The organism is Neisseria sp. HMSC064E01, assembly GCF_001808875.1.
Taxonomy (GTDB): Bacteria; Pseudomonadota; Gammaproteobacteria; order Burkholderiales; family Neisseriaceae; genus Neisseria; species Neisseria sicca_A.
Genome location: NZ_KV794931.1, coordinates 1 through 45,115, shown reverse-complemented (window position 1 = coordinate 45,115; position 45,115 = coordinate 1). Strand labels below are relative to the sequence as shown.

At 51.4% G+C, this 45,115-nt stretch carries 42 protein-coding genes and 2 pseudogenes; 12 read left to right on the top strand and 32 right to left on the bottom strand.

Translation table 11 applies throughout. From position 1 onward, the window contains the following. Positions 1-202: 202 nt before the first annotated feature. Both cysD and HMPREF2572_RS05830 read left to right on the top strand, forming a co-directional pair. Positions 203-1,117: a sulfate adenylyltransferase subunit CysD gene (cysD, locus tag HMPREF2572_RS05835; protein ID WP_003757409.1), complete on the top strand. Its 915-nt coding sequence runs from the start codon at positions 203-205 to the stop codon at positions 1,115-1,117. 345 nt (positions 1,118-1,462) lie between these two features. Continuing rightward, entirely contained in the window at positions 1,463-2,032 is a 570-nt protein-coding gene (locus tag HMPREF2572_RS05830; RefSeq protein ID WP_070496739.1) for an RBBP9/YdeN family alpha/beta hydrolase, read from the top strand. A 288-nt stretch (positions 2,033-2,320) separates the two neighbouring features. On the opposite strand, the gene HMPREF2572_RS05825 is transcribed toward HMPREF2572_RS05830, so the two are convergent. Then, the gene (locus tag HMPREF2572_RS05825; protein WP_070496736.1) at positions 2,321-2,800 is read right to left on the bottom strand and encodes a type II toxin-antitoxin system antitoxin DNA ADP-ribosyl glycohydrolase DarG; all 480 of its coding nucleotides are present in this window, start codon (positions 2,798-2,800) and stop codon (positions 2,321-2,323) included. Between the two features lie 417 nt (positions 2,801-3,217). Here HMPREF2572_RS05825 and HMPREF2572_RS05820 point away from each other — a divergent pair, with 417 nt between their 5' ends. Beyond that, the gene (locus tag HMPREF2572_RS05820; protein ID WP_003757400.1) at positions 3,218-3,427 is read left to right on the top strand and encodes a heavy-metal-associated domain-containing protein; all 210 of its coding nucleotides are present in this window, start codon (positions 3,218-3,220) and stop codon (positions 3,425-3,427) included. Positions 3,428-3,814: 387 nt separating this feature from the next. Continuing rightward, positions 3,815-4,858 carry a sulfate ABC transporter substrate-binding protein gene (locus HMPREF2572_RS05815; protein WP_070496735.1) on the top strand — a complete coding sequence of 348 codons (1,044 nt, stop codon included), beginning with the start codon at positions 3,815-3,817 and terminating at the stop codon, positions 4,856-4,858. A 140-nt stretch (positions 4,859-4,998) separates the two neighbouring features. Here the strand turns inward: HMPREF2572_RS05815 and HMPREF2572_RS05810 are convergent, their stop codons facing one another. From HMPREF2572_RS05810 to dnaX, 3 genes are all read right to left on the bottom strand, one after another. Next, the gene (locus HMPREF2572_RS05810; RefSeq protein ID WP_070496733.1) at positions 4,999-5,565 is read right to left on the bottom strand and encodes a hypothetical protein; all 567 of its coding nucleotides are present in this window, start codon (positions 5,563-5,565) and stop codon (positions 4,999-5,001) included. Positions 5,566-5,754: 189 nt separating this feature from the next. Then, the gene (locus HMPREF2572_RS05805) at positions 5,755-6,090 is read right to left on the bottom strand and encodes a YbaB/EbfC family nucleoid-associated protein (protein WP_003678854.1); all 336 of its coding nucleotides are present in this window, start codon (positions 6,088-6,090) and stop codon (positions 5,755-5,757) included. Between the two features lie 143 nt (positions 6,091-6,233). Further along, a complete protein-coding gene (dnaX, locus tag HMPREF2572_RS05800; protein WP_070496732.1) occupies positions 6,234-8,429 on the bottom strand; it encodes a DNA polymerase III subunit gamma/tau in 2,196 nt (731 codons plus the stop codon). 198 nt (positions 8,430-8,627) lie between these two features. Between dnaX and HMPREF2572_RS05795 the strand changes: the two genes are divergently transcribed. Next, on the top strand, positions 8,628-9,341 hold the full coding sequence (locus tag HMPREF2572_RS05795) for an aldose epimerase family protein (RefSeq protein WP_070496731.1): 714 nt from the start codon (positions 8,628-8,630) through the stop codon (positions 9,339-9,341). A 123-nt stretch (positions 9,342-9,464) separates the two neighbouring features. On the opposite strand, the gene mltB is transcribed toward HMPREF2572_RS05795, so the two are convergent. From mltB to HMPREF2572_RS14810, 7 genes are all read right to left on the bottom strand, one after another. Further along, positions 9,465-10,547, bottom strand: a complete 1,083-nt coding sequence (gene mltB / locus HMPREF2572_RS05790) for a lytic murein transglycosylase B (protein ID WP_070496730.1) — start codon at positions 10,545-10,547, stop codon at positions 9,465-9,467. 111 nt (positions 10,548-10,658) lie between these two features. Beyond that, a complete protein-coding gene (rplI, locus tag HMPREF2572_RS05785) occupies positions 10,659-11,111 on the bottom strand; it encodes a 50S ribosomal protein L9 (protein ID WP_070496727.1) in 453 nt (150 codons plus the stop codon). A gap of 16 nt (positions 11,112-11,127) precedes the next feature. Further along, positions 11,128-11,358, bottom strand: coding sequence for a 30S ribosomal protein S18 (gene rpsR, locus HMPREF2572_RS05780; RefSeq protein ID WP_070496726.1), 231 nt, complete (start codon positions 11,356-11,358; stop codon positions 11,128-11,130). Positions 11,359-11,364: 6 nt separating this feature from the next. Beyond that, positions 11,365-11,667: a primosomal replication protein N gene (gene priB, locus HMPREF2572_RS05775; protein ID WP_186805898.1), complete on the bottom strand. Its 303-nt coding sequence runs from the start codon at positions 11,665-11,667 to the stop codon at positions 11,365-11,367. After that, the gene (gene rpsF / locus HMPREF2572_RS05770) at positions 11,664-12,035 is read right to left on the bottom strand and encodes a 30S ribosomal protein S6 (RefSeq protein ID WP_003757376.1); all 372 of its coding nucleotides are present in this window, start codon (positions 12,033-12,035) and stop codon (positions 11,664-11,666) included. The genes priB and rpsF overlap by 4 nt, the downstream gene beginning before the upstream one ends. A gap of 154 nt (positions 12,036-12,189) precedes the next feature. Continuing rightward, a complete protein-coding gene (locus tag HMPREF2572_RS05765; protein ID WP_070496724.1) occupies positions 12,190-12,783 on the bottom strand; it encodes a 4'-phosphopantetheinyl transferase family protein in 594 nt (197 codons plus the stop codon). A 154-nt stretch (positions 12,784-12,937) separates the two neighbouring features. Then, on the bottom strand, positions 12,938-13,456 hold the full coding sequence (locus tag HMPREF2572_RS14810; RefSeq protein WP_070496722.1) for a hypothetical protein: 519 nt from the start codon (positions 13,454-13,456) through the stop codon (positions 12,938-12,940). Between the two features lie 263 nt (positions 13,457-13,719). On the opposite strand from HMPREF2572_RS14810, the gene surE reads away from it, so the two are divergent. The 3 genes from surE to HMPREF2572_RS05745 all read left to right on the top strand — a co-directional run bounded on the left by surE (position 13,720) and on the right by HMPREF2572_RS05745 (position 16,187). Continuing rightward, the gene (gene surE / locus HMPREF2572_RS05755) at positions 13,720-14,472 is read left to right on the top strand and encodes a 5'/3'-nucleotidase SurE (protein ID WP_070496721.1); all 753 of its coding nucleotides are present in this window, start codon (positions 13,720-13,722) and stop codon (positions 14,470-14,472) included. A gap of 235 nt (positions 14,473-14,707) precedes the next feature. Then, positions 14,708-15,631 carry a peptidoglycan DD-metalloendopeptidase family protein gene (locus HMPREF2572_RS05750; protein ID WP_070496719.1) on the top strand — a complete coding sequence of 308 codons (924 nt, stop codon included), beginning with the start codon at positions 14,708-14,710 and terminating at the stop codon, positions 15,629-15,631. A gap of 217 nt (positions 15,632-15,848) precedes the next feature. Further along, positions 15,849-16,187, top strand: a complete 339-nt coding sequence (locus HMPREF2572_RS05745) for a cupin domain-containing protein (protein ID WP_070496717.1) — start codon at positions 15,849-15,851, stop codon at positions 16,185-16,187. Between the two features lie 213 nt (positions 16,188-16,400). Here the strand turns inward: HMPREF2572_RS05745 and pnp are convergent, their stop codons facing one another. Beyond that, positions 16,401-18,521, bottom strand: coding sequence for a polyribonucleotide nucleotidyltransferase (pnp, locus tag HMPREF2572_RS05740; RefSeq protein WP_070496716.1), 2,121 nt, complete (start codon positions 18,519-18,521; stop codon positions 16,401-16,403). A 253-nt stretch (positions 18,522-18,774) separates the two neighbouring features. Further along, positions 18,775-19,596 carry a posphoenolpyruvate synthetase regulatory kinase/phosphorylase PpsR gene (locus HMPREF2572_RS05735; protein ID WP_003742140.1) on the bottom strand — a complete coding sequence of 274 codons (822 nt, stop codon included), beginning with the start codon at positions 19,594-19,596 and terminating at the stop codon, positions 18,775-18,777. 418 nt (positions 19,597-20,014) lie between these two features. Between HMPREF2572_RS05735 and ppsA the strand changes: the two genes are divergently transcribed. Further along, positions 20,015-22,399: a phosphoenolpyruvate synthase gene (ppsA, locus tag HMPREF2572_RS05730; protein WP_070496714.1), complete on the top strand. Its 2,385-nt coding sequence runs from the start codon at positions 20,015-20,017 to the stop codon at positions 22,397-22,399. A 412-nt stretch (positions 22,400-22,811) separates the two neighbouring features. On the opposite strand, the gene HMPREF2572_RS05725 is transcribed toward ppsA, so the two are convergent. From HMPREF2572_RS05725 to pepN, 7 genes and pseudogenes are all read right to left on the bottom strand, one after another. Further along, the gene (locus HMPREF2572_RS05725) at positions 22,812-24,077 is read right to left on the bottom strand and encodes a Glu/Leu/Phe/Val family dehydrogenase (protein ID WP_070496712.1); all 1,266 of its coding nucleotides are present in this window, start codon (positions 24,075-24,077) and stop codon (positions 22,812-22,814) included. Positions 24,078-24,480: 403 nt separating this feature from the next. After that, positions 24,481-25,461, bottom strand: coding sequence for a PhoH family protein (locus HMPREF2572_RS05720; protein ID WP_070496710.1), 981 nt, complete (start codon positions 25,459-25,461; stop codon positions 24,481-24,483). A gap of 68 nt (positions 25,462-25,529) precedes the next feature. Continuing rightward, positions 25,530-27,203: an AMP-binding protein gene (locus tag HMPREF2572_RS05715; protein WP_070496709.1), complete on the bottom strand. Its 1,674-nt coding sequence runs from the start codon at positions 27,201-27,203 to the stop codon at positions 25,530-25,532. A gap of 93 nt (positions 27,204-27,296) precedes the next feature. After that, entirely contained in the window at positions 27,297-28,400 is a 1,104-nt protein-coding gene (gene mnmA / locus HMPREF2572_RS05710) for a tRNA 2-thiouridine(34) synthase MnmA (RefSeq protein ID WP_070496707.1), read from the bottom strand. A 114-nt stretch (positions 28,401-28,514) separates the two neighbouring features. Then, positions 28,515-28,622: pseudogene (locus tag HMPREF2572_RS14805) on the bottom strand (IS5/IS1182 family transposase); the annotation flags it as partial. A gap of 78 nt (positions 28,623-28,700) precedes the next feature. After that, entirely contained in the window at positions 28,701-29,129 is a 429-nt protein-coding gene (locus HMPREF2572_RS05705) for a hypothetical protein (protein WP_003764307.1), read from the bottom strand. A gap of 149 nt (positions 29,130-29,278) precedes the next feature. After that, positions 29,279-31,882 carry an aminopeptidase N gene (gene pepN, locus HMPREF2572_RS05700; RefSeq protein WP_070496705.1) on the bottom strand — a complete coding sequence of 868 codons (2,604 nt, stop codon included), beginning with the start codon at positions 31,880-31,882 and terminating at the stop codon, positions 29,279-29,281. Positions 31,883-32,299: 417 nt separating this feature from the next. On the opposite strand from pepN, the gene HMPREF2572_RS05695 reads away from it, so the two are divergent. Then, the gene (locus tag HMPREF2572_RS05695; protein WP_070496703.1) at positions 32,300-32,824 is read left to right on the top strand and encodes a hypothetical protein; all 525 of its coding nucleotides are present in this window, start codon (positions 32,300-32,302) and stop codon (positions 32,822-32,824) included. Positions 32,825-32,943: 119 nt separating this feature from the next. Here the strand turns inward: HMPREF2572_RS05695 and HMPREF2572_RS05690 are convergent, their stop codons facing one another. From HMPREF2572_RS05690 to HMPREF2572_RS05650, 9 genes are all read right to left on the bottom strand, one after another. Further along, positions 32,944-35,109, bottom strand: a complete 2,166-nt coding sequence (locus HMPREF2572_RS05690; protein ID WP_070496702.1) for a TonB-dependent siderophore receptor — start codon at positions 35,107-35,109, stop codon at positions 32,944-32,946. Between the two features lie 354 nt (positions 35,110-35,463). Continuing rightward, entirely contained in the window at positions 35,464-36,102 is a 639-nt protein-coding gene (locus HMPREF2572_RS05685) for a 7-carboxy-7-deazaguanine synthase QueE (RefSeq protein ID WP_070496700.1), read from the bottom strand. Beyond that, a complete protein-coding gene (locus tag HMPREF2572_RS05680) occupies positions 36,099-36,470 on the bottom strand; it encodes a DUF1304 domain-containing protein (protein ID WP_003757307.1) in 372 nt (123 codons plus the stop codon). Before HMPREF2572_RS05680 ends, HMPREF2572_RS05685 begins: the two co-directional genes overlap by 4 nt. A gap of 56 nt (positions 36,471-36,526) precedes the next feature. Beyond that, positions 36,527-36,850 carry a hypothetical protein gene (locus HMPREF2572_RS14560; RefSeq protein ID WP_168161776.1) on the bottom strand — a complete coding sequence of 108 codons (324 nt, stop codon included), beginning with the start codon at positions 36,848-36,850 and terminating at the stop codon, positions 36,527-36,529. 196 nt (positions 36,851-37,046) lie between these two features. Next, positions 37,047-37,469 (bottom strand): 6-carboxytetrahydropterin synthase QueD, encoded by a 423-nt coding sequence (queD, locus tag HMPREF2572_RS05670; protein ID WP_070496695.1) that lies wholly within the window; start codon positions 37,467-37,469, stop codon positions 37,047-37,049. Positions 37,470-37,479: 10 nt separating this feature from the next. Further along, positions 37,480-37,995, bottom strand: a complete 516-nt coding sequence (locus tag HMPREF2572_RS05665; RefSeq protein WP_070496693.1) for a DUF1543 domain-containing protein — start codon at positions 37,993-37,995, stop codon at positions 37,480-37,482. Positions 37,996-38,046: 51 nt separating this feature from the next. Continuing rightward, the gene (locus HMPREF2572_RS05660) at positions 38,047-39,384 is read right to left on the bottom strand and encodes a DUF3482 domain-containing protein (protein ID WP_148132296.1); all 1,338 of its coding nucleotides are present in this window, start codon (positions 39,382-39,384) and stop codon (positions 38,047-38,049) included. Positions 39,385-39,455: 71 nt separating this feature from the next. After that, positions 39,456-40,796, bottom strand: a complete 1,341-nt coding sequence (locus HMPREF2572_RS05655) for a DUF2868 domain-containing protein (RefSeq protein WP_070496690.1) — start codon at positions 40,794-40,796, stop codon at positions 39,456-39,458. 129 nt (positions 40,797-40,925) lie between these two features. Then, positions 40,926-41,909, bottom strand: a complete 984-nt coding sequence (locus tag HMPREF2572_RS05650; protein WP_070496687.1) for a hypothetical protein — start codon at positions 41,907-41,909, stop codon at positions 40,926-40,928. Between the two features lie 166 nt (positions 41,910-42,075). On the opposite strand from HMPREF2572_RS05650, the gene HMPREF2572_RS05645 reads away from it, so the two are divergent. Then, positions 42,076-43,044, top strand: a complete 969-nt coding sequence (locus HMPREF2572_RS05645; protein WP_070496685.1) for a hypothetical protein — start codon at positions 42,076-42,078, stop codon at positions 43,042-43,044. 90 nt (positions 43,045-43,134) lie between these two features. Here the strand turns inward: HMPREF2572_RS05645 and ruvX are convergent, their stop codons facing one another. The 3 genes from ruvX to HMPREF2572_RS05630 are packed head-to-tail and all read right to left on the bottom strand — an operon-like array spanning position 43,135 to position 44,707. Beyond that, positions 43,135-43,602, bottom strand: a complete 468-nt coding sequence (ruvX, locus tag HMPREF2572_RS05640; protein ID WP_003777257.1) for a Holliday junction resolvase RuvX — start codon at positions 43,600-43,602, stop codon at positions 43,135-43,137. Then, entirely contained in the window at positions 43,595-44,143 is a 549-nt protein-coding gene (locus HMPREF2572_RS05635; RefSeq protein ID WP_019271440.1) for a YqgE/AlgH family protein, read from the bottom strand. Before HMPREF2572_RS05635 ends, ruvX begins: the two co-directional genes overlap by 8 nt. Positions 44,144-44,155: 12 nt before the next feature. Further along, a complete protein-coding gene (locus HMPREF2572_RS05630; protein ID WP_003763874.1) occupies positions 44,156-44,707 on the bottom strand; it encodes a CreA family protein in 552 nt (183 codons plus the stop codon). 171 nt (positions 44,708-44,878) lie between these two features. On the opposite strand from HMPREF2572_RS05630, the pseudogene HMPREF2572_RS14800 reads away from it, so the two are divergent. Beyond that, a pseudogene (locus tag HMPREF2572_RS14800) lies at positions 44,879-44,989 on the top strand (IS5/IS1182 family transposase); the annotation flags it as partial. Between the last annotated feature and the right edge of the window lie 126 nt (positions 44,990-45,115).

The following is a 45,115-nucleotide window of genomic DNA, read 5'->3' as shown; positions in this document are numbered from 1 at the left end:
CCGTACTGGTTTAAAGTTAATCCACTATATGTGCCGTTTCCGTTGCCGCGCGGCAAAAAGGTCGTCTGAAAACGCCAATCCCTTTTCAGACGACCCCGCCAATATAACGAAATCATCTTTGCTTCAAACAAACCATTCTTTCCGTTTTTCAGATGACCTCTTTAGAGTACCGCCTTATCCGAGTTTTGCTAAAGAGAACAATATGTCTATTCAAAACCACCACCTAGACTGGCTCGAAGCCGAGTCCATCTACATCATCCGCGAAGTCGTTGCCGAAGCGAAAAATCCCGCGCTGCTGTTTTCCGGTGGCAAGGATTCCGTCGTTTTGCTGGCGCTGGCGGTCAAAGCGTTCAAACTCGAAGGCCGTCCGCTCAAGCTGCCGTTCAAGCTGCTGCACGTCGATACGGGACACAATTACCCCGAAGTGATTCAGTTCCGCGATGAAACCGTCGCGCGCACGGGCGTGCAACTGGTGGTCGGCAGCGTCGAAGATTCCATCAAAAAAGGCACGGTCGTCCTGCGCCGCGAAACCGATTCGCGCAACGCCGCGCAGGCGGTTACACTGGTGGAAACCATTGAAGAACAGGGCTTTGACGCGCTGATGGGCGGCGCGCGGCGCGATGAGGAAAAAGCGCGGGCGAAGGAGCGGATATTTTCGTTCCGCGACGAATTCGGACAATGGGACCCGAAAAGCCAGCGTCCCGAACTGTGGTCGCTCTACAATACGCGGCTATTCAGCGGCGAAAACATGCGCGTGTTCCCCATTTCAAACTGGACGGAACTCGACATCTGGCAATACATCGCCCGCGAAAACCTCGCGCTGCCGCCGATTTATTACAGCCACAAACGCGAGGTCGTCGAACGCGGCGGGCTGCTCGTCCCCGTTACCCCGCTGACGCCGAAACGCGAAGGCGAAGTTTCCCAAATCCGCGACGTGCGCTTCCGTACCGTCGGCGACATTTCCTGCACCTGCCCCGTAGCCAGCACCGCCGCCACGCCTGAAGACATCATCGCCGAAACCGCAGCAGCCACCATTTCCGAACGCAGCGCCACGCGTATGGACGACCGCGTGTCGGAAGCGGCGATGGAAGAGCGCAAAAAGGCGGGGTATTTTTAAACCAATCATCCGAAGGACATGTAGCAACATTTATATCTGAATGTTTCCATATAGAAGGTCGTCTGAAACCGATTTCAGACGACCTTTTATTGATACAAATCTAAAAAAACTATTTGCATCACACATGAACTTTAACCAAACAACGCCCCGCACCCTCGCCCAAAGCGAGCGTTTGATTCCGACGCCGAAGCCGCGCCATCCCCCTTTTTGCCTTCGGTTTTACCGCCCGTCCCGATTCCCGTTTACCCGCTGTACGCAGGATAACGATAAAACTGAAACAAACAATGAGTGTTATAATAAGTAAACCGACACACCCGACAGGTCGTCTGAAAAGGAGTAATCGACATGCCCCGACGCGTCTTTATCGTACACGGTTTTGAAGGCAATCCGCACGGCAACTGGTTTGACTGGCTCTCGGCACAAGTCCGCGCCGCAGGCTTACAAGCCGACTCGCTGGCAATGCCCAATCCCGAACGTCCGACGGTTTCTTCGTGGCAGTTTGCCCTTGACCAATTCATCGGCAAACCCGACGAAAACACCTTTCTAGTTGGACACAGCCTAGGCTGCATCACCCTTCTGCACTTCCTCAGCCGCCAACAGCCTGAAAAAATCGGCGGCTTGGTACTGGCGGCAGGATTCGCCGAACCCCTGCCCCTGCTGCCCGCCCTCGACGGCTACATCAAAGGCGCCGCGCCCGAATTCGACATCCTGCGCAAAATCCAAATGCCCAAACACTGCATCGTCTCCGACGACGACACCCACGTCCCACCCGAACTGACCCTGAACATGGCGGACAAACTCAAAAGCCCCGTCACCCACATCGCCCAAGGCGGGCACCTGATGGCATCCGACGGCTTCACAGAACTGCCGCAGGCTTGGGAAGCCTTAAAACCGATGCTGGAAGCCAAAATCTGACCCGAACGCATCAAACACCCATCCGTACAAACCTGCATACCCGTTCCCAAACACAATCCGGTCCGAAACATCCAGACGGACACCTGAGCCAGCCGACAAGCCTATTCAAACGAAGCCTTTGAGTTTCAATAAAATCCGGCAAACCCACCCTGAAACCATCCTCGAACGAAACCCCAAAAACACACCGCTTCCCATAAAAAAGGTCGTCTGAAAATGCTTCATGCTTGTTTTCAGACGACCCTTGATTTGAAGTTTCGGTGTTTTGTCGGATTATGCTTGCCGTTCACTCTAGCTGCGCTTGCCACTTTCAGGTGCTTCAATGGGTTCATAGACAAAAATTTTAACGTTTTCAATATGATTCAACGCCTTTTCAATGCGCGTGCGTACTTCATTCCAATCCAATCCGCCCAACCCTGCCCCCAGCGGAGGAATGGCAATGGAACGAATATTGTTTTCTTGAATGACTTTTACCAAATCAATCAATCCACTTCCGATATCTTCAATACGGCTTTTCCCCCGCCAATGGCGCTTGGTAGGAAAATTGATAATCCATCTTGGCAATACCAGTTGCCCTGTTTCAAAAACAAACATTTTGCCCGGCTTTAAAACTTCTTGTTTACACGCTTGCTGATACGCCTTGAAATTCTCCGGATATTTATTTTTAAATTGCAACGCAATGCCACGCCCCATAACACCAACACAATTTACGGCATTTACCAAAGCTTCGGCATCGCTCTCGAAAATATTGCCCGTTGTAAATTCAATCATGATCAATCTCCGTAATACAAAGCAAGCGCAGCTTGCGTTAGGGGGTGCGCGGCGGTCCAACAAAACAATTTGCGTTCTTTATATGGATTTTCAGACGACCTAAGTTTGAGATTTTAGCATTTTTTGGATTACACCTGCGGCTCGCCCAAACCGCGCTTATTTACCCAGCCGTTTCAACCGTTTGGCAGCATCTTAATTGCCTGACACTACGACACGACAGCAGTAGCGGGCGCCTTTTTTCAGATGACCTGCTTGACTTTGCCTCTCAAGGGTTTACAGTACGGTCTCGGATATTTTCTACAATCTAGATGAAATCCTGCAAGCATTTATGTTTCGACATTTGGGCGCATCGTTGGCGTTGAAGTGTTGCAGCGGTTTGTCGGATTTCACGATATTTGCCCACAGAAAGGAAACCCTATGGAAACCCTCACGCTTCATATCGACGGGATGACTTGCGGCGGTTGCGTCAAAAGTGTTACCCGCATTTTGACCGGCATCGACGGCGTAGCCAAAGCCGAAGTCAGTTTGGAAAACAAAAATGCCGTTATTGAATTCGATCCGGCGAAAACCAATGCGGCGGCGTTGATTGACGCGGTGGAAGACGGCGGATACGACGCGGCTTTGTGATTGCTTGCGAAAAGGTCGTCTGAAAACGGATTCTGGTTCATATAGAACCGAATCAGCCGTTTTCAGACGACCTTTTTTTACGTTTTCGCCGGATATAGCGGATTAAATTTAAATCAGGGCAAGGCGAGGCAACGCCGTACTGGTTTAAAGTTAATCCACTATAAGCAAAACAAGATTCCGTCTCGGCGGAGGTCGTCTGAAAATGAAACCTGCTTTTCAGACGACCTTATAACCAAAACTGATATCTGCCGAAGCAAACATTATTTCCGCTTTTTATTCTTTCAAGATAAAGTGCTTTTCAATCGCTGCCTGTTCATGTTTTGTGTTTTGCGTCCTTATCGGCAATGAATCGGGCGAATTGTTTTCCGAATTTTTCAGGAGTATCGAATGAATATCCGCATAGTGTCGCTGGCTGCCGCTATTGTCCTTTCCGCCTGTTCGCCCAAGTCCGAACAAACTGCCGACAAGGCGGCGACTCCGGCGGCAAACGGTAAGGGCATGACGCTTTTAAATGTATCTTATGATGTGGCGCGGGATTTTTATAAAGAATATAACCCTTTGTTTGTGAAAGAATATCGATCGAAACATAATGGCGAGACGATTGAAATCCAGCAGTCTCACGGCGGCTCCAGCAAGCAGGCTTTATCTGTGGCGAACGGTTTGGCGGCGGACGTGGTCACCATGAATCAGACTTCCGACATCGAGTTGCTCGAACAAAAAGGTTTGGTCAAATCCGACTGGGCAAAACGCCTGCCCGATCAAGCCGTACCTTACACCAGCACGACGGTTTTCTTGGTTCGCAAAGGCAATCCGAAGCAAATCAAGGATTGGAACGATTTGACCAAAGACGGGGTAAAAATCGTACTCGCTAACCCGAAAACTACGGGCAACGGCCGCTATGCCTTTTTAGGCGCATACGGCTACGGTTTGAAGGCGTTTGGTGGAGATGAAGGCAAAACCAAGGAATTTGTCGCTGCTTTGCTGAAAAACACGCCGGTATTTGAAAGCGGCGGCAGGGCGGCAACGACGACGTTCAGCCAGCGCAATATCGGCGATGTTTTGATTACTTTTGAAAACGAGGCAAACCATGTCAGCAAAAAACTGACTCAAGATCAATTTGAGATTGTTTACCCAAGCTACACGATTTTGTCGGAAACGCCAGTTGCCGTTGTAGACAGCGTGGCGGATAAAAAAGGCACGCAGCAGGCAGCGCAGGAATATCTGTCTTACCTCTGGAGCAAACCCGCCCAAGAGCTTGCCGCCAAACTTTATCTGCGTCCGCGCGACAGCGAAGTCCTCGCCGCACACAAAGCTGATTTTCCGGATATCGAAACGTTCAATCCGAATGAAAAATTCGGCACATGGCCGGAAATCATGAAGAAATATTTTGCCGACGGCGGTTTGGTGGATCAGCTTTCACCCAAACGCTAAAAAACGCCTTGCGCCCTACCCGCTTCGGCTGATGAACAAACGCAAATAGCCCGAAACCTTTTGTCAATCAGGTTTCGGGCTGTTTTATTTTTGAATGGGCAGCATCTTTTCAGACGACCTTGTCCATCAGACTTGGCACATCATTTCACACACGGATTATCCAAAACGGCCGAGACCTTTTGTTCGGCTTTGTTCATATAGGTCATGCGGACTTTTTTGCCTTTGAATTCTGCTTCGACGACGGATTCCAGCGTGGCGACATCTTGGATGAAGCCGAACTTTTTGTCTTTTGCGGAAATGAATTTAACCGGTTTTTCGCGGAAGATTGAGTAGAAAGACACGCCTTTATTATCTGCGGTCACGGCGCATTGCGTTTTGCTGTCGGTCGCGATAACGGAAGAAAGCGTATGGGGCTTGTGGGTACGGTCGGCGAAGGTGGTGTAGGAATCATACGACCCGAAGCTGGTTCTTAATGTGAAGGTATTGCCAAGCCATTCATAGCTTGTCCTGTCTTTGGGAAGATTTTTTTCGATGGCTTTTTTGCCTGCGTAGAAAGAGCATTCTTGGGTTTTGTGGTTACAGACTTTTCTGACGCTGAACTGTTTGTTTGGAGAAGTGATGACGGTTTCGGCGGCAAGGCTGTTTGCACTTGCTGCGGCGAGCATACAGCTTAGAAGAAGTGAGCGGATGGGAAGGGACGGTTTCATTTTGTTTGGTGTATCGGTTGGTTTTTAATATTGGTTGAGCGGGTTTGAATGCAATGGCGCACTCAATATGCCTGCGGCGGAATGACTGCCGATATGTTGATTTCAATCTATCAAACAAATAATCCGAAGGTCGTCTGAAACTGCTTTTTGGCGTTTCAGACGACCTTTATTTGCTTTCACGGCGCGGATTTAGCGGAAGAAGTCGCCCATGCCTGCGGGCAGACCTTGGGTGAATGCGCCCATGGTTTTGTTGGTGGTTTCTTCAGCTTTTTCAGAAGCGGCGTTGATGGCGGCGAGCACCAAATCTTCAAGCATTTCTTTATCGTCTGCGGCTTCTTGAATCAGGTCGGGGCTGATTTCGAGTTTGCGGACGACGTGGGAACAGGTCATCACGACTTTAACCAAGCCGTTGCCTGCTTCGCCTTCTACTTCGGTCTCGGCAAGTTTCGCTTGTGCTTTTTTCATGTTTTCCTGCATTTGCTGCGCCTGTTTCATCAGGCCGCCTAATCCGGCTTTTCCGAACATATTTAAAACTCCTGTGGTTGAATCGTTAAGGTTATGGGTTTATACCGTTTTGGTGTCTAAGGGTCGTCTGAAAGCGGGTTGATGGTTTTCAGACGACCTGAATGTTTATGTATCCGAATGGAAACGGAAATTCTCGCTTGCCGTTATTCCGCTTGCTCCGCCAGTTCCAAAGAGTCGGGCTGCCATTGGGCCTCGAAAACTTTTAAAACCTGACGCGCGGTTTCGTCGGCTTCGAGCAAATCCTGTGCCTGTTGCCTGCCTTCAAGTTGGAGGCGTTGGCGGCGCATGGTCGGGGTTTCCCAGCCGGCATCGTCGCGCCACGGTTCGGTTTGCAATTTCAACTGGATGCCGTAGGCTTCGGCAAGCGTGTTTTTGATTTTGTCGAGCCGCTCTTTATTCGCGGTCGCGCGGGCTTCGTCGGTCATCGACAGCATCATCAGATGGCTGCCTGCGTCATAGTGCGTCCATGCGGCGTGTTGCGCCAGCATTTGCGCGGCACCGAGCTTGCGGGCGAAGTGTCGGACGATTGCCGCCCAGTTTTCAGTGGAAAACTCGGGCAACGGGGCGAACTGCGTGCCGTCTTCGTCGTCGCTGTCTTCTTCGGCTTCCGATTCTGCTTCTGCCGTATCGGCAGGAACGGCGTGTTCCCAATCTGGCGGCGGAGGCATGTCTGCGCTGTCTGCTACGGGATAGTCATGCTCGGGCGAACCGTAATCGTAGAAAGGCGCTACGGGGGCTTCATGCGCAAATGCTTCTGCTTCTGCGGCTTCAGCGATTGGGGTCGTCTGAATTGGGTTTGTGTTGTCAGGGTTTTCAAACGACGTATCATTCAAGAAAACATCGGTTTCGTTGTTTGCTGCCCCGTAATCGGAAACTTGGTTTTCAGACGACGTTTCAGCTTGAGGGGTCGTCTGAAACGGCATTTCTGCTTCGTTTGCGGACGGAAGGTTTGCCTCTGCTGCGTCAGAGGTCGTCTGAACGCTCTCCGCCTCCGCTTGCACAGGCGTGTCCGTTACGGTTTCTGCTTCGCTCGGCGCATCTTCCCAAGGTGGTACGTCGTTGTTTTCTTGAGTTGTAACCGGTTCGGCAACCTTGTTTTCAGACGACGTTGCAGGCGTGGAGGTCGTCTGAACGGGCGGTTTGGCGGCTTCAGACTGGGGAAGTTGCAAAGGCTTTTTTGCGGTGTGGACACCCGTTTCGGCAGAATGCAGCTCGGTATTTTCAATATGTCCGCCAACGTCGTGCGCATCCGCTGCCAGCGGCGCAAACGCAAGCATACGCAGCAGGGTCATGACGAAGCCGGCGTATTCGTCGGGCGCAAGGCTCAAATCCTGTTTGCCGTGGATAGCACATTGATAATAAAGCTGGATTTGTTCGCCGCTGAGTGCCTGGCTCAGTTGCAACAGGGTTTCGCGCTCAGGGTCGTCGTGTGCCAAAGCGGAAGGAACCGCCTGTATCAAGGCGAGGCGTTGCAATAGCATGGCAAGTTCGCTCAACGCGCTGTCAAAGCCGATGGCGCGCGCTGCCATTTCCTGCGCTTTTGCCAGCAGGGCTTCGCCGTCCTGGTTGACGATACCCGCCAGCAGTTCGTACAGATATTGCTTGTCCACCGCGCCTATCATTTGGCGGACGTCTTGTTCGGCAACGCTGCCCGAACCCATGGCGATGGCTTGGTCGAGCAGGCTCAGGGCATCGCGCATCGAGCCTGCGGCGGCACGGCCCAAGAGTTGCAGGGCGGCGGGTTCATAGGCGATGTTTTCGTTGTTTAAAACATGGGCAAGGTGGTCGGCAACCTGTTGCGAAGTCATGTTGCGCAAGACAAATTGCAGGCAGCGGCTCAAAACGGTAATGGGGACTTTGTGCGGATCGGTGGTGGCAAGGATGAATTTGACGTGTTCGGGCGGCTCTTCCAGCGTTTTCAGCATGGCGTTGAACGCGCTTTTGGAGAGCATATGCACTTCGTCGATGATATAGACTTTGTATTTGCCGGCGGTCGGCGCGTATTGGGCGTTTTCCAATACTTCGCGGATGTTGTCGATGCCGGTATTGGAAGCGGCGTCGATTTCCAGCAGGTCAACGTAGCGTCCGGTGTCGATTTGCGTACAGCTTTGGCACACGCCGCAAGGCTCGCCGTGTTGCGCGTTTTCACAGTTCAGGCTTTTCGCCAGAATACGGGCGATGGTGGTTTTTCCGACCCCGCGCGTGCCGGTCAGCAGGTAGGCATGGTGCAGGCGGCCTTCGTCCAGCGCGTTGCGCAAGGCTTTGACGACGTGTTCCTGACCGACTAAATCGGCAAAGGTTTTCGGACGCCATTTGCGGGCAAGAACTTGATAAGCCATAAGGTTTTCTCTGCTGGAAATAAATCGGAAGGTCGTCTGAAAAGTGGGTGAACGCCTTTCAGACGACCTTGAAAGATGCTTGGTATTTTAGCATTTTTTTGATTTTTATTAAGGATTTTCTGTCTGCATATCGGTAATGGCGTGTGTACAAATGTTAGAATGTTACAAAATTTAAAACAACCTTAAGAACAAGCCGCCATGTCTGAAATCATCTTACGCAATCGTTCCGCATCCATGCAGATAAACACCTTGGGCGCATATGTAGACAACTTGGTTTTACAAGGTCGGGAAGTGTTATTCCCGAAAACCAGCGTCCAAGTCGGTACGGATACAAAATTACGCGGCGGGATGCACGTCTGCCTGCCGCAGTTCGGACCGGACAGTAAAAACCATTTGGCGCAACACGGTTTCGGCAGAACCTCCACTTGGCAAATCCGTTATCAAAACGAATCGGATGTCGGCTTGAGATTGATCAGCACGGCAAAGGGCTACGAAAAAGTCGAATGGCTGCTGGATTACAGCCTGCCGAACGAAAACGAAGCGGTCGCCACACTGACCGTTTGCAATTACGGTGATGCGCCCGTGCGCACTTCGCCCGGCTTCCACCCCTATTTCCCCGCCGTCGGCACCCAATTCGATTTCGACGGCGCGCCCTACGATGCCGACTATATCGCGCACACGGAATTTGTCGCTTCGCCGTCAGATACACATGTTGCGTTTGACGGAATGAAACTCGACATCCGAACTCAAAATCTGCCCGTTTACGCACTCTGGAGCGACCGCAACGGACAATACACCTGTGCTGAGCCCACCGCCGAAGGAAACGCATTTTTATCGCCTGCGCGCGGCGGACAGTTTGTTTCCGGACATGGCAAAAAGCATTACGGCATGAAAATCCGTTTGATTGCTTGAGTTTTGTTGGGTTTGTAGTGATTTTCTCAAATCCACGGGCGATTTGAGCGGCTCTATTTTTTACTATCGTGAATTTGAGTTCTCAAATAAAAAACCACCTTGAAAAAGGTGGTTTTTTGAGTATTACAAACCGTTGTTGTTGATTGCATTGGCGATATCACGCACGGCGGTAACATACATTCGGCTGTTGTTATACTGCCAAACCGTATAGAAATTATTTAGACCGAGATAATATTCAAATACACCCGGACTGGTTTCCAAACTGAATAAAACGGCTTTCTCATTGTCGGCAACCGCTTTTTGCGGCACCACGCCCATTGCTTTGAAATCGGCAACGGTACGGTTCAATGCGGTTTTTTCATCAATGATGGCTTTTAAATCAGGCGTAATCGTCAGATTGACGGGAACAATCATTTTTCCGCCTGTTTTCCAGCCGTGTTGTTTCATATAATTGGCAACAGAAGCGGCAACGTCGCCGATATTGTTCCAAATATCGCGGTGTCCGTCGCCATCATAATCGACCGCCCATTTGCGATAGCTCGAAGGCATGAATTGCGGCATACCCATTGCGCCCGCATAGCTGCCTTTGAAATCAAAAACGTTCTCTTTTTCTTCTTTCGCCATCAGCAAAAGCTCAATCAGCTCGTTTTGGAAAAACTCGGCGCGGCGCGGATAATCAAAACCCAAGGTACTCAAAGCATCGGCGACACGGAAGCTGCCTGTGTTTTTACCGTAGTTGGTTTCAATGCCGATAATCGCCACAATCAGCTCGGCAGGTACGCCGTATTTGCGTGCCACATCATCGATAACGGCACGGTTGGTAGCGTAAAACTGTTTACCGCCGTTAAATTTCGTCGCACCGGAGTTGCCTGTACGGAATTCATACCAAGGGCGAGAAGTGGACGGGCGGTACATGATGTTGATGATATTGCCCTTGTAAACCACGCCATTGAAGAAGTTTTGCAACTCAGCTTCCGTAAACTGCTTTTTCGCCGCTTCATAACGGATAAACTGGCGGACATTGGTATTGGCATTAAAGCCGCTGCTGGCAACCGATTCCGCAGCAGAATCAAAAGCAGGACGCTGGTTTTTGCTTTGATTAATCGGCTCAACCGTTTTACCGGACTCAACGTTTGTTTTGGTTGTATTGCAAGCAACGAGCAGCAACGCGGTTGATATTGCAATAGAAGGAATAAGTTTTTTCATATCTGGATTTATAGTAACTAAAGAAGCAGTCTTATTATGTAAAAAGGTCGTCTGAAAGATGGTAGGAATATACATTCCATTCCCTTTCAGACGACCTTTTAAGACTGTCTATTACTCGGCAGCTGCAACAACAGCAACGGTAATCGCAGCAACAGCGTCAGTGTGCAGAGCCACTTCAACTTCGTACTCGCCTACGGCTTTCAGAGGACCGTTAGGCAGGCGGACGTTGGATTTTGCGGCCTCAACGCCTGAAGCAACAATCGCAGCAGCGATGTCGGCATTGGTAACAGAACCGAACAGACGACCGTCCACACCGGCTTTTTGAGCGATAGTGATGGTTTGACCGTCCAGTTTTTCTTGACGTGCTTTAGCATCGGCCAAGATTTCGGCTTGTTTGGCTTCCAATTCGGCACGGCGTGCTTCGAATTCTTTCATGTTGGCTTCAGTAGCGCGTTTGGCTTTGCCGGCAGGAATCAGGAAGTTACGGGCATAACCGTTTTTCACGGTAACGATGTCGCCCAAGTCGCCCAAACCGCCGATTTTCTCTAACAGAATAATTTGCATGATTTAAACTCCAAAATTATTTGTGTTGATCGGTGTAAGGCAACAGAGCCAAGAAGCGTGCGCGTTTGACTGCAGTAGCCAATTGGCGTTGGTAATGCGCTTTGGTGCCAGTGATGCGGGCAGGGATGATTTTGCCGTTTTCAGAAATGAAGTCTTTCAGCAAATCAACTTGTTTGTAATCGACTTCTTGCATTTTTTCAGCCGTAAAGCGGCAGAATTTTCTACGTTTGAATGATTGACGAGCCATTGTCGTTTAACCTTTATATTCTTTAATGTTCTGTATGCGGAGTATCGGTCTTGGGAAGCGTTTGCTGCGCTGTGCGAGAAAGCCTTCTGCTTCTACCATCGTATCTTGCCGATACTGCCATTCTTCAGCCTGCTTACCTAAAATACGCGCAGGAATTTCAAAACTGACCAGGCATTTTTGCCCGTTTTCTTCCTGCCAAGATTCATGTTTTAACATAATATCCAAAACAGGGATTCCTGCCGGCGTATATCTCAAGGGTTCAACCTTGTAAATCAGGGCGGTAAGCTTTGTAAGATTATCCAATCTTATTCGGCTGCTGCAACTTCTTCAGCTGCACCGTTTAGCAAGTTTTTTGCTTTTTCGCCGCCCAGCATAGGAGAAGCTTCGGTTACAGCATGTTTTGTTTTGATGGTCAGATGGCGCAGTACGGCATCGTTAAAGCGGAAAGCGGTTTCCAGCTCTTCAACTACTTCAGGAGTAGTTTCGATGTTCATCAAAACATAGTGTGCTTTGTGGATTTTGTTAATCGGGTAAGCCAGTTGACGGCGACCCCAGTCTTCCAAGCGGTGGATTTTGCCGCCGGCTTCGGCAATCATGGTTTTGTAACGTTCAACCATAGCAGGCACTTGCTCGCTTTGATCAGGATGAACGATAAACACGATCTCATAATGACGCATGTTATCTCCTTATGGATGATTAAATACAGCCTTTTGCCATGCGAAAGCAAAAGGCAAGGTTGAAAGCGTCGGATTATAACTGAAATCCAAGTCTGCTACAAGCACACAATGCTTTCTGAAAAATATTCCATTTTCAGACGACCTCGATCTTCCCTCAATCATCCTTACCTATATCGCCATAACATTGCAGATGCAGTTCAACATTACTCCCCTGCCAAACACAGGCAACAGCGCATCCATTAGACAACAGAGTCGTCACCCCATGCCAATCCGAGCATCCGCATACCTGTATTTCCTTTTTTCCATCCGCCACAAATCGATAGCCAACCTTGCGCATATCCTCAGGAAAATTTAAATCTGCCGCCTTCAACAGCGCCTCTTTAATGCACCATAACCGATAAAATTCTTCCTTATCCCAGTTGACGAATGCCAAGTATTCCTGTTCCCTCTCGGTGCATACCCACTCCGCCAACGCCTGAAAATCTCGGGGACGGATTTTCTCAACGTCCACACCGGCGGACAGATTATTCGGCGTACACAACACCGCAGCAATGCCGTGACTATGACTGAGTGAAACAATTGGATGTTTTGCTTTTTGTTTCAGGGCGCGACTGACTTTCCAATCTATTCGTTCCGACAATCGTGGGGATTGGGCTATTCTCTGCCTATCATGCCAGCTTAAAGCGTCATCACAATAAGTTTCGGCAAGTAGCTCATCCCCAAGCAGGCAATACAGATGCTTCTTCATCAAACACCCAAACAAAATTTTCTAAAACCAAAACGAGCCGGCAGCATATACCCACCGGCTCATTTCAACACATTGCAAGCATTAAGTTGCCATTCAAATATAGACAGTTAGACCAAATTACAGCCAAACCATAATTTGGTCCTCACCTATTTTTTTAATGCAAGCTTCCTTTCAAAACCACTCGACTGTTCCAAGTGGCAACATGGCACTCATACTCATCGCCGCCAACGGTTTTTTTGTCAAAGTAGCTGACTAAGTGTACGGATTTCGCGTTTTTCTCTACCGCAGTGCTTTGGAAACGCTTAACAGTGCTCAAGAAAGCGCGTTGGCAGGACTCTTCCGGACTTTTACCGACCATATTGGCGATTTGACGGGATACCAAAGTTTTATTACCTGTGCTGCCGTAAGAAACTTTAATATTAGGATTCAGAACAGATTTGGCTTCAGCGGAATTCAATGCAACACTTGCTTTACACATATAAATATCATTTTTTCCTTTGCCATTCACTTTACGCCCTTCACCTGCGCTACGGCATGCTCCTGACGCTTTAGCATGTTGCTCATGAGACGAAGCAGAGCCTGAAGCTCCAGCAGAAGATTGTGATTGGTTATTGGCACATGCAGAAATGGCCAATACTGAAGACAAGGCAATTAGATAAGAAAAACGGCGCATTTCAATTACTCCCGAAAGTAGTTTGTAAACAAAGATTACGATTTGTTATTGTAATGCATTGCTGATTTTCTGATAAGAGATAAGTCATCCCTCTTTTACAAAAAAACATCCATGTTACGCCACTTCAAATTTCACAAAGCAAGTTGCATAAAATTCCTCTTTCAGACGACCCCATAATCCTCAATACATATAAAATCATCTGAAAAATAGACAAACTTTATCATCAGCCGTTAGACTTCCAAGATTATTTCACGGATGCCCTTATGAATATCTTAATTTCCAACGACGACGGCTACCTAGCCCCCGGCATCGCCATTTTGGCACGCGTTGCAGCCGAATTTGCCAATGTCCGCGTAGTTGCACCTGAACGCGACCGCAGCGGCGTCAGCAATTCTTTAACGCTTGACCGTCCACTGCAAATAAAAGAAGCCTCAAACGGCTTTTACTATGTCAGCGGAACCCCCACCGACTGTATCCATGTCGGACAACACGCCCTACCCGATTTCAAACCCGATTTGGTCTTATCCGGAATAAACAATGGCGCCAACATGGGCGATGACACGCTCTACTCAGGTACAGTCGCCGCCGCAACCGAAGCCTACCTGATGGGCATTCCCGCCATCGCTTTTTCATTAAATGACTCACGGGGTCGTTATTGGGAAACCGCTGAAAAATCCGCTTGGATGTTGCTAGAATATTTGTTAAAAAATCCTCCTAAAGAGCCTATCTTGTGGAATATCAATATCCCCGCAGTCATGCCTGAAGACATACAGGGCATTAAAATTACGCGATTGGGCAGAAGACACCACGAGCAAAGTATCGTCCCCATGCACAATCCGCGCGGAGAACCGATTTACTGGATAGGGCCGGTCGGCAACATTTCCGACCAAGAGAAAGGCACTGACTTTGGAGAGTGCGAAGCAGGATTCATCACCATCACCCCCCTGCAAATCGACCTGACAGCCTACAACCAACTCCAAAACGTCAGCGAGTTTTGGCAAGGCATAAAAGCCTAAAATACATAAACCTTTTCAGACGACCTACTACGCCAAACAGGTCGTCTGAAATCAAACCTGACAAGAAGAAGATAAAACGGTTCATACCTGCTATCCGCAAGATTTTCAAACAGGTAAACCAGTCAAAATCAGGCACTTTAACAGTTACTAACGGCTGCAATACTTGAGAACAGGGCATATTTTTATTATGATATGTCCCAATAAAACAACAACCCGATATAAAGGTCATCCAATCATGTTGAAAAAAACCGCATTTTACGCAGGCTCGGCAGCCCTAGCACTCATCCTCAGCGCATGCGCCAGCCAACAACCTGCACCCGTCGTCGTAGGCAATTCCGGTAACCATTCCGGCTCCGCAAATACAGCCTCCAACAATCCATATGGTGCAGCGCCTTACGAAAATAATGCGGCCAACAACGACACCCCTTACACGCCACCTGCATACACTCCTCCTGCTGCCAGCAGCTACCCTTCCGGCTCTACTGGCGGCTCTTACACGCCTTCTTACGCACCGGTGGACATCAATGCCGCAACGCATACCGTAGTACGCGGCGATACCGTTTATAACATTTCCAAACGTTATCAAATTACGCAAGACAACCTCCGCGCATGGAACGGCTTGGCAGACAACACCATCAGCGTCGGACAAACTCTCCGCGTCAAACCAAACGGATACAGCGCTCCGGCTGCAACTGCCTCAGTTCCGACACCTCCTCCAACACAAAGCGCCTCTGCCAAACCTGCTCCTGCACCGCTTAACACTCCGACCGTTTCCACAGGCGGTACCCGTACCGTCAGCGGCATCACATGGCAGCGTCCGACCGTCGGCAACGTCATCGGCAACTTCGGCGGTAGCAACAAAGGTGTAGATATCGGTGGCACAGCCGGTCAACCCGTCGTTGCAGCAGCGGACGGCAAAGTCGTCTATGCCGGTTCAGGCTTGCGCGGCTACGGCAACTTGGTCATCATCCAACACAATTCATCTTATCTGAGCGCATACGGCCACAACCAACGCCTGCTGGTTAACGAAGGACAACAAGTCAAACGCGGTCAAACCATCGCAAACATGGGTAATACCGATGCCAGCCGTACGCAACTGCATTTTGAAGTGCGCCAAAACGGCAAACCGGTCAACCCTGCAAACTACGTTGCATTCTAAAATCAATGCCATACAAAACCGCCCCGATTGGGCGGTTTTTATTTTTAAATACAAAAATCAACCTACCTAATTCACAACAATATTGACTTATATTGAATTTCTCCCGTCAACACACTCTTACAATCAAACTTATTGCCGTCTCCCGTATTTTTCAGACGACCTTCAAGACATTTCCGTCTTTTTGAAATCTTTCCCAAAGCTTTTTCAAGGAGTCATCATGCAACAATACACCCTAGATCCCAAAGCCTTGCTCGGAGGCATTATCCATAGCGATATCGACCAAGAAATTGTCCAACTCTCCCTGCAAAAGGACAATGAAATCCCCGATTATCAAACCGATGCCATTATTCTCCTGCTGGTTCTCAACGGCAGCGCCCAGATCATTACCCAAACCGAAACACTCTCTACTGAAGGACTTCAAGTCGTCCGCCTTGAGCCCAATGAAACCCACAGCATACGCGCCCTAGAAGATCACACCAACATACTGGTCATCAAGCAGATTACTTACGCTTCAGGCCTTAATAAGAAACTGCGTTTCGGAAAATGTTGTCTGTAAAGAGGTCGTCTGAAAACCAAGAAAAATGGTTTTCAGACGACCTTTTCAACATTCACCCTAACTGCTGCTTAAAAGGAATGTGGAATCAAAGTTCCAACACAAGACAGCTCGATTCCATATTCCTGCATCCCTACTTTATCCGTCTGTATTCAGCAAAAAAGGTCGTCTGAAAAATTTCAGACGACCTTTCATCAATCAAAATCAACTCAACGATTATTCAGGTGCTTTTTCTTCGCGGGCTGGAGCTTCGACCAAAGCCTTGATAGACAGACGTACGCGGCCGCGGTCATCCACTTCCAATGCTTTCACATTCACAACCTGACCGACTTGCAGGTAGTCGCTGACGTTGCGCACGCGCTCGTGGGCGATTTGGCTGATGTGTACCAAACCGTCTTTGCCCGGCATCACGCTGACGATGGCGCCAACGTTGTTGTCGAGGATTTTAACCACAGTACCTTCGTACACTTTGCCCACTTCCACTTCGGCAGTGATTTCTTCGATGCGTTTTTTCGCAGCATCGCCGGCTTCTTGAGTGGTTGCGGCAATAGTGATGGTGCCGTCTTCCGCAATATTGATTTCAGTACCGGTTTCAGCGGTAATCGCACGGATGGTTTCACCGCCTTTGCCGATAACGTCGCGGATTTTGTCTTGGTTGATTTTCATGGTGAACAGACGCGGAGCGTGAGCGGACAGCTCTTGCGGACCTGCCACGGCGGCTTTCATCTGTTCCAAGATATGCAGACGCGCGTCTTTGGCTTGCGCCAAGGCAATCTGCATGATTTCTTTGGTAATACCTTGGATTTTGATATCCATTTGCAGCGCGGTCACGCCTTCAGTCGTACCGGCAACTTTGAAGTCCATGTCGCCCAAGTGGTCCTCATCACCCAAGATGTCGGTCAATACGGCGAATTTGTTGTTGTCCAAAATCAGACCCATCGCAATACCGGCAACGTGCGCTTTCAAAGGCACACCGGCAGACAGCAAGCTCAAGCAGCCGCCGCAAACAGAAGCCATAGAAGACGAACCGTTTGACTCGGTAATCTCGGAAACAACACGCATGGTGTAGCTGAATTCTTCAGGAGACGGCAATACCGCAACCAGTGCGCGTTTTGCCAAGCGGCCATGTCCGATTTCGCGGCGTTTCGGTGCGCCGACGCGACCCACTTCTCCAGTAGAATACGGCGGGAAGTTATAATGCAGCATAAAGCGGTCGGTGTATTCGCCGGAAAGTGCGTCAATAATCTGCTCGTCGCGCGAAGTACCTAAAGTCGCTACGGCAAGGGCTTGGGTTTCGCCACGGGTAAACAGGGCAGAACCATGTGTACGCGGCAATACGCCGGTTTGGATATTCAGCGGACGGACGGTGCGGGTATCGCGACCGTCGATACGCGGTTGACCATCCAAAATTTGGGTGCGGACAACGTCGGCTTCCAAATGTTTGAAAATACCTTTAATTTCGTTGGCAGCCAGAGTATCGGTTTCTTCGGTAATCAGCGCATCTTTTACTGCACTCCAGGCTTCGTCCAATTTGGCAGAACGCGCTTGTTTTTGACGGATTTTGAACGCTTCTTTAATGGCTTCGCCCGCAATTTCGCGTACTTTGGTAACCAATTCTTCATTGGTTTCAGGCGCTTTCCAATCCCATACTTCAGGGTTTACTTCGTCGGCGAACTCGTTGATGGCGTTAATCGCCACCTGCATTTGGTCGTGACCGTAAACCACGGCACCAAGCATCACGTCTTCAGGCAGGATTTTGGCTTCGGATTCCACCATCAAAACGGCTTTGGATGTACCTGCAACCACCAAGTCCAGCTTGGATTTCGCCAATTCAGCTTTGGTCGGGTTCAATACGTACACGCCGTTTACATAACCTACGCGCGCAGCACCAATCGGACCGGCAAACGGTACGCCGCTCAACACCAGCGCAGCAGACGCGCCGAGCATGGCAGGAATATCGGAATCGATTTCAGGATCAACGGAAACCACCATCGCAACGATTTGGATGTCGTGGTAGAAACCTTCGGGGAACAGCGGACGGATAGGACGGTCGATCAGACGGCTGGTCAGGATTTCTTTTTCGCTTTGTTTGCCTTCGCGCTTAAAGAAACCTCCGGGGATTTTACCTGCGGCGTAAGTGCGCTCAAGGTAATCAACAGTCAGAGGGAAGAAATCTTGACCTTCCTTGACTTCTTTATTAGTAGTTACAGCAACCAAAACAACGGTGTCGCCCATCGATACTTTAACAGCCGCTGCCGCTTGACGCGCGATTTCGCCGGTTTCCAAAGTAACGGTGTGATTGCCGTATTGGAAGGTTTTAACGTGTTTATTGAACATTTCGTTCCTTTCAGAATGCCGCACGCTAAAACACTAATAATGCACACTAAAAGTGAGAATGTGCATAGTTAGGGTTTCAGGTGTGCGGCGGTTGGTAAAAACTATATTTTTCAGACGACCTTAAACGGTCAATCCAAACGCGCATTATAATAGCAAATGTAAGTAAATCCAAGCATTCATGACAGCAAAAGGTCGTCTGAAACGCGCTTCCGTGTTTCAGACGACCTTTCATTAATCATCAATATCTTACCACTCAAAACCGGCGTTTCAATTTGCAGGCTTGAAGGATATGGACTGCAAGCTCCTCCACCGATTTATCCGTCGTATTGGTAAACGGAACGCCGTGGCGTTTGAACATATTTTGCGCATCGGCAACTTCGCTTCGGCAGGTATCGATTTTGGAATAATTCGAATTCGGACGGCGTTCATTGCGGATGGCTTGCAGACGCTCGGGCTGAATGGTCAGGCCGAACAGCTTATCTTTATAAGGCTTCACCATGCGCGGCAAGTCGGTAGACTCCAAATCATCGGGAATCAACGGATAGTTGGCAGCGCGGATACCGTATTGCAGGGCAAGGTAAAGGCAGGTTGGCGTTTTACCCGAACGGGACACGCCCATCAATATTACATCGGCTTCCTGCAAGTTTTTATCGCTGACACCGTCGTCGTGGTTAAGTGAAAAATTGACCGCCTCCATACGCGCATCGTAACGCTGGGTATTGCCGATACTGTGGTGCCCTTGCGTAGCGGCGACCGCCTCAGTATTGAGTTCTTTCTCCAAAAGCCCAAGAAAAGTTTCGAAGAAATTGATATGGAAAGCATTCGACTTTTTAATCATTTCTCGGATTTCGTCATCAACGACACTGACAAAGGCAATCGGGCGCAAACCGTTTTCTTCGGCGTTACGGTTGACTTTCTCAACGACGGCACGCGCTTTTTCAGGCGTATCGATAAAGGGATAGGTGTGGCGTTTGAATTCAACGCTGCCAAACTGATTCAGCAGAGCCTCACCGATATTTTCAGCGGTCAAGCCGGTACGGTCGGAAATATAAAACACATGGCGCGGGGCGGTCATTCGGTTATCCTCTAAAATTTAAAATGTTTGCAGGCGGTCATCATAGCAGCTGCAACCTCCTAAATAAAGGGAATACATTCAAATTACACCCAACTACACCGCAATTAAACCACCCATCAAACGCATTTTTATTTTAATAATTTAATTATTTTAAAATTTTATACTCGTATAAAACCTTTCCACCCCCTACCACTCAGTCATTAATCTATTTCAAACCTTATGTTTTACAAAGAAATAGATACTCGGAATATCAACTTTCTCATCGAATTTCATTTGACTACACGGCTGCAGACCGCAATTTTTCAGACGACCTGCAAATCACTCAGGACAGAAAAAGCATGACAGCAGCCGTTTGAATCGCTTAAAATAACAAAGCGTATTCGTTTCTTTTTTAACATATCTTGGATTGGACACACAAATGGCTGACAACTACGTAATTTGGTTTGAAAACCTGCGTATGACTGATGTTGAAAGCGTGGGCGGCAAAAACGCCTCCCTAGGTGAAATGATCAGTCAGTTGACTGAAAAAGGCGTCCGCGTCCCCGGCGGTTTTGCCACTACCGCCGAAGCCTACCGCGCATTCTTGGCGCACAACGGACTGAGCGAGCGTATCTCCGCCGCATTGGCACAACTGGATGTGGAAGATGTCGCCGAACTGGCGCGCGTCGGTAAAGAAATCCGCCAATGGATTTTGGATACGCCCTTCCCCGAACAACTGGATGCTGAAATCGAAACAGCATGGAACAAAATGGTTGCAGACGCAGGCGGCGCGGACATTTCCGTTGCCGTCCGTTCTTCTGCAACCGCCGAAGACCTGCCCGACGCATCGTTTGCAGGTCAACAAGAAACCTTCCTGAACATCAACGGCTTGGAAAACGTCAAAGTAGCCATGCATCATGTATTCGCTTCTTTGTACAACGACCGTGCCATCTCCTACCGCGTACATAAAGGCTTCGAACACGACATCGTCGCCCTCTCCGCAGGCGTACAACGCATGGTGCGTTCCGACAGCGGCGCGTCCGGCGTGATGTTCACCCTTGACACCGAGTCCGGCTTCGACCAAGTCGTTTTCGTGACTTCATCTTACGGTCTGGGTGAAAACGTCGTACAAGGCGCGGTCAACCCCGACGAATTCTATGTATTCAAACCCACGCTGAAAGCGGGCAAACCTGCCATCCTGCGCAAAACCATGGGTTCGAAACAAATCAAAATGATCTTTACCGACAAAGCAGAGGCCGGTAAATCCGTGATGAACGTCGATGTTCCTGAAGAAGACCGCAACCGCTTCTCCATTACCGACGAAGAAATCACCGAGTTGGCACACTACGCGCTGACAATCGAAAAACACTACGGCCGCCCGATGGATATCGAATGGGGCCGTGACGGCTTGGACGGCAAACTCTACATCCTGCAAGCCCGCCCTGAAACCGTGAAATCCCAAGAAGAAGGCAGCCGCAACCTACGCCGCTTCGACATCAACGGCGACAAAACCGTATTGTGCGAAGGTCGCGCCATTGGTCAAAAAGTCGGTCAAGGCAAAGTCCGCTTGGTAAAAGACGCATCTGAAATGGATTCCGTGGAAGCAGGCGACGTACTCGTTACCGACATGACCGACCCGGATTGGGAACCGGTAATGAAACGCGCTTCCGCCATCGTTACCAACCGCGGCGGCCGTACCTGCCACGCCGCCATCATCGCGCGCGAACTGGGTATTCCTGCCGTAGTCGGTTGTGGCGACGCAACCGAATTGCTAAGCAATGGCCGAGAAGTTACCGTATCCTGTGCCGAAGGCGATACAGGCTTTATCTACTCCGGCCTGCTGGACGTACAAATCACCGATGTTGCCTTGGACAATATGCCTAAAGCGCCTGTCAAAGTGATGATGAACGTCGGCAACCCCGAACTCGCATTCAGCTTCGCCAACCTGCCGAGCGAAGGCATCGGCTTGGCACGTATGGAGTTCATCATCAACCGCCAAATCGGTATCCACCCGAAAGCCTTGTTGGAATTTGACAAACAAGACGATGAATTGAAAGCGGAAATTACCCGCCGCATCGCCGGCTACGCCTCTCCGGTCGACTTCTACGTCGATAAAATCGCCGAAGGCGTGGCAACATTGGCCGCATCGGTTTATCCGCGTAAAACCATCGTCCGTATGTCCGATTTCAAATCCAACGAATACGCCAACTTGGTCGGCGGCAGCATTTACGAACCGCACGAAGAAAACCCGATGCTGGGCTTCCGCGGCGCAGCGCGTTATGTAGCCGAAAGTTTCAAAGACTGTTTCGCCCTCGAATGCAAAGCCTTGAAACGCGTCCGTGACGAAATGGGTCTGACCAATGTCGAAATCATGATTCCGTTCGTCCGCACTTTGGGCGAAGCCGAAGCCGTCGTCAAAGCCTTGAAAGAAAACGGTTTGGAACGTGGCAAAAACGGCCTGCGCCTGATCATGATGTGCGAACTGCCGAGCAACGCGGTATTGGCGGAACAATTCCTGCAATACTTCGACGGCTTCTCCATCGGTTCCAACGACATGACCCAACTGACACTCGGCCTCGACCGCGACAGCGGCTTGGTGTCCGAATCGTTTGACGAACGCAACCCTGCCGTCAAAGTGATGCTGCATTTGGCAATCTCCGCCTGCCGCAAGCAAAACAAATACGTCGGTATCTGTGGTCAAGGTCCGTCAGACCATCCGGACTTCGCCAAATGGCTGGTTCAAGAAGGCATCGAAAGCGTTTCCCTGAATCCGGATACCGTCATCGAAACTTGGCTGTATTTGGCTAATGAGTTGAATAAATAAGCTTTTTATCAACATTGAACAATCCCCCGATTGGAAACATTCGGGGGATTTTATGTAATAGGTGCTACATCAAACATACCTTACCGCATCGATCATCAAACCATACGGGGTCGTCTGAAACACATGATTTCAGTTTTTCAGACGACCCTCCTTAGATATATTGGATTAACTTTAAATCAGGACAAGACGACGAAGCCGCAGATAGTACAGATAGTACGGAACCGATTCACTTGGTGCTTTAAGCACCTTAGAGAATCGTTCTCTTTGAGCTAAGGCGAGGCAACGCCGTACTGGTTTAAAGTTAATCCACTATAAAACCTTTATCGTTATTTAATGTTACGACCAAAAAGCCAAAAGGTCGTCTGAAAATTTTTCAGACGACCTTTTCTCAAGCTAACGCTTCAAAATTTGATCAGTACCAACCGCGCAGCTTCATTGCTTTTTCAACGCGGCGGATACTCATCATGTAAGACGCAGTACGCAGGTCCACGTCATACTCTTGCGCCAGATTCCAAATATCGCGGAACGCGCGGCGCAGGACGACGGTTTCTTTTTCCTGAACTTCGTCAAATTCCCAGTAATAGCCTTGCAGGTTTTGCACCCATTCAAAATAGGAAACGACCACGCCGCCGCAGTTTGCCAGAATATCGGGGACGACCAACACGCCGTTTTGACGCAGGATGGCATCGGCTTCGGGCGTAGTCGGGCCGTTTGCGCCTTCGACCACGATTTTGGCGCGAACTTTGCCTGCGTTTTCGGAAGTCAGCTGGTTTTCCAGCGCGCAAGGGGCGAGTACGTCCACATCCAGCGCCAAGAGTTCGGCGTTGCTGATTTCTTTGCCGTAGCCCGCTTCATTGGTAATGAAGCCTTTTTCTTGGAACTCTTTGAACAGGGCTTCCATATCCAAGCCGTTTTCGTTGTAGATGGCGACATCAACGGTAGAAACGGCAACGACTTTCGCGCCGGATTGATGCGCGTAATAGCCTGTGTGATAGCCCACATTGCCGAAGCCCTGAATGGCGTAGGTTGCGCCTTTAACGTCTTTACCGAGTTTTTCCAAAGCTTGGACGGCAGCAAAGTTCACGCCGTAACCTGTCGCTTCGGTACGCGCCAAAGAGCCGCCAAATTCAACCGGTTTGCCGGTGAACACGCCGGGTGCGGATTTTTTAACGACGTTTTCGTAGGCATCAACCATCCACGACATGATTTTGCCGTTGGTGTTCACATCGGGGGCGGGAATATCGATTTTTTCGCCGATGAGCGGAGAAATGGCTTCGGAATAAGCGCGTGAAATGCGTTCCAACTCTGCTTCTGAATAATCGCGCGGATCCAAAGTAATGCCGCCTTTGCCGCCGCCGTAAGGAATACCCGCAACGCAGCATTTGATGGTCATCCAAATCGACAGGGCTTTGACTTCGTCCAAATTCACATTGGGATGAAAACGCACGCCGCCTTTGTAGGGGCCGACGGCATTGTTGTGTTGCGAACGGTAGCCGGTGAAGGTTTTGACCGTGCCGTCGTCAAGTTTGACGGGGAAGCTGACTTCCAAAACGCGTCTTGGATTTTTCAGGATTTCATAAACCGCGGGATCGGCATTGAGTCGGTCGCAGGCGGTTTTGACCTGTTTGCGGGCGATTTCGAAAGGATTAAGGGTTTCTTTTGCTGCGGATTGGGACATTGCTCTTCCTTCTCATGTCGGATTGAGGTTTAAAGACTTTGCAGCTGTAACTATAACCAATTTCCAAATGAAATGTAATAGCATGTAGTCGGTATTTTCAAAGTTGATTAATTTATATATGGATTTATTTTCAGACGACCTCTGAAACCTGCTTCTTTCGTTGCTTAATATTTTTGCCACAACCGATTGTTCAAATTGAAGCCTTTGTTTTTCAAAAACTCATCTAAAATTTTTCTTGATTGAATGTCAGGCTTGAAAGCAGCAATCCTTGCATACGATATTCGATAATATTGTTAACAATCTCCCAAAATTGATGACTTGAAACCATGACTTATCAAACATGGAAAAGGTCGTCTGAAAACCATGTTTCCGGTTTTCAGACGACCTTTTTGAACCTCATCGTTTACCGTTCGGCGGTGCTGCTTCTTTCGGCTTGCTCTTCTGCCGCTTCATACGCTTCCACAATTTTCTGCACCAGCGGATGGCGGACGACGTCTTCGCTGGTGAAGGTGTGGAAATACAGCCCTTCTACGTCGCGCAGTTTTTCGCGGGCGTCTTTCAGGCCGGATTTGACGTTGCGCGGGAGGTCGATTTGGCTGATGTCACCGGTGATGACGGCTTTTGCGCCGAAGCCGATACGGGTCAGGAACATTTTCATTTGTTCGGGCGTGGTGTTTTGCGCTTCGTCCAGAATCACATACGCGCCGTTGAGCGTGCGGCCGCGCATGTAGGCGAGCGGGGCGATTTCAATCAGGCCTTTTTCCATCAGTTTGGTCACGCGGTCGAAGCCCATCAGGTCGTAGAGCGCGTCGTAGAGCGGACGCAGGTAGGGATCGACTTTTTGCGCCAAATCGCCGGGCAGGAAGCCGAGTTTTTCGCCTGCTTCGACGGCGGGGCGGACGAGGACGATGCGCTCGATTTGGTGTTTTTCCATGGCATCGACGGCGGCGGCGACGGCGAGATAGGTTTTACCTGTACCGGCGGGTCCCAGCCCGAAGACGACGTCGTGGTTCAACAGCGCGCGGATGTAGCCGTTTTGGCGCGGGGTACGCCCGCCTATGCTGCCGCGTTTGGTGCGGAAATAATATTGTTGGTCGTGATGTTTTTCTTCGTGTTTCTCGTCGGCGGTTTTGGCTTCGACGGCAACGAGGCGGATGGCGTTGTCGTCCAAATCGCCTTGTTCGGCGGCTTCGGCGAGCGCGAGCAGGGCGCGGCGGCCGGCGTGGGCGAGTTCGCCCATGAAGGTGAAGTGTTCGAAGCGGCGGCTGATTTGGATATCGAGGGCTTTGCCCAAGGCTTCGAGGTTGCCGTCGAGCGCGCCGCAGAGGCGTTGGAGGACGGTGTTGTCGATGTCTTCAAATTGAAGATGGACGGTATGGGTCATATCTTGTTTCCATGATGATTAAAGGTCGTCTGAAAGGTGCGGGATGCTTTTCAGACGACCTTTCGGTGTTATTTGTTTTGCGCTTGTTCGCGAAGCTCGCGGCGCAGGATTTTGCCGACGTTGGACTTGGGCAGTTCGTCACGGAACTCGATGTCTTTCGGCACTTTATAAGCGGTCAGCTCGGTACGGCAGAATTCGATGAGTTCTTCTTTGGTCAGGCTCGGGTCTTTTTTGACGACGAAGACTTTGAGGGCTTCGCCTGTTTTTTCGTTGGGCACGCCGATACAGGCGACTTCCATGACTTTATCGTTGTGCGAAACGACTTCTTCGATTTCGTTCGGATAAACGTTGAAACCGGAAACGACGATGAGGTCTTTTTTACGGTCAACCAGTTTCAGCCAGCCTTTTTCGTCCATGACGGCGATGTCGCCGGTTTCCAAAAAGCCGTGCGCGTCTATGGTTTTGGCGGTTTCTTCGGGGCGGTTCCAATAGCCTTGCATCACTTGCGGGCCGCGCACCCAAAGTTCGCCCGGCTGTCCGATGCCGACTTCTTTGCCGTCCGCATCGCGCAATTCGACTTCGGTGGAGGGAACGGGCAATCCGATGCCGCCGCTGTATGCTTCGATATTGAGCGGGTTGCAGCACACGCCGGGGCTGGCTTCGGTCAGGCCGTAGGCTTCGACGATGGGCGTACCGGTAATTTTTTTCCATTTTTCGGCGACGGCTTTTTGAGTCGCCATGCCGCCGCCCAAAGTCAGGCGCAGATTGGAGAAATCGACGGCGGCGAAATCGGGTTGGTTGACCATTCCGTTAAACAAGGTGTTCACGCCGATGAAGACGCTGATGCGCTCTTTTTTAAGCTCGCCGATAAAGCCTTTCATGTCTCGCGGGTTGGTAATCAGAATGATTTTGGAACCGGTATTGGCGAAAATCATCAGGTTTACCGTCAGGGCAAAGATGTGGTAAAGCGGCAGCGCGGCGATGACGGTTTCTTTGCCTTCGCGCAGTTGGAATTTAATCCATTCTTTCGCCTGAAGCATATTGGCGCAGATGTTGCCGTGGCTGAGGATGGCGCCTTTTGCCACACCGGTCGTGCCGCCCGTGTATTGCAACAGCGCGGTATCTTCGCGAGTCAGGGTAACGGGGCGGAAGGTATGCGCCGCACCTTCTTTCAGGGTCGTCTGAAAAGGGATAGCGCCGGAAATGCGGTATTCGGGCACCATTTTTTTGATTTTGCGCAGCACGAAATTCATCAGCGTGCCTTTGAAGAAGCCGAACATTTCTCCGACAGAAGCGACGATGACGTGTTTGATTTGCGTGCGCGGCAGCACCAGCTCCAGCGTGTTGGCAAAATTTTCCAAAACGATGATGGTGGTCGCGCCGCTGTCTTTCAACTGATGCTCCAGCTCGCGCGGGGTATAGAGCGGATTGGTGTTTACCGCCACCAGCCCCGCCTGCAGGATGCCGAAAAGCGCAATCGGGTATTGCAGCAGGTTGGGCAGCATAATCGCCACGCGCTCGCCGCGCGGCAGCTTCAGGACATTTTGCAGATAGGAGGCAAAGTCTTGCGCCAGCTTGCCGACTTCGGCGTAAGTGAGCGTTTTGCCCATGTTTTGAAACGCGGGTTGATGCGCGAATTTTTCAACGCTTTGACGGAATACGTCGCTGATAGAGCTGTATTGCGTGATGTCGATTTCGGTATTGACGCCTTGTTCGTAGCTGTTGAGCCAGAGTTTTTCCATATAAATAATCTTATTTCGTTGGTTTTATGGTTGTCTTGAGGTCGTCTGAAAAGGCAGGAAAGTAGTTTTCAGACGACCTTTTATCTTTTTTATTCAAGAAGTAATAATGACGGGCTTGTCGGTGGACATGATAATGCCGCCGCCCAAGCAGACGTCGCCGTCATACAGCACGGCGGATTGACCGGGCGTTACCGCCCATTGCGGTTCGTCGAACACCAGCTCGACCGTTTCATCATCGAGATAACGCAATTCGCAGGGCGCGTCCGCCATGCGGTAGCGGGTTTTGCAGGTGTAGCGCCCTTCTCTCGGGCATTCGGGCAGCGTGAAACTCAAATCGTTCATGACAAGGCTGCGGGTATAAAGCAGCGGATGGTCATGACCTTGTACGACGATGAGTTCGTTTTTCGTCAAATCCTTCGCGGCGACAAACCACGGCTCGCCCGCGCCGCCGATGCCCAATCCTTTGCGCTGTCCGAGCGTATAGAACATCAGCCCGACGTGTTCGCCGACGGTTTTGCCTTCGGGCGTAACCATTTTGCCGTTGTTGGTCGGCAGGTATTTTTGCAGGAACTCGCGGAACGGACGTTCGCCGATGAAGCAGATGCCGGTACTGTCTTTTTTGGCGGCAGTCGGCAAATTGAATTCGGCGGCAAGGCGGCGGACTTCAGGTTTTTCCAAACCGCCCAATGGGAAAATCGCGCGCTCGAGTTGGAAAGGCTTGAGGCGGTAGAGGAAATAGCTTTGGTCTTTGTTTTGATCCAAACCTTTGAGCAGGTAATGAGTGCCGTTGCGGACTTCTTTGCGTGCATAGTGTCCGGTGGCAATGGTATCCGCGCCCTGTTCTATGGCGTAGTCCAAAAAGCATTTGAATTTGATTTCGGCGTTGCACAACACATCCGGATTCGGCGTGCGCCCCGCGCTGTATTCTTTGAGGAAATAAGCGAATACGTTGTCTTTGTATTGGGCGGCAAAATTGACGATGTCGATGTCTATGCCGATGATGTCGGCTACGGCAATGGCATCGAAAGAGTCTTGCTTGATGCTGCAATATTCGTCATTGTCGTCGTCCTCCCAGTTTTGCATAAACACACCGCGCACTTGATAACCCTGCTGCTTGAGCAAGGCGGCGGTTACGGAGGAATCGACACCGCCGGAGAGTCCGACGATGATGTTTGAAGGTTGTTGAGTAATGTCCATAAAGGGGATATGGGTAGGAAACAGCGGTTTTTAAAGGCGGATTTTAGCACATTTTGATGAAGGGATAAGGAAGGCTGCCCCATAAGGCTGATGGGGCTTGAATGATGTTTTATTGTATAGTGGATTAACTTTAAACCAGTACGGCGCTGCCTCGCCTTTCCGTACTATTTGTACTGTCTGCGGCTTCGTCGCCTTGTTCTGATTTAAATTTAATCCACTATAAATTCAAGAAATTAAATGACATTTGATAGAAAAAAGCCGCCCAAAACCGCTACCATCGGTTTTCAGACGACCTTTTGCTTATTCGGATGCGTCGGCTGCTTTTTCTTTTTGTCGGGTGAACACATCGCCCTTTCTGTAAGCATTGCGCTTTCCGTGCAAACTGTAATACTCGACAAGCTGTCCGTTTCTGCGCACGAAATATCCGCGGTCTTTTTCATATTTCGGACAATGCGTGTACCAAGAATCGTCGCCTTCGCTGCAATAGCTCAAATACAGTTTGCCACGTTTGACATAACCTTTTACCTTGCCGCTACCGCCCGGACCATTCGAACGGCCTTCATTCCACTCTCCGGAAATAATGTATTTCGGTGATTGTTTAATATTAAAATATTTACCGTAGATACCATCTTCCAGTTCTTGCTCATACCCCCAATTTCCAGAAAAATCAGCGGCTAATGCTTGACCTGCAAACCATAATGCACACGCTGCAAGAATATATTTCTTCATTTTAGCCTCATCGTTCAATCAATAATAAACAGATGGCATTTTATGACGAAGCAGAATATGTGTCTATCACAAAAGGTCGTCTGAAATGACAGTTTCAGACGACCTTTTTTATCACATTACAATAACTTTCATCACCATTTCAGACGACCTTAATCCAAAATCTTGCCGACGATTTCGCCCACGTCTTTCGACAATCCTTCCTGCGCCCGAATGCGCTGCAATTCTTGTTTCACCAAGTTTTTGCGGTGCGGCTCGAGCTTGTTGCAGAGGTTGAACGCCTGCACTAAGCGGGCGGCGACCTGCGGGTTGAAGCGGTCGATTTCGATGACTTTGTCGGCGATGAAGCGGTAGCCGCTGCCGTCTTCTGCGTGGAAATGCGGGACGTTGCGGCTGAAGCTGCCGATGAGCGAACGGGCTTTGTTGGGGTTTTCGAGACTGAATTTCGGATGCTGCAAGGCGGTTTGAACCTGTTGCAGGGTGTCGCTGCGGCGGCTTAAACCGACGAGGGCAAAATATTTGTCCATGACCAGCGCGTCGTCTGAAAACTTGTCGGCAAACTGCGCCAGCAGGCGGTTGCGCGTATCGCTTTCGTTGCCGTTGACGGCAGACAGGATGCCCCATTCGTGGGTCATGTTTTGTGCCATTTCGCCGTATTTTTCGGCAACGGTTTCAATGTGCGCGGGGTCGGCGCGCAGGACGAAGGCGCGGCAGACGTTGCGCAACGTGCGCCAGCCGGCGGTTTCGGGGCTGTACTCGTAGCTTTGGTTTTCCTGCTTCGCCGCCTGACGGTTCAATTCGTGCCATTTCGGCAGGAAGTGGACGGCAAGCGTATCCAACAAGGCTTCGCGCGCCCGATGGTAGCGCAGCGGGTCGATGTTTTCTGCGCCGTCCCACAATTCGGCTTCAGACGGCACGCCCAAAAGCAGGGCTTTGAAGGCGTTGTCCAAGAGGCCGTCTGAAATGACTTTTTCGACGGCGGCAAGCAGTTTTTCGTGTTTCGGCAACTCGACGCCGTCTGAAAACGCGGCAAGGTTGGCGGCGACGGCGCGGCGGTAGAGCGTTTGGGCGGCTTCCCAGCGCGTGAAGGCGTCGCTGTCATGAGCGAGCAGGAGCAGCAGGTCGTCGTCGCTGTATGGATAGTTCAGATGCACCGGCGCGCTGAACCCGCGCAGCAGCGAGGGAACGACGGCTTCGGTTACGCCTTCGAGCGGGAAGGTCTGTTCGGCTTCGGTCAGCAGCAACACGGCTTCGGTCGCGCGTTTGCCCTGATAATCGAATGCCACCGCTTCGCCGTTGCGGTTCAGCAGCCCGACTTTGACGGGAATCATCATCGGCTGTTTGTCCGCCATATCGGGCGTGGGCGGCACGGTTTGTTTAATGGTCAACTCAAAAATATTGTTTTTCAGACGACCTTCCGCTTCCAAAACGGGCGTGCCCGCCTGGCTGTACCACAAGGCGAACTGGTCGAGATTGATGCCGTTCACGTCCGCCATCGCCGCGCGGAAATCGTCGCAGGTAACGGCCTGCCCGTCGTGGCGTTGGAAATAGAGTTTCATGCCTTTTTGGAAGCCCTCTTCGCCGAGCAGGGTGTGATACATCCGCACCACTTCCGCGCCTTTTTCATAAACGGTCATGGTGTAGAAATTGTTCATCTCCTCATAGCTGGCGGGGCGCACTGGATGGGCGGTCGGACCTGCGTCTTCGGGGAACTGGTGCTGGCGCAAAAGGCGGATGTTTTCGATGCGGCGCACGGCGCGGCTGGCGCGGTCGCCGGAAAATTCTTGGTCGCGGAACACGGTCAGCCCTTCCTTCAGCGAAAGCTGGAACCAGTCGCGGCAGGTTACGCGGTTGCCCGTCCAGTTGTGGAAATACTCGTGTCCGACGACAGATTCGATGCCTTCGAAATCGGTATCGGTGGCGGTGCGGCTGTCGGCGAGGACGAACTTGGTGTTAAAGATGTTCAAACCCTTGTTTTCCATCGCGCCCATATTGAAATCGCCCACGGCGACGACCATGAAAATATCCAAGTCGTATTCCAAGCCGAAGCGCGTTTCGTCCCACTTCATCGCGTTTTTCAAGGATTCCACGGCAAAGCCGACCTTGGGCTTGTCCGCTTCGGTGGTGTAAAACTCGATTTTGACGTTCCTGCCGCTCATGGTGGTGAAACGGTCTTCCGTGACCGCCAAATCGCCCGCGACCAAAGCAAACAGATAGCTCGGTTTGGCAAACGGATCTTCCCATTTCACCCAATGGCGGCCGTCTGAAAACTCGCCGCCGTCGATTTTGTTGCCGTTGGAGAGCAATACGGGATAGCGTTTTTTGTCCGCGACGATGGTGGTTGTGAATTTGGACATCACATCCGGACGGTCGATGTAGAACGTGATTTTGCGGAAGCCCTCCGGCTCGCACTGGGTAAACAGATTGCCGCCGGAAGCATACAGCCCCATCAGCGATTTGTTCTCCGCCGGCAGGATTTCGGTTTCCACTTCGACGGTGAAGCGTTCGGACGGCACGCCCGCAATCGTCAGCGTCTCGCCTTCCAACACATAATCCACAGCCGCCCCGTTGATTTTGACGGACAAGAGTTTCGCCGAACCGTCCAACACCAGCGGCTCCCCTACCCTCTGCGGCTCGACCGTCAAACGCGACTTCACGACGGTTTGCGGTTCGGCAATGTCGAAATGCAGGTCGGTTTCGAGAATGCGGTAGGCAGGCGTTTGGTAATCTTTCAGATAACGGACGGTTTTGCTCATGGTTTTGCTTTCGGGTTAGGAATCAATTAAAGAAATGAAAAGAGATAGGGTGGACAACTTTCATCGGACGGCGTCGCTGCGCCTTGTTCTGACGGCTGTCATCCCCTATTGGGTCGTCTGAAAATGCAATCTTAACAAAATAACAAACTTCGCACCCATCATCCCACAAAAATACCTTTTATCCAATATTTCATGCCACAAAGTCAGGTGCGACCCCGTCTTCCGTTTACGCTGTTAGAATGCCCCCTTCGCCCCGCACGGGTATAATCCGTTGCCATATCGGCAATCGCGGAATGACCGAAATTGCTTTAGGATTTCGGGCCGCCAACCGCCCGATCCGACAAGGAGCGGATGAACCTTTACCGGCATTCCCGTTCCAATCCGTCAGGTTTTGATTATCTTTGAGGTGTGATAAATATGTCTTCCAAACCTTTGCTCCTTTTGTGTTCCACATTGACTGCATTGTTATGCGCCTGCAGCGCCGGCAACGAAGCGGCAGAAGCCAGCGCATCCGGAGCTTCAAATGCGTCGGCAGCCGCAGCCTCCCAAGCCCCGGCACAAGCCGCCGCTTCCGAGGCAGCATCAGCCTCCGCGCCTTCCGCCACGCAAAATCTGACCGGTTTGGATCAGGCAAAATGGCAAACCTACCGCTGCAAAGACAACGGCAGCGTATCAGTCCGCTATTTCAAAACAGAGGACGGCGCCGCGGCGCAAGTGCGCTTTAAAGGTGCCGAATTTGTCGCACCTTTCAGCCCCGAAATGAGCAACGAAGATTTGAACGCCTTTAGCGACGGTCAATACACTTGGACAATCGGCAACTTTACGGAAACCGATTTCTACAAGGAAGACGGCGGTTTTCTGGTTCATCATGAAGCCTCGGAAGAAACGCCTGACAACATGACGGACAACCTGATGCTGCAAGAATGCGCCCCGTCTCAATAGCATTGCCGTTTTAGAGAAAATCATCTACCCGCTTCCTCCCCGATACACGCCATACAAACCAAAAGGTCGTCTGAAAACCTCAAATCGAGATTTTCAGACGACCTTTTCTTCTGCCTGCTTTAGAACGTGTGTTTCAACGTAGCGGTCAGGCTGCGCGGCGTGCCGTAAACGTGGATGTCGGGCATGGTGCGGTAGCGTTTGTTGAACACGTTTTCAAAGTCCAAACCGATTTGGGTGGATTTGCCGATTTTGTAATGCGCGGTCAAGTCCAGCGTAGCGTATGGGCGTTGGGTCAATGCAGCGGCAGCAGCCGGATTGATATCTGCGGGATATTCGTCCAGCGTATGGCTGCGGCTTTGCCAGTTGACGTTTGCGCCTAAGTTCAAACGGTCGGTTACGTCGTACGCCGTGAAGAGTTTGAACAAATGAACGGGATAAGACGGATGCAGTTGCTTGCCTTCGCTGTCTTTGATTTTGGAACGTGCATAAGAAGCATTAAGCAGCCATCTGTCGCTCAAGCGTCCGCCGACGGCAAGCTCCCAGCCCTTGGTCGTCGTTTTATCAGCAGAGCGGTAGTATTCTTCGCCGTTTGGCAATCTACCCGCATAAACGCCCAAATGGTCGCGTTTGTTCATAAAGACGGACGCAGAAGCATTCAGACGACCGTCAAACCATGAGCCTTTCAAACCGGTCTCGTAGGTTTTGCCGCGTTGCGGTTCGAGCGCCGCGCCGTTTTTGGTCAGGTAACGCACTTGCGGACGGAAGATGGTGGTGTAAGACGCATAGGCAGTTAAGTTTTCACCAATATCGAGGGTTGCACCCAGATAAGGAATGAAAACTTTTTGTTTGTGGCTGCTGTAAGCGAATTTGTTGCGGTTGGTGCTGTAACGGTATCGCCAGTCTACAAAACGTGCACCACCGATCAGGGCGAATCGGTCAGTCAGTTTGAAACGGGTCGAGCCGTAAACCGACAGGTTTTTCATATTGGTAAAACCGTCGCGCAAATACGGCATATCGGGCTGTGCAACATTACCGTCAAATTGGCGCAAATCAGGAATAATCGATTCGCCTTCCTGATAGAAAGACAGGTTTTCTCGGTTGCCCTGATAGCTGATACCTGCATTAAATTCATGCGAACGACCGAAAGCGGGATAGTCGCCGTCCAAAGTCAGCGAGAAATCTTGGTCGCGGTATTTGCTGCGGTCACGATCTGAAGTGAAAAGCGCAGAGTAATCAGGATTGATTTCGTATGTACCAGCAATGCCTGAAACGATGTCGCTTTTACCTGTCAGATAGCTGTAATCGCCCGTCAACCTCCAGCCGTTGGCAAACTCATGACTGAGGGAAGTGAATACTTCGGCGCTGTTGTCTTTGCCGTATGCCCAGCGTGCGGACGAGTTCTTGCGCGGCGAAGATTCAAACGGCTTGAATCCGTCGTTGCGGTTTCCCGCTACGGTCAGATAGCTGAAACGCGAGCTGCCGTTATTGCGGAAACGATGCAGCTCCGTACCGACGCGCCAGTGGGTTTGCGGCGTGAGGTCGTAGGACAGAATGCCATAGAAAGTGTGGTTGTGGCGCGAAGTGTTCGGCAGGTAATCGCCGCCGTGGTCGCTGACCAAAATGGAGCGTCCGCGCAAGGTATTGTCGGCATTCAGAGGATGATTGGCATCAAGGACGAAGCGGTAGTGTTTCCACGAACCGACACCGGCTTCCACGCTGACGGCGGGTTTGGCAGTCGGTTTTTTGCGTTCCAAAGCAACCGTACCACCCGGCTCGCCCATACCGCCGTTGGACAAACCGCTCGCGCCGCGCACGACGACGACTTGTTCGTACAATGCGCTGTCCAGATTGTTGGTGCCGCGGCGGATGGCTTTACCGTCGTAAAGAAATTTGGGCGCGCCGTCCACAGAAATGCTGTCAATCGCCTGACTGCGCGAAATAAATTGGCTGTGGCCGGAAACGTTGTTGCCCATTTTGCTGTGGAACACGCCCGGTGTTTGTTTCAACACGTCCTGCAAGGTATCCAAACCTTGGTCGTCCATTTGTTTTTCGGTAACGACGGACAAAGACTGCGGCGTTTCGCGCTGGGTTAGGCGGATGCCTGTCGCAGCGGAGGAAGCCGGAATGGTGTAGTTGGAGGTTGTCTGTTTGCCGATGCCCCGTACTTGGACAGTAGGCAAATCAACCTGCTCAACCCCATCCCCTGCACCTAAGGAGTAAGCAGACAAAAGTGCCGCAGCAACAGCTACCGGCAAACGCGCCGGACGAAATTTAGATAATGGCATGGTGTCTCCTAATTATTTAGCCGTCCGAACGGCAGCGGAGTTCCAAACCTCCTTGCACCATTCGGCAGCAAACGGCTTTTTTGCGTATTAAATAAGAATTTTTATCAAATTTCTGTAATAGGATGAAATAAAACGGTCGGAGTATAGGGAACTGACGGGCATGAATCAAATAATTTACATAGTCCCCGACACATCATTTTCATCTGCATGACCATCTTTCATTCTCAATCAAACAAATCCGATAGCCGCAAAAAAAGGTCATCTGAAAAGTTTCAGACGACCTTTTCAATAATATAAGGATTTAGAAGAATGATATTTGCGTATTAGTTTGGCATTTGATTCTTCACCATTCCCCTACTCTATCCCCGCCCATTTGTGTGTCTGCACGCTCAACTGCCAATGCACGGGCGCGTCGGGGCGGCTGTTTAAGAGACCGATTTGGCGAATGGTGTCGTAGATATTCATCACACCGTTTTGTTCACAGGGCGAAAGGTAGTAATGACGGGCGCGGATTTTGCGTTCCATGGTTTCGCAAAATCCGACCGCATCGCCGTCCGCCACGATGCGCACTTCGTCGGCTGTTTCGATGCAGCTTTTTTCGTATTTGGCGGCGTAGCAGGCTTTGGGGCTGGTGGCGACGTAGTCGATTTGCGGCGGCGCGGGCTTGAGTCCGTTGGTTTCGATACAGAGGAAATAGCCTTCTGCCTTGAGCGCGTCCAACAGCGTATCGAGATGCGGCTGGATGGTCGGCTCGCCGCCGGTGATGATGATATTGCGCGCAGTGTAGGTTTTCAGACGACCTAAGATGTCAGACAGGCTCATCATACTGAATTTCAAATAATCGGTATCACACCAGCCGCACGCCAGATTGCATTTGCCCAAACGGACAAAAACGGCAGGCATGCCCGTGTTCCAGCCCTCGCCTTGCATGCTCTCGAAAATTTCGACGATGCGGTATTGCGGATTTTCGGGGGCAACGCTGATTTTTTTCATACCGCCAACACCGCTGCCGCCGCCAGCATCGCGGGCAGGCCTTGTTTGACGAGTATGCCTTTATTGCCGGAAGAGAACGCGCCCCATGCGGCGGCAATCAACACGAAGCCGAGAAACAGAATCGTCGCCCCGTAAACGGCATTGTCCGGCGCGGCAAACCGCGACCACACCAGCCCGATGCCGAGAAAGCCGTTATACAGCCCTTGGTTGCTGAACAGGGTCTGCACGCGCTTTTGTTCCATAAATTCATAAGGCAGCTTGAACATTTCCGCCGCTTTTTCGCTGGGAATCTGCGTCATTTCAAGCCAGGCGATGTAGAAATGTTCGGCGGCGACGAGGAGGACTAAGAGGGTGGAAAGGAGTTTCATCGTATTCCTTTAAAGAATCCAGGTTGTTGAAATTTTTTTGAAAACCAAAGTGCGGTTTATTTGGCAGACCGCTTCAATACAAACAAAATAAGCAAAAACGGCAGCAAAACAACGGCACCCATCAGAAAGAATTTCGGATATATCCGTTTGTCGTCTGCAAATTCCTTCAGCAGGGCGGCATCATCCGTTCCGCTTTCAATCGTCAATTCATCACTGCCATAATGAAGCGTTCCGCCGGCAACGGCATAATATCTGTCATTCAAAACCACTATCCTGAGGTTCTCCGCATACAGCGTTTCTCCATGATATTCCGCACAGACTCTGCCTATACCCATTCGGCAGTCTGCGTGAATAACCTCTTTGCCGCCGACAATGCGCACACTCGGGTCATAAGCCTTGCCTGTAATTTTGACTTCGGCAGCGTTTAACCGTATTTCCCGACTGCGGATGTTGCCGACGGTCAGGTCGAATCCGATAAATATCGAGGACACTGCTGCCAATATGCAAAACGAACAGAAAACCGCCAACACACCGTCAAACCATTTTCCAAACAGCAAGCCGCTTATCCGCACTCCCCTACTCCCCTTCATACTCCGCACACGATGTCGGTGTTTCCCACAATTTCACGCTGCACACTTTCAGCCCCGCGTTTTTCAAACGATCATACATTTCGACCGCCATATTTTCGGCAGTGGTGCGGCAGGGCAGGCACAGGGTTTTCATGTTCCAGCCCTCCAAGAGCGCGGCGATTTGGCATTCGCGGTCGTTGCCGCCGTGGTAGATAAACGCGTGGTCGAAGGGGTCGGTAATGTGTTGTTTCACAATGGCTTTGAGGTCGGTGAAATCCATCACCATACCGTCTTTCGCGCCACCCCGTATGGGGTCGTCTGAAACCGTGATTTCGAGTTTGTAGGTATGCCCGTGCAGGTTTTGGCATTTGCCGTCATGCCCGTCGAGCATGTGTGAGGAGTCGAAGGTGAATATCTTGGTAATTTTCATGGTTTGTACTTTAAATCGGTAAATAGCCTTGAAAGCCGATTGCGGCAGGCTTGCCGTGCGGATTCGGGGTCAGGCGGATGGGGTGAGTGCCGATGCGGTCGAGCCGGAGCAGTTTGTCCACGTCTTTTAAGTTGTCTTTATGCTGCTGAACATGGTCGGTCAACAAGGTTTGCAGGGCTTTTTGTTTGGCTTCGGCGGGCGTGGCAGCAACGAACAGTCCGAAAGCGTGCGCCTCGGCAAGCTGCCCCGCGCGATAGCCGCCGACATTGACGAAATACAGGTGCGGGACGTTTTCAGACGCCCCCTTCGGCTCGGCGTGGTCGGATACATCGACATCGTAACCGTCCACCCATTCGATAACCTGCCAGCCGTCAATGTGGATTTTGTCCGCATCGCCGAACCATGCGGCTTTGAGCGCGGGGATGGCTTCACGGTAGTCGTCGCACACGGCAAATTGGATATCGTGCACTTCTATATTGGAGCGTCCTGCGTTACCGCCGAGATAGAACATATAAAGTTTGGGCATCTTCATCCTGACGTATCGTTGAAGTTTGGGAACCGGCTGTCCCCCGCCTGCCTACCCGCCCAATTTCCTACTCAAACTTTCCGCATATTCCTCGCGTTCGGCGCGGCTGGTTTCGGGAAGGTGGGTGTTGAGCGACGACCATTTCCACCTGCTGCGCGCTTTGTTGAGTTCGGACGGGAGTTTGTCCGGTGTCCAGGGCGCTTTGCGGCTGTGCAACTCAACTTGCGATTGCGCCGCATGGCCGCGTGTTTGCAGGATGTGGAGCAAATCGAGGGCGCGGGCGGCGAGCAGGGTTAGGGTTTCGGGGTCGGTGTGCAGGGTTTGGCGGCCGGTGAGCTTGTCGGAAATGGTGCGGGTATTGGGCAGGATGCCGCCCAAAAAGCCACCGATTGCCGTACCCAATCCGAGCGAACCGCCGAGCGTGGCGATGTCCAACCCCAAGCCGATGAGCGCGCCGGTTGCCGCGCCCGTGCCGGTACGGATGCCGTATTGCTTGAGCAATTCGCTGTCGAACGGGTCTTGATGGAAGGCTTTGGGTACCCAGTCGCCGCCGTCGATTTCGCTGTGGTAGAAGCGGTAGAGGGCAAACAGCCGCTGCTGCATCTGCCGTTCGAGCTGGCGTATTTCTGCCTGCATGGTTTGCAGGACAGGCGAGGGGTCGTCGTTTTCGTCGATTTCCTGCGTGAAGGCGGCAACATCGAGCAGGAAACCTGCGATTTCGTGTCGCGCTTCTTTATCCAAACGCGTCCATTCGCGGCGGCGGGAGGCGGTCAAGCGGTCGATGATGTCGTGTTGCGGCAGCATGGTGGCGAGCTTGTTCCAAAGGTTCAATTCGCCTTCAAAATCGAAGGCGACGGTATCGAACCCTGCGAAAACGTGCAGGTTGCGGCGCGCCAGCATGGTCGTCCACGCTTCGGGAAGCTGCCCGCCGGTAAAGTTGAACACGGGCATAACCGGTTTGGCGCACCATGAAAGGATGGTCAATTCATCCCGATATTTGTCGAGGACGGGTTCGCGCGCGTCGATGACGTACAACGCCATGTCGCTTTGCAAAAGCTGCCGCAGCACTTTGGCTTCTTGGTTGAAATCGTGATGCGCGCCGTGGCTGTCGAGGAACTTTTGCAGCCGCTCGATGCCGTCGGCGCGGGCATCCGTATGGGTTTCCAGCCAATCCAAAACGCCGCCGGCATCTTCGAGCCCGGGCGTATCGTACAGGTACAGCAGCGTGTCGGCGCCGTCGGTAATCGCGGCTTCTTCGACATGGCGCGTGGTGGACGGGGCGTTTTTGACTTCGCCGAACCCGCTGTCGCGCAACAGGGTGCGCAGGAGCGAGGTTTTGCCGGTATTGGTATGCCCGACGACGGCGAGGGAAAGGGGTTGGTTGTTCATCATATTTTGAGAGAATGGATTTTCAGACGACCTTTTTCAGGATGGCGGCTTAACAGGGCATTGCAAGTGCGTTATTGGCTTTTCAGACGACCTTCCTGCGCCGCCTTGTCAGGTTCCAGCCATGCCACATCGCACTCTGCCAGCGCATTGCGCCAGTGGTCCAATGTTTCGGACAGGTCGTCTGAAAGCGCCCGCTCCGTCAAAAGCTGTACCACCGCCCCGCCCTGCGCTACTTCCGAAAGTCGGACAATCTGCCGCAACACGCCGCGGTCGGGGACGGTTTCCGCGCGCACGCCGATGAGGAGCTGGACGGGCTTCTGTTTCAACTCCGCTTCCAAAGCGGCAACCTCTTCCCGATTCGCCGCCACACCTTTATCCAGCCATTCCTGAGCCAGCCTGCCCGCAAACCATGTGCCTTCGTGCCATTCGGTTTCCAGCATGACTGCCCACTTGGGCGCATCGTTTAAGGTGATTTTCGGGGAGACGGCGGACACGGTTTCCCGACGCGTGTCCGCATCGACGATTTTATTCTGCCAGCGGCGGATGACCGCCTGATAATAAGGCTTCTCCAAATCCAGCTTGCTTTGGCTTGTTTTTAAAAAGATTTTGCATACCGCCCAAGCCAGCAGGCGCGGCAGAATGCCGTAGCAGGCAATACTGCCGACCAACAGTCCCGACCACGCGCGCGCATCGGCGATGTTGCCGTTCAGACGACCTTCGACCACCGCCCGCGCATCAGGTGCAGGGAAACCGAGTTTCGACGGCAGCCACGCCAACATTTCCACCGCGCGCACCGAAGCGGCATTGCTCAACAGCGTGCTTTCCCAGTTGAACGTATATTGGCGCACCAAAAGCAGCAGCAATACCGACACCAGCATCCCGCTCAGGGTGCAGAGCCATAGACTGTGTGAAGTCGCGCCGGCGATCCAACGCGCCGAAGGCTGCCGCCATTCGTCCGCATACAGCCGGAACACCGCCTGATTGACGGGGTCTTTACCCCGAAACCACGTCGCGGGACTGCTGAAAAACCGCCCTACTTTCACGCGCAGGAACAACGTTGCCAACCATACCGCCAACATCAGCGTATTCATGCCCAACACGCCCGCCAAAATCAGGAAAAAATTCAGCCCTTGGCTGTCCATCAGAAGGTAAGTGCCGGAAAAGCCGCCGCTAAACATCATTGTCGCCGCCACGATCCACAGCCAAAACGACCCGGTCCGCACTTGTTCCAAGGTATGACTAAGCCGGCGGTCTCTGTCTATCATCTCCGCGCGGCGGATGATTTTTCCTTCCACGCCGCCCTCGACATGACGCAACGCCTCCGTCGCCTGCACGGGATCGCCGGCAAAAATATAGCCGCCCTCTTCCAAAATACGGACAAGTTCGGCGAGTTTTCGGGATGGGTTCAACATAAAAAGGTCGTCTGAAAGGGATGGTGAAAACGCAAAGATTTTATCACAGCCCTTTTCAGACGACCTTTGTATTTTAAATATGCGGCTCAGGCAAACCGTTTCGCTCAAGTGGCGGAAGAGAGGTTGCCGCTATTCCCCGTCTTGGAAAATCACGTCGTTTTCAAACCGAGCCATATTGTGCAGCCCGTCGGTCAGGGCGATGCCTTTCAGTTCGTGGCGGCGAACCAAGTCCAACGCTGCTTCCTTGCCGGAAACGGGATGGCAGCGGGCAGGTCCCATGTGTTGGAAGCGGTCGGTGTAAAAGACATATAAATAACCGTCCCGCGCGTAAAGCCCGCCGTCTTTGCGGTTTATCCCGACAAAAAGCGGCTGCTCCGCCAATTGGTTCCAAACAATATATTTCACGGATTTCGCCAAATCCGCCGAATATTTTTCCACCAACCCGATCAGCAACACATTCTCCTGCGGCGTGTTGCCGGCAAAAAAACTCAGCAATTCGTCATCTTCGACATTTGTAAACTGCTTGAACAACTCCTCCGCCCGCGCGGGTGTAACCTTATAGGGATTGGCAAAACCGACAATGGCTATCGGGTGAAATTGCAGCGGCAGCTTGGCATCGGTGCCGATGGACAACGCCTCCATTTTTTCTCGGGAAGCCGCCATGCCATCCGCGCCGTTGACACGCATCAGCCACGAAAGCGCGCATTCGAAATGCTCGCCGCCCTGCCCTCGGTATTCCATCAGTTGAATGCCCAACGAGTGCGCAACACGCAGAACATTACTCAAATTATTGAACTGGTCTGCCTTATCCAGCGCGCCGACCAAGCCGATGCCGTCTAAAGCGCCGTCCTGCTCGTCTGAAAAAGCCCGCGCCGCTTCATAGCTTTCAAACACATATAAAACCGTCCGACCGTCTTTCAGACGACCTATATACGGGATGCCCGTCCCTTCCGACACATCCGCCTGCATGGCAGACAGCGGCACATACACTTTATCTTTCGCATAAATCGCCCGCGCCGAACCCTCGCTTTTTTCCTGCGCGGAAAGTCTGCGCGGCTCTTGTGTCGTTTCGCCGGACGGCTTGTTCCCAAAAATTTTCGACAAAATACTCATTCGGTTTTCCTTAATGTATTGGTATGCGCCCGCCTGACTGCTTTTCTGCACAACAGAACGGCGGCAAACCGGGCGCGCAAGATTTTATCACAGCCTTTTTCAGACGACTTGCATTATCCCTAAGATACCGTCCATAATAGCTTTATGCATTAAGCAAGGAAAAACAATGACTATCCGAACCACAACGTTATCCCTACTCACCCTGCTCACCCTCTTCCCGACGATTGCCGCCGCGAAAGACGAACCGCCCGCCGACGGCGACACTTGGGTGGACCACCGCCACGAAGTCGTTTCCAAACGCTTGGACAAATGGTCCAACCGCATCGACGATTGGTTTGGCGAACCCGACCCCGACCACCCTGCCGACGCCAACCTGCGCGTCATGCTCGATACCGAATGGAACCCTGACGACAAGTTTACCGTGACGCCCCGCATACGGGGTCGTCTGAAACTGCCGACCTTGGAGAAAAAAGTCCATGTGATTTTCGGTGACGACTCTTTGGACGACGAGTTGAAACACGAAGCCAATGCCTACCGCAACCGTACCAATACCAACGGCAGGATATTCGACGCATCCCAAAGCCGCGACAACAACGCCTCCCTTGCCGTACGCTGGTCTGAAGTATTTGCAAAACAGCGCACCGATACCGACTTCGATATCGGTATCCGCTCCGGCAGCGACCTGTACGCCCGTGCCAAAAGCTCGAGCAATTGGCAACTGACCGACAACATCGACACCAGCCTCGAACAAATCTACCGTTACGGCATCAAGAGCAAACACCATGTCCGTACCAACTGGGAAACGCGCTACATCCCCAGCGAAAAAAGCTTTATCGCCAATCAGGCACACCTGCAATACGAACACGATAAAACCGAAGACTGGACATGGGGCAACAGCCTCTTCCGCCAACACAACCTCGGCAAACACCGCCACGTCAACTACGGCGTGTACACCGGCGGCAATATCGAAAAACGCAAAGCCGCCCTCAATACCTACGGTCCGTTTACCACCTACCGCCAACCGATTTGGCGCAACTGGCTGTTTACCCAAACCGAAGTCAACTACTACAACAACCGCAAGGAAAACCAAAAACACCGCGTCGGCGCGCTGTTAAGGATTGAAGCCTTGTTCTGATGCAAAAAGGTCGTCTGAAAGCTTGTTGCCGGATTCCAATCCCGTCAATACAGCTTTCAGACGACCTTTTTTCAAACTATCTCAAACAAATTATTCTTCCGAACCTTCTTCCCTGCCGTTGAAATACTCTGCCGCGCCGCCGTCGAAAAAGCCCTGCAAAATCGCTTGCGCCGCCACTTGGTCGAGTACCGCCTTCTGTTTGCGCCCGAATACCTGCGCTTCGGCAAGCAGGCTTTCCGCATATAGCGAGGACATCCGTTCATCCACCCAATATACGGGCAGGTTGAAACGCCCGTGCAGGCGGCGGCCGAATTTTCGGCTAAGGCGGGTCAACTCGTGTTCCGTACCGTCGGCGTGGGTCGGCAGTCCGACGACCAGATGCTTGGGCTGCCATTCCCGTATCAGCTTGGCGATGGCGTTGAATTTCTCGTCGTTGCTGTTGCCGGTAACAGTCGCCAAAGGATGCGACAAGCCAAGCTCCGCATCGCCCTGCGCCACGCCGATACGCGCCTCGCCGAAATCAAACGCCAAAACCGTCCCTGCCGGTGCTTTATGCATGACCGGCTCCACAGACAAGCGCATCGGGCTGGATGCCCAGCTTGGCAAACGCGGCGGCGTAGCGGTGTTCGTAAGGCATATCGAACAAAATATGCTCGTCCGCCTTCACCGTCAGCCAGACATTGTCCGCCAGCTCGCGTTCAAGCTGCCCTTTGCTCCAGCTCGAATAGCCTATGCTGATTAAAATCTTGTCCACCGCACCCTGACGCGATAAGTTTTCAATCACATCGCGCGAAGACGTCAGCGCAATGTCGTCTGAAACAATCATACTGTTTTGCCAGTTGCCCACTGGCGTATGCACGACATAGCCGCGGTCGATCTGTACCGGCCCGCCCATCATGACGTGTTCGTGCTGCATCCGCAAAGGGATGTTGCGGTCGGTCGCCGCAAAAATCATGTCCATCGTAATCGGCGACGGTTTGTTGATGATGATGCCCAACGCGCCCTCTTCGTTGTGTTCGCACACATAAATCACCGAATTCTCGAAAAACGGGTCGTCCATATCGGGCATGGCAATCAGGAAATGGTCGGTTAGGTTCATATCGCTCATCTTTTACTTGTTCGGCACAGGCGCATCCACGACGCACGCACCGTAAATCTGTTTGCCTTCCATACCGCCGGCAACTTGCTGCGCATCCGCTTTAGCACCGCCAAAGCACGACACCGCACTCAAAGAGTTCTTCGGCGAACCCTGAACGATTTTGTCGCTGTAAACCAAATACGCAAACGCCTTACGTTTAGGATCGTAATAACGGATAATCTGCTGGCTCTTGAACGCCAAGCTCGCGCTGCGCTTAAACACCTCCCGCGGCTTGACGACGGCCTGCTCGTTATAACGGATAACCTCCGCCGTCTGCACGCACGACACGGAAGCATCGCTCGCATCTTCCTCCAAATTCACCGTCTCTTTCAAACCGCCTTTTTTCGCATAAGAAATATAACAGGCAACCCCTTGCACATCAGGATCGTCAAACCCCTCGACTTCAATACGGTCATTTTTCCCCAGCATATGAAAAACCGTGCTGGCACGTCCGATTTTGTCGGTATCGTTACCGCAGGAAGCAAGAAGCAGGGCGCAAAGCGCAGGCAGAATAATTTTATTCATGTAAATTAAGAAACCTTTGAAGGTTGAAAATAAAGAAGCTAACACCGTAGCTCCTACTATATAAGACCGCTTGTTCAGATTGCAAGCATCGGAAAGACCCAAATACCCAATTGAATCCCATCACCGACTGCAAGCCTTCTCAAAACAAACCCTATCCCCTTCATTCCTTGTTATAGTGGATTAAATTTAAATCAGGACAAGGCGACGAAGCCGAAGACAGTACAGATAGTACGGCAAGGCAAGGCAACGCTGTACTGGTTTAAAGTTAATCCACTATACATTCAAGGTTCAAAAAGAGAATCCCGTATCGATCGCCAAGATCGTCAAGTTTACGGACTGAGCTTTGGCTGCAAACAAAAGGTCGTCTGAAAACATATGAACTGCACCCCAAAAGTTGGACATCCCCTC

Bases quoted from the DNA above. Each gene is read 5' to 3' on its own strand.
- HMPREF2572_RS05795 (WP_070496731.1), top strand. From the start codon at position 8,628: ATGTCTGAAATCATCTTACGCAATCGTTCCGCATCCATGCAGATAAAC.
- HMPREF2572_RS05830 (WP_070496739.1), top strand. From the start codon at position 1,463: ATGCCCCGACGCGTCTTTATCGTACACGGTTTTGAAGGCAATCCGCAC.
- ppsA (WP_070496714.1), top strand. From the start codon at position 20,015: ATGGCTGACAACTACGTAATTTGGTTTGAAAACCTGCGTATGACTGAT.
- HMPREF2572_RS05725 (WP_070496712.1), bottom strand. From the start codon at position 24,077: ATGTCCCAATCCGCAGCAAAAGAAACCCTTAATCCTTTCGAAATCGCC.
- rpsR (WP_070496726.1), bottom strand. From the start codon at position 11,358: ATGGCTCGTCAATCATTCAAACGTAGAAAATTCTGCCGCTTTACGGCT.
- mltB (WP_070496730.1), bottom strand. From the start codon at position 10,547: ATGAAAAAACTTATTCCTTCTATTGCAATATCAACCGCGTTGCTGCTC.
- HMPREF2572_RS05665 (WP_070496693.1), bottom strand. From the start codon at position 37,995: ATGCCCAAACTTTATATGTTCTATCTCGGCGGTAACGCAGGACGCTCC.
- HMPREF2572_RS05720 (WP_070496710.1), bottom strand. From the start codon at position 25,461: ATGACCCATACCGTCCATCTTCAATTTGAAGACATCGACAACACCGTC.
- surE (WP_070496721.1), top strand. From the start codon at position 13,720: ATGAATATCTTAATTTCCAACGACGACGGCTACCTAGCCCCCGGCATC.
- dnaX (WP_070496732.1), bottom strand. From the start codon at position 8,429: ATGGCTTATCAAGTTCTTGCCCGCAAATGGCGTCCGAAAACCTTTGCC.
- rpsF (WP_003757376.1), bottom strand. From the start codon at position 12,035: ATGCGTCATTATGAGATCGTGTTTATCGTTCATCCTGATCAAAGCGAG.
- rplI (WP_070496727.1), bottom strand. From the start codon at position 11,111: ATGCAAATTATTCTGTTAGAGAAAATCGGCGGTTTGGGCGACTTGGGC.
- queD (WP_070496695.1), bottom strand. From the start codon at position 37,469: ATGAAAATTACCAAGATATTCACCTTCGACTCCTCACACATGCTCGAC.
- HMPREF2572_RS05805 (WP_003678854.1), bottom strand. From the start codon at position 6,090: ATGTTCGGAAAAGCCGGATTAGGCGGCCTGATGAAACAGGCGCAGCAA.
- HMPREF2572_RS05705 (WP_003764307.1), bottom strand. From the start codon at position 29,129: ATGAAGAAATATATTCTTGCAGCGTGTGCATTATGGTTTGCAGGTCAA.
- HMPREF2572_RS05630 (WP_003763874.1), bottom strand. From the start codon at position 44,707: ATGAATAAAATTATTCTGCCTGCGCTTTGCGCCCTGCTTCTTGCTTCC.
- HMPREF2572_RS05680 (WP_003757307.1), bottom strand. From the start codon at position 36,470: ATGAAACTCCTTTCCACCCTCTTAGTCCTCCTCGTCGCCGCCGAACAT.
- ruvX (WP_003777257.1), bottom strand. From the start codon at position 43,602: ATGCATAAAGCACCGGCAGGGACGGTTTTGGCGTTTGATTTCGGCGAG.
- HMPREF2572_RS05735 (WP_003742140.1), bottom strand. From the start codon at position 19,596: ATGACCGCCCCGCGCCATGTGTTTTATATTTCCGACCGTACCGGCTTG.
- HMPREF2572_RS05685 (WP_070496700.1), bottom strand. From the start codon at position 36,102: ATGAAAAAAATCAGCGTTGCCCCCGAAAATCCGCAATACCGCATCGTC.
- HMPREF2572_RS05715 (WP_070496709.1), bottom strand. From the start codon at position 27,203: ATGGAAAAACTCTGGCTCAACAGCTACGAACAAGGCGTCAATACCGAA.
- HMPREF2572_RS05810 (WP_070496733.1), bottom strand. From the start codon at position 5,565: ATGAAACCGTCCCTTCCCATCCGCTCACTTCTTCTAAGCTGTATGCTC.
- pepN (WP_070496705.1), bottom strand. From the start codon at position 31,882: ATGAGCAAAACCGTCCGTTATCTGAAAGATTACCAAACGCCTGCCTAC.
- HMPREF2572_RS05815 (WP_070496735.1), top strand. From the start codon at position 3,815: ATGAATATCCGCATAGTGTCGCTGGCTGCCGCTATTGTCCTTTCCGCC.
- pnp (WP_070496716.1), bottom strand. From the start codon at position 18,521: ATGTTCAATAAACACGTTAAAACCTTCCAATACGGCAATCACACCGTT.
- HMPREF2572_RS05660 (WP_148132296.1), bottom strand. From the start codon at position 39,384: ATGAACAACCAACCCCTTTCCCTCGCCGTCGTCGGGCATACCAATACC.
- HMPREF2572_RS14810 (WP_070496722.1), bottom strand. From the start codon at position 13,456: ATGCGCCGTTTTTCTTATCTAATTGCCTTGTCTTCAGTATTGGCCATT.
- HMPREF2572_RS05820 (WP_003757400.1), top strand. From the start codon at position 3,218: ATGGAAACCCTCACGCTTCATATCGACGGGATGACTTGCGGCGGTTGC.
- HMPREF2572_RS05645 (WP_070496685.1), top strand. From the start codon at position 42,076: ATGACTATCCGAACCACAACGTTATCCCTACTCACCCTGCTCACCCTC.
- HMPREF2572_RS05650 (WP_070496687.1), bottom strand. From the start codon at position 41,909: ATGAGTATTTTGTCGAAAATTTTTGGGAACAAGCCGTCCGGCGAAACG.
- HMPREF2572_RS05765 (WP_070496724.1), bottom strand. From the start codon at position 12,783: ATGAAGAAGCATCTGTATTGCCTGCTTGGGGATGAGCTACTTGCCGAA.
- HMPREF2572_RS05750 (WP_070496719.1), top strand. From the start codon at position 14,708: ATGTTGAAAAAAACCGCATTTTACGCAGGCTCGGCAGCCCTAGCACTC.
- mnmA (WP_070496707.1), bottom strand. From the start codon at position 28,400: ATGGACATTACTCAACAACCTTCAAACATCATCGTCGGACTCTCCGGC.
- HMPREF2572_RS05745 (WP_070496717.1), top strand. From the start codon at position 15,849: ATGCAACAATACACCCTAGATCCCAAAGCCTTGCTCGGAGGCATTATC.
- HMPREF2572_RS05690 (WP_070496702.1), bottom strand. From the start codon at position 35,109: ATGCCATTATCTAAATTTCGTCCGGCGCGTTTGCCGGTAGCTGTTGCT.
- HMPREF2572_RS05655 (WP_070496690.1), bottom strand. From the start codon at position 40,796: ATGTTGAACCCATCCCGAAAACTCGCCGAACTTGTCCGTATTTTGGAA.
- cysD (WP_003757409.1), top strand. From the start codon at position 203: ATGTCTATTCAAAACCACCACCTAGACTGGCTCGAAGCCGAGTCCATC.
- HMPREF2572_RS05825 (WP_070496736.1), bottom strand. From the start codon at position 2,800: ATGATTGAATTTACAACGGGCAATATTTTCGAGAGCGATGCCGAAGCT.
- HMPREF2572_RS05695 (WP_070496703.1), top strand. From the start codon at position 32,300: ATGTCTTCCAAACCTTTGCTCCTTTTGTGTTCCACATTGACTGCATTG.
- HMPREF2572_RS05635 (WP_019271440.1), bottom strand. From the start codon at position 44,143: ATGAACCTAACCGACCATTTCCTGATTGCCATGCCCGATATGGACGAC.